Annotated in this window: 43 protein-coding genes (1 of these 43 only partly in view); 24 read left to right on the forward strand and 19 right to left on the reverse strand. The window is 36.9% G+C overall.

Annotated features, from left to right (window positions below):
* From U9K52_RS03525 to U9K52_RS03555, 7 genes are all read left to right on the forward strand, one after another.
* On the forward strand, positions 1 to 890 hold the 3' portion of the coding sequence (locus tag U9K52_RS03525) for a TCR/Tet family MFS transporter (RefSeq protein WP_323673769.1). Its footprint begins 370 nt before the window's first position; 890 of the gene's 1260 nt are visible here — the last part of the coding sequence; the start codon falls outside the window, past its left edge; it ends in the stop codon at positions 888 to 890.
* Positions 891 to 970: 80 nt separating this feature from the next.
* On the forward strand, positions 971 to 1732 hold the full coding sequence (locus U9K52_RS03530) for a YHYH protein (RefSeq protein WP_322925422.1): 762 nt from the start codon (positions 971 to 973) through the stop codon (positions 1730 to 1732).
* Positions 1733 to 1781: 49 nt separating this feature from the next.
* The gene (locus tag U9K52_RS03535; RefSeq protein WP_322925424.1) at positions 1782 to 2279 is read left to right on the forward strand and encodes a hypothetical protein; all 498 of its coding nucleotides are present in this window, start codon (positions 1782 to 1784) and stop codon (positions 2277 to 2279) included.
* Positions 2251 to 2898: an SCO family protein gene (locus U9K52_RS03540; protein WP_322925425.1), complete on the forward strand. Its 648-nt coding sequence runs from the start codon at positions 2251 to 2253 to the stop codon at positions 2896 to 2898. The genes U9K52_RS03535 and U9K52_RS03540 overlap by 29 nt, the downstream gene beginning before the upstream one ends.
* A 67-nt stretch (positions 2899 to 2965) precedes the next feature.
* Positions 2966 to 3301 (forward strand): Sec-independent protein translocase subunit TatA/TatB, encoded by a 336-nt coding sequence (locus tag U9K52_RS03545; protein ID WP_248392550.1) that lies wholly within the window; start codon positions 2966 to 2968, stop codon positions 3299 to 3301.
* A gap of 3 nt (positions 3302 to 3304) precedes the next feature.
* A complete protein-coding gene (locus tag U9K52_RS03550; protein ID WP_322925429.1) occupies positions 3305 to 3871 on the forward strand; it encodes a phosphatase PAP2 family protein in 567 nt (188 codons plus the stop codon).
* On the forward strand, positions 3868 to 4683 hold the full coding sequence (locus U9K52_RS03555) for a tetratricopeptide repeat protein (RefSeq protein ID WP_248392554.1): 816 nt from the start codon (positions 3868 to 3870) through the stop codon (positions 4681 to 4683). The genes U9K52_RS03550 and U9K52_RS03555 overlap by 4 nt, the downstream gene beginning before the upstream one ends.
* A gap of 75 nt (positions 4684 to 4758) precedes the next feature.
* Here the strand turns inward: U9K52_RS03555 and U9K52_RS03560 are convergent, their stop codons facing one another.
* Entirely contained in the window at positions 4759 to 5232 is a 474-nt protein-coding gene (locus tag U9K52_RS03560; protein WP_263603543.1) for a 23S rRNA (pseudouridine(1915)-N(3))-methyltransferase RlmH, read from the reverse strand.
* Between the two features lie 113 nt (positions 5233 to 5345).
* Here U9K52_RS03560 and U9K52_RS03565 point away from each other — a divergent pair, with 113 nt between their 5' ends.
* Positions 5346 to 6362 carry a DUF4421 family protein gene (locus tag U9K52_RS03565; protein WP_322925432.1) on the forward strand — a complete coding sequence of 339 codons (1017 nt, stop codon included), beginning with the start codon at positions 5346 to 5348 and terminating at the stop codon, positions 6360 to 6362.
* Between the two features lies 1 nt (position 6363).
* Positions 6364 to 7323 carry a YihY/virulence factor BrkB family protein gene (locus tag U9K52_RS03570; protein WP_323673770.1) on the forward strand — a complete coding sequence of 320 codons (960 nt, stop codon included), beginning with the start codon at positions 6364 to 6366 and terminating at the stop codon, positions 7321 to 7323.
* Positions 7324 to 7730: 407 nt separating this feature from the next.
* Here the strand turns inward: U9K52_RS03570 and U9K52_RS03575 are convergent, their stop codons facing one another.
* The 13 genes from U9K52_RS03575 to U9K52_RS03635 all read right to left on the reverse strand — a co-directional run bounded on the left by U9K52_RS03575 (position 7731) and on the right by U9K52_RS03635 (position 22395).
* On the reverse strand, positions 7731 to 9941 hold the full coding sequence (locus U9K52_RS03575) for a RelA/SpoT family protein (protein ID WP_248392558.1): 2211 nt from the start codon (positions 9939 to 9941) through the stop codon (positions 7731 to 7733).
* A 114-nt stretch (positions 9942 to 10055) separates the two neighbouring features.
* Positions 10056 to 10418, reverse strand: a complete 363-nt coding sequence (locus tag U9K52_RS03580) for a hypothetical protein (protein ID WP_263603539.1) — start codon at positions 10416 to 10418, stop codon at positions 10056 to 10058.
* 167 nt (positions 10419 to 10585) lie between these two features.
* Entirely contained in the window at positions 10586 to 12604 is a 2019-nt protein-coding gene (gene acs / locus U9K52_RS03585; protein ID WP_322925437.1) for an acetate--CoA ligase, read from the reverse strand.
* Positions 12537 to 14435 (reverse strand): AMP-binding protein, encoded by a 1899-nt coding sequence (locus U9K52_RS03590; protein WP_322925440.1) that lies wholly within the window; start codon positions 14433 to 14435, stop codon positions 12537 to 12539. The genes acs and U9K52_RS03590 overlap by 68 nt, the downstream gene beginning before the upstream one ends.
* Positions 14436 to 14467: 32 nt before the next feature.
* Complete coding sequence (locus U9K52_RS03595; RefSeq protein ID WP_322925442.1) at positions 14468 to 14830, reverse strand: response regulator; 363 nt, start codon at positions 14828 to 14830, stop codon at positions 14468 to 14470.
* Positions 14831 to 14971: 141 nt separating this feature from the next.
* Positions 14972 to 15403 carry an IS200/IS605 family transposase gene (tnpA, locus tag U9K52_RS03600; RefSeq protein WP_263603535.1) on the reverse strand — a complete coding sequence of 144 codons (432 nt, stop codon included), beginning with the start codon at positions 15401 to 15403 and terminating at the stop codon, positions 14972 to 14974.
* 73 nt (positions 15404 to 15476) lie between these two features.
* Positions 15477 to 18191 carry an ATP-binding protein gene (locus U9K52_RS03605; protein ID WP_323673779.1) on the reverse strand — a complete coding sequence of 905 codons (2715 nt, stop codon included), beginning with the start codon at positions 18189 to 18191 and terminating at the stop codon, positions 15477 to 15479.
* A complete protein-coding gene (locus U9K52_RS03610) occupies positions 18184 to 18378 on the reverse strand; it encodes a hypothetical protein (RefSeq protein ID WP_248392569.1) in 195 nt (64 codons plus the stop codon). The genes U9K52_RS03605 and U9K52_RS03610 overlap by 8 nt, the downstream gene beginning before the upstream one ends.
* A 78-nt stretch (positions 18379 to 18456) precedes the next feature.
* Entirely contained in the window at positions 18457 to 18684 is a 228-nt protein-coding gene (locus U9K52_RS03615; protein WP_248392570.1) for a DUF6814 family protein, read from the reverse strand.
* Positions 18685 to 18728: 44 nt separating this feature from the next.
* Positions 18729 to 20309, reverse strand: coding sequence for an MFS transporter (locus U9K52_RS03620; protein ID WP_322925450.1), 1581 nt, complete (start codon positions 20307 to 20309; stop codon positions 18729 to 18731).
* 95 nt (positions 20310 to 20404) lie between these two features.
* Positions 20405 to 21202, reverse strand: a complete 798-nt coding sequence (locus tag U9K52_RS03625; RefSeq protein WP_322925452.1) for a hypothetical protein — start codon at positions 21200 to 21202, stop codon at positions 20405 to 20407.
* A 31-nt stretch (positions 21203 to 21233) separates the two neighbouring features.
* Positions 21234 to 21785 carry a hypothetical protein gene (locus U9K52_RS03630; RefSeq protein WP_322925454.1) on the reverse strand — a complete coding sequence of 184 codons (552 nt, stop codon included), beginning with the start codon at positions 21783 to 21785 and terminating at the stop codon, positions 21234 to 21236.
* Positions 21786 to 21978: 193 nt separating this feature from the next.
* On the reverse strand, positions 21979 to 22395 hold the full coding sequence (locus U9K52_RS03635) for a transposase-like zinc-binding domain-containing protein (protein WP_248392573.1): 417 nt from the start codon (positions 22393 to 22395) through the stop codon (positions 21979 to 21981).
* A 160-nt stretch (positions 22396 to 22555) separates the two neighbouring features.
* On the opposite strand from U9K52_RS03635, the gene U9K52_RS03640 reads away from it, so the two are divergent.
* The 8 genes from U9K52_RS03640 (at position 22556) to argH (ending at position 31642) form a co-directional block, all read left to right on the forward strand.
* Positions 22556 to 23152: a GNAT family N-acetyltransferase gene (locus tag U9K52_RS03640; RefSeq protein WP_322925457.1), complete on the forward strand. Its 597-nt coding sequence runs from the start codon at positions 22556 to 22558 to the stop codon at positions 23150 to 23152.
* Positions 23124 to 24311: an argininosuccinate synthase gene (gene argG, locus U9K52_RS03645; RefSeq protein WP_322925459.1), complete on the forward strand. Its 1188-nt coding sequence runs from the start codon at positions 23124 to 23126 to the stop codon at positions 24309 to 24311. Before U9K52_RS03640 ends, argG begins: the two co-directional genes overlap by 29 nt.
* 298 nt (positions 24312 to 24609) lie before the next feature.
* Positions 24610 to 25575: an N-acetyl-gamma-glutamyl-phosphate reductase gene (gene argC / locus U9K52_RS03650; RefSeq protein WP_322925461.1), complete on the forward strand. Its 966-nt coding sequence runs from the start codon at positions 24610 to 24612 to the stop codon at positions 25573 to 25575.
* 312 nt (positions 25576 to 25887) lie between these two features.
* Complete coding sequence (locus U9K52_RS03655; RefSeq protein ID WP_322925463.1) at positions 25888 to 27027, forward strand: aspartate aminotransferase family protein; 1140 nt, start codon at positions 25888 to 25890, stop codon at positions 27025 to 27027.
* Between the two features lie 283 nt (positions 27028 to 27310).
* Positions 27311 to 28270, forward strand: coding sequence for an N-acetylornithine carbamoyltransferase (locus tag U9K52_RS03660; protein WP_263603526.1), 960 nt, complete (start codon positions 27311 to 27313; stop codon positions 28268 to 28270).
* A 68-nt stretch (positions 28271 to 28338) separates the two neighbouring features.
* On the forward strand, positions 28339 to 29133 hold the full coding sequence (argB, locus tag U9K52_RS03665; protein ID WP_322925466.1) for an acetylglutamate kinase: 795 nt from the start codon (positions 28339 to 28341) through the stop codon (positions 29131 to 29133).
* On the forward strand, positions 29108 to 30190 hold the full coding sequence (locus U9K52_RS03670) for a M20 family metallo-hydrolase (protein WP_322925468.1): 1083 nt from the start codon (positions 29108 to 29110) through the stop codon (positions 30188 to 30190). The genes argB and U9K52_RS03670 overlap by 26 nt, the downstream gene beginning before the upstream one ends.
* Positions 30191 to 30337: 147 nt before the next feature.
* Entirely contained in the window at positions 30338 to 31642 is a 1305-nt protein-coding gene (gene argH / locus U9K52_RS03675; protein ID WP_322925469.1) for an argininosuccinate lyase, read from the forward strand.
* A 30-nt stretch (positions 31643 to 31672) separates the two neighbouring features.
* Here the strand turns inward: argH and U9K52_RS03680 are convergent, their stop codons facing one another.
* Both U9K52_RS03680 and U9K52_RS03685 read right to left on the reverse strand, forming a co-directional pair.
* The gene (locus U9K52_RS03680) at positions 31673 to 32191 is read right to left on the reverse strand and encodes a SecDF P1 head subdomain-containing protein (protein ID WP_322925470.1); all 519 of its coding nucleotides are present in this window, start codon (positions 32189 to 32191) and stop codon (positions 31673 to 31675) included.
* A gap of 49 nt (positions 32192 to 32240) precedes the next feature.
* Positions 32241 to 32702, reverse strand: coding sequence for an Lrp/AsnC family transcriptional regulator (locus U9K52_RS03685; protein WP_248392595.1), 462 nt, complete (start codon positions 32700 to 32702; stop codon positions 32241 to 32243).
* A gap of 245 nt (positions 32703 to 32947) precedes the next feature.
* On the opposite strand from U9K52_RS03685, the gene U9K52_RS03690 reads away from it, so the two are divergent.
* The 3 genes from U9K52_RS03690 to carB all read left to right on the forward strand — a co-directional run bounded on the left by U9K52_RS03690 (position 32948) and on the right by carB (position 38574).
* Positions 32948 to 33838 (forward strand): aspartate carbamoyltransferase catalytic subunit, encoded by an 891-nt coding sequence (locus U9K52_RS03690; RefSeq protein WP_248392596.1) that lies wholly within the window; start codon positions 32948 to 32950, stop codon positions 33836 to 33838.
* 185 nt (positions 33839 to 34023) lie between these two features.
* Positions 34024 to 35097: a carbamoyl phosphate synthase small subunit gene (locus U9K52_RS03695; RefSeq protein ID WP_263603522.1), complete on the forward strand. Its 1074-nt coding sequence runs from the start codon at positions 34024 to 34026 to the stop codon at positions 35095 to 35097.
* Between the two features lie 297 nt (positions 35098 to 35394).
* Positions 35395 to 38574: a carbamoyl-phosphate synthase large subunit gene (carB, locus tag U9K52_RS03700; RefSeq protein WP_263603521.1), complete on the forward strand. Its 3180-nt coding sequence runs from the start codon at positions 35395 to 35397 to the stop codon at positions 38572 to 38574.
* A gap of 61 nt (positions 38575 to 38635) precedes the next feature.
* Here the strand turns inward: carB and U9K52_RS21380 are convergent, their stop codons facing one another.
* Positions 38636 to 38929 (reverse strand): type II toxin-antitoxin system RelE/ParE family toxin, encoded by a 294-nt coding sequence (locus U9K52_RS21380; RefSeq protein WP_283421559.1) that lies wholly within the window; start codon positions 38927 to 38929, stop codon positions 38636 to 38638.
* Positions 38919 to 39149 (reverse strand): hypothetical protein, encoded by a 231-nt coding sequence (locus tag U9K52_RS03705; RefSeq protein ID WP_263603520.1) that lies wholly within the window; start codon positions 39147 to 39149, stop codon positions 38919 to 38921. Before U9K52_RS03705 ends, U9K52_RS21380 begins: the two co-directional genes overlap by 11 nt.
* Before the next feature lie 157 nt (positions 39150 to 39306).
* Here U9K52_RS03705 and U9K52_RS03710 point away from each other — a divergent pair, with 157 nt between their 5' ends.
* The 4 genes from U9K52_RS03710 to U9K52_RS03725 all read left to right on the forward strand — a co-directional run bounded on the left by U9K52_RS03710 (position 39307) and on the right by U9K52_RS03725 (position 41370).
* Positions 39307 to 39912 (forward strand): DUF2911 domain-containing protein, encoded by a 606-nt coding sequence (locus U9K52_RS03710; RefSeq protein ID WP_263603519.1) that lies wholly within the window; start codon positions 39307 to 39309, stop codon positions 39910 to 39912.
* 85 nt (positions 39913 to 39997) lie between these two features.
* Positions 39998 to 40477, forward strand: a complete 480-nt coding sequence (locus U9K52_RS03715) for a GNAT family N-acetyltransferase (protein WP_322925471.1) — start codon at positions 39998 to 40000, stop codon at positions 40475 to 40477.
* A complete protein-coding gene (locus U9K52_RS03720) occupies positions 40464 to 40835 on the forward strand; it encodes a cupin domain-containing protein (protein WP_263603517.1) in 372 nt (123 codons plus the stop codon). The genes U9K52_RS03715 and U9K52_RS03720 overlap by 14 nt, the downstream gene beginning before the upstream one ends.
* Before the next feature lie 154 nt (positions 40836 to 40989).
* A complete protein-coding gene (locus U9K52_RS03725; RefSeq protein ID WP_312174562.1) occupies positions 40990 to 41370 on the forward strand; it encodes a PEGA domain-containing protein in 381 nt (126 codons plus the stop codon).
* Positions 41371 to 41416: 46 nt separating this feature from the next.
* Here the strand turns inward: U9K52_RS03725 and U9K52_RS03730 are convergent, their stop codons facing one another.
* Complete coding sequence (locus tag U9K52_RS03730; RefSeq protein ID WP_322925472.1) at positions 41417 to 42160, reverse strand: dienelactone hydrolase family protein; 744 nt, start codon at positions 42158 to 42160, stop codon at positions 41417 to 41419.
* Positions 42161 to 42222: the final 62 nt, after the last annotated feature.

The following is a 42222-nucleotide window of genomic DNA, read 5'->3' on the forward strand; positions in this document are numbered from 1 at the left end:
ATATTGCAGATATTTCAACAGATGAAGACCGCGCCAAGAATTTTGGACTTATTGGAGCTGCTTTCGGACTTGGATTCATCATCGGGCCTGTGTTGGGCGGACTTTTAGGACATTACGGAGCCAGGGTCCCCTTTTATGCTGCAGCTGGATTGTGTCTTTTAAATTTTCTTTACGGCTATTTTATTCTGCCCGAAAGTCTTGATAAAGATAAAAGAAGAGAATTCAACTGGAAGCGCGCTAACCCGGTCGGATCCTTTAAATTTTTAGGAAAACATCCTGAAATTTCAGGTTTAATTGTTTCTTTAATTCTGATTTATATTGCCGGACACGCTGTGCAAAGCAACTGGAGCTTTTTTACCATGTATAAATTCAACTGGAATGAAAGAATGGTGGGAATCTCCTTAGGAGTAGTTGGCTTATTGGTAGGATTAGTTCAGGGCGGGCTGATAAGATGGACAACCCCAAAGTTGGGCGAACAGAAAAGCATCTATTACGGATTGACACTCTACGCAATCGGAATGCTGTTGTTTGCATTTGCTACAAAGGGATGGATGATGTTCGTTTTTTTGATTCCTTATTGCTTAGGAGGAATTTGCGGGCCTGCACTTCAGTCGGTGATCACAAAAAATGTACCTTCCAACGAGCAGGGCGAGCTTCAGGGAGCGCTCACCAGTCTTATGAGTGCAACTGCGATTATCGGTCCGCCAATGATGACCAATTTATTTTATTTCTTCACACATGATGAAGCTCCGTTTAAATTTTCGGGAGCACCTTTCTTCTTAGCTTTTATTTTAATGGCCGTAAGCGTAATCATTACTTATTACAATTTTCAGAAGAAGGCTATAAAAAAAGAAGAACTTGAGTTAAATAAAAAAACGGACCTAATGTAAGGTTCGTTTTTTATATAATATTGTTCAATTCTTTGATTTGATTGCGTTATTTTTATATATTTGAACAAAATAGCATGAATATGAAAAAAATCAAAATTTTATCAGGGATTATATCTGCGATCACACTTATTAATTGCAGCAGCAATGATGACTCTTCACAAAATAATAGCAATAACAATACTTCTGAAGTTCCTGCCGTTTACAAAAAAATATATGGGGCAGCAAGTATAACTTCAGATGGTACGTATGTTTATATTAAAACAACCGGAACACCAGATCATAAAAGTGTTTATTATCCTACGGGAAATAGTCTTTACGAAAATTTTTCCGGGACAACTTATGGCGGGTACACATTTTCTAAAAATCCTAATTCGATTTCAACAAAAAATTACACATTCAAAATTCCTCTGAATCCGACGGTGAATTCAGCTCATCCAGCCACACCTCTGGGACCCATTGGAGTCTCACTTAACGGAGTGCCTTTTTTCAATCAATACGCCGGGCCAAATCAGCCCTTATCAGGAGAGATTGTTTCTTTCGATCAGTGGTGGGGACATCCTGCACAGGGAGGAGATTATCATTACCATGTCGAACCCAAATACCTTACTACTGTAAAAGTGTCAAAATCTGCACTGTTGGGTTTTTTACTGGATGGTTTTCCGGTGTATGGTCCTGAAGAAAACGGCGTAGCGGTTGCCAATACTTCACTGGATGCTTACCATGGTCATACATCTGCAACTGCAGATTATCCCAACGGGATTTATCATTATCATATTACCAGTTCAGACCCTTATATTAACGGAAATGGCTTCTATGGAACTCCGGGAACTGTCAGTAATTAGTATTTTATTTTTTACTTTACTTTCTTGTGGTTCATCAGATAAAGAACGCATGAAATATTATAATCTGGACGATATTCATTTGGAAAATAAGAATGGAATCATACTGCTGAATAATCAGCCTTTTTCAGGTATTGTATATTCAATGTTCTCCAATACAAAAGATACTGCAGAAATTGTTGCTTTTTATCAAGGAAAAGAACATGGAGAATGGAAAAAATTTTATCCGAACGGTAGGTTGGCAGGAAGGCGTTTTTTTGAGAACGGAACCAAAGTAAAAACATTAAAAGAATGGTGGGAAAATGGAAATATAAAAATTTCAGGTTCTTTCTCTGAGGGAGAAAATAACGGTGAATATCGGGAGTGGAACAGGAACGGAAAATTGGTAAGGGATATGCATTATAAATTAGGATACGAAGAAGGAAGTCAGAAACAATTTTATGACAATGGTAAGATAAGATCCAATTATTTCGTAAAACAGGGTAAACGCTATGGCTTATTAGGAACAAAAAATTGTGTAAATGTTACAGAACGTATTTTTAAGAAGTAGCCTGGTCGTTTTTTTGCTGCTTTTTTCGTGCCGGCAAAAAAAACAAGATGTACCTTATTACAACACACCGGATTTTGAGCCCCAATTTTTATCTAAAGAGGAAGCTTCCGATAAAATTAATCATACCATTCAACATTTTTCTTTTGTTGATCAGGACAATAGGGTAATTACGGATAAAATAACGGATCATAAAATACATATTGCCAGCTTTATTTTTACATCATGCGGAAGTATTTGTCCCAACATGATCAGAAATCTGAAACTGGTAGACCGTAAATATAAAAATGATCCCGATGTAATCTTACTTTCTTTTTCAGTAACACCTTGGATTGATACCTCAGAAAAACTGAAAGATTTTAAAACAAAGCATAAAATTACAAATGCAAACTGGCACTTTCTTACAGGAAATAGAAATGAAATATACAGGCTTGCCCGGAAATCTTATTTTGCTGAAGAAGCTTTAGGATTTACGCGCGACAGTGCAGAATTTCTTCATACAGAACATATTATTCTTGTAGATGGGCAGAAAAAAATCAGAGGAATTTATAATGGTACCCTACAATCTGATATGCAGCAGCTTATAACGGATATAGATTTGATTAAAAAGAATACGTTTTAAAACTTAATATTTTATTAAAACTTAATAATAAGTATTGAGATTCACTTATCTTTTGTAATTTTGTAACATGGAACTAAGCATTGGAGAAATGGCACTAATTGCCGTGGCAATCGTAGTATTATTCGGACCGGATAAGCTTCCTCAAATCGCCCGTGATCTGGGTGCAGGGGTAAGAAAGATGCGTGGTGCAGTGGAAGATATCAAAACCGAGATCATGAAAGAAACGGATAATCCTGTTTCTGAGATCAAGCGTGAGATTGAAAAAGTAAAAGACGCCGCAAAAGATTTTAATCCGATGAAAGATGTTCAAAGTGATATTCTTGCTGATTCCCAGTCTTCAAATGAACCTCCAAAACCAAAACCTTCAGAAGATGAAACCTATGAAGGACCTGTAAGCAGATAACGTATGGAGGAAATTATTCAGGAAGATAAAAAAGTCTTTTTATTTCTCAATAATTTAGGAGATTCTTCTTTTGACCAGTTCTGGATGTTGATTTCCAGCACCTGGATCTGGGTTCCGCTTTATATTATTTTCTGCTATTTTCTATATAAAAATTACAAGCTGAGGTCATTAATTTTTATCATGGTATTTATTGCAATAGGGGTAACGATATCAGATCAGCTGGCCGGTGTTTTTAAACATGGTATAGAAAGGCTTAGGCCTTGTCATGATCCTTCTCTTCAGGATCACATGAGGATTGTAAAATGCGGCGGACAGTTCGGGTTTTATTCTGCCCATGCTTCCAATACATTCTTTTTGGCAGCTTATTTAAGTATTTTGCTAAAAAATAAGATTAAATGGTTTCCTTATGCTATATTTGTGTGGGCTGCAATAATATCATACAGCCGCATTTATTTAGGAGTGCATTTCCCGATAGATATTTTGGTGGGGGCGTTTGTTGGAACTTTATTGGGAGTGGTGTTTTCTGCACTCGCAAGAAAAGTAATCAATAAACAAAATATAACCTCATGACAAAAACTCTATTTCTTTTAGCATTAACATGCTCCATAGTATCGCTGCAGGCGCAGGATAAAAAAATTGCCGAAGATTGTTTCCGTAAAGCGGATTACAAATGTGCGGAGGAAGAATATTCCAAATTGGTTCAAACTGAAAAAATTCAGAAATTCAAATCAGAATATTACAATTATCTGGGTACGTCACAGAGAAGGCTTGGTAAAACAACCGCAGCGTTCAAATCATATGAATCTGCATTAAAAGCGGATCCTATGTCTGCTGCAGTGTATGCTAATTTAGGTTCTATTCACGGACAAAAAGGAAATAAACAGGCTGCATTGGATTATCTTAATCAGGGACTTAAGCTTGAACCTGAAAATGCAGATATGTACCTTACCCGTTCTAAAGTTTATGAAAATTTAGGCAAGAAAGATCTGGCAGCGAAGGATCTAAATCAGATTCTCAGTTTTGCCCCGGATAATATTTACGCAAGAACCGGACTGGCCAATCTTAAAAAAAACAGCGGTGATCTTGAAGGTGCCTTAAAAGATTATAACCAGCTAATTTCAGAAAAACCGGAATCCCTTCTCTACAGTGGAAGAGGTGACGTCTACTTTAAACTGAAAAAAAATAAGGAAGCTCTCGCTGATGTCAACAAAGCAATTTCAATTGATCCTAAATTTGCTCAGGCGTACGTAAATAAAGCCTTAATTTTATTCGAAACGGCTAAGCCGAAGGAAGCTTGTGCAAGTCTTGATAAGGCAGTAAGCCTGGGATATGAGAAACCTTTGCTGATAGAATATTACTCTAAATGTGAAGTTAAGAAATAATGATATGCATTTTTATTAAATTGGTTTCGGCGGCGGAGCCGCCGAAACCAATTTAATAAAAACTTAAAAGCTCTATCAGTCATTATGATAGGGTTTTCCCTGCAAAATCTGATCTGCGCGGTACAGTTGCTCTACAATAAAAAGCCGGATCATCTGATGTGTAAAAGTCATTTTTGATAACGATATTTTTTCGTTGGCTCTGGCGTAAACTTCTTCCGAAAACCCGTATGCACCACCAATCAGAAGATGAATTTTTTTCACTGAAGAATTCATCCAGGCATCTATTTTCTGAGAAAATTCACGGCTGGTAAATTGTTTACCTTTTTCATCAAGAATCATTACAAGATCTGTTCGGTCTATGTAATTCAGAAAAAGTTTGGCTTCTTCTTTTTTTAAAAGCTCGGGAGACAGGTTTCTGGCATTTTTTACATCCGGAATTTCAATGATTTCAAAATTCCAGTGTTTAGGTAGTCTTTTGATATAATAACTGATCAGGGAAGTAATTTCCTTATCGTCCGTTTTACCGATACAAAGCAAGCTAATCTGCATTTATTCCTAATTAAGCTTCAAAGGTATTTATAAATCAACAGAATTCATAATCGCACTTTTCCTTGTACGAACAAAGTCTGAAAAAATCATTATTTTTGTACCACACCAATCCAATGAAAATATCAGTTTTACCTTTTTTGTTTTACTTTTTTCCACTAATTTCTTTTGCACAGGAAATTAATAAAAATGATGAAGCACGATATCTGGAAGAAGATAAAAAGAAAATTTCTGTTGTAGGAGGACTGAGTTATCTGCATAATTCATTTGGGTTGTTATATGAAAATAAGATTTATCGATTAAGACCGAATGACGCATTTTATACAGAATTTTTTCTGCGGTACAGATGGCTGGATGTAAGTTTTTCATTTGCACCAAAGCTTACCAATATCAATAATGACGATCCTGAAAAAGGAAAGACGAAATATTTTAATTTTGGATTTACTTTTTTCCTAAGTCCGAAAATCAGGCAGTATCTGTATTTCAGCCAGGTAAAAGGTCTGTATTTTCAGGATACCAAAGAATTTTTAAAAATGCTGTATGGCAGTGATTATAACGAAGAAGGATACCTGCAGTTTCCGGATGCAAAATACCGCTCTTTTAAAGGGGAAACGAGTTATCTCTGGATAGGAAATAAATCGGATTACCGAAGTTTTAACAATATGACCTATCAGCCTCTAAAGGATGTTTTCGTGGTAAGTACAGGCCTTTTTTACCAGTACAATATTCTTAGTGATATGAATAAAACAATCTATCAGGGAAATACTTTTACTGAAATTCAAAACAGTCCGTCTAAAGATATCAGGATTGCTTTAAGATCGGGTGGGGGTATTCAGAAAAAAATTAAAAACTGGTATGCCATATTGGAAGTTTATCCTGAAATATACTACGCAAAACTCATTGGCGAAGATTTTCATGAATTTAATATCGGGGGCTATTCTAATGGTAGAATCGGTTATGATAATGGAAAATGGTTTTTCGGCGCCGGTGCGCAGCTCAACTTGATCAATAGCTCCAATGAAAATTTTTATTCTGCGACACAATGGCTTTTTCGTGCGGGAATTGGTTTTCGTTTGAATTCTCCTACATTTGTAAATAAAAACTTTGATAAAATAGATAATATTTTAAAATAATATGGGTCTGAAACTTCCAAAATTTATACATAAAATTCAAGAATTTTTTGATGATATACACATTCCCCTTTTGGGAATATCGCTGTGGCAAATGTTTCAGATTTATATCAGGGGAATTTTTAAAGACAAAATAGGAAGAAAAGCAGCGGCTATTTCCTGGAGTTTTACAATAAGTTTATTTCCTTTTATTCTCTTTATACTTTCGGTAATTCCCTATATGCCGCATTATGAAACCTTGCAGTATTATATCTTTGATGTACTGATGCATAATGTTTTCCCTGCAAGTATGGAAGGAGATGTACGAAGTTATATTGAAGCAAGTATCGTCCCGAATATGAAGGGAATCAGTAATCTGACTATTGTTCTTGCCTTGGTTTTTGCCACGAACGGAACGTTTTCACTCATCAATGGATTCAATGAAAATACCCGCGAAAAGATGAGCGATGTCAAAGAATTTATACTTTCTTTTTTTATTACCATCGGCTTTGTGCTGATTGTTTTTCTTGCACTTTTCGGATTGTATTATTCTGAAGTGGTGTTAAAGCAGTTTACACCTGTTTATGATGTTTCATGGCTGGTTAATAACCTTTCGGAAATTATCGGTTTTGTTTCCTTTCCTTTATTTTATTTTATTCTTCTTACGCTGTTTTACTGGTTGGGAACCGTAAAAATTGCAAGATTCAGGCAGGCTATTCCAGGAGCGATCTTAACCACAGTACTGTTTGTGTTAACGACCTACCTTTTCGCATTATATATAAAGAATATTGCGCGCTACAACGTGCTTTACGGATCAATCGGAAGTATGATTCTTCTGATGGTCTGGGTAAATGTAAACGTTTATCTTCTCCTTTTCGGAAACGAATTGAATATGGCCATCAGAAAGCTAAGGATCGAAAAACTATTGTCTGACGAATTGAGAAAATCAAGAAATCAAAATACTGATTCCGGTCAAGACGAATAAAATTCATTCTGAGAAATCGATCAGTTTTTGTCTGCTTCGGTAAATCTTCTGCGTGAACCGAGATTGAGAACAGGATATCCGGAAATGGCAACAATAAAGAAACAATAAGAATGGCAAACTTCACCTCATTCTGAATTTCAATTTCATTTTTAAACGACAGCAGTGCGATAAAAGTCTGAATGGTAAATTCTTATTAGCCAATAAACATGTACAAAATGTACCGATCATCTATTCCAACAACTTTGAGGTAAAGAACTCAGTTTATCTCTTTTATTCTTGATCCATAAAGCCTGGAAATTTTCTGCACCGGACGAATTAAATGAGTAAAAATACTGCAGCAAAGAAATCAGGATGATTCCTGAAGTCTGGTTGCTGCTGAAAATTTTAAAGTATTTGTAAGACTCGTACTAAGACTGCAGTCTTCTCACCTTCGAAACTCCATTAATATCATTGAGTTTTTTAAAGGTTTGTTCAAGCTGACTTTTATTTTTTACTTCGAGATTAATAGTTCCTGTGAAAATACCGTCATTGGATTCAATAGACATACTTTTCATATCCATTCCCATCGCACCACTGATTACGGTTGTAATATCGTTGATCATTCCCATCCTGTCGAGCCCTTCAATCTCTATTTTCACTCTGTTTTTGAAACTTTCCGCATTTACCCATTTGGCAGGGATTACTCTGTAATCATACTGCGCACGGAGATTAATGGCATTCGGGCAGTTGTCGCTGTGTACTTTGATTCCGTCCGAAATGGTAATAAATCCGAAAATCTTATCTCCCGGAATTACCGTACAGCATTTTGCGTAGGTGTAATTGAGCTTTTCTTCGTCTTTACCGAAGACAATCATATCCAGGTTCTGCTCTTTAGGCTCTACAAAAGCAGTATTTTTTGAAGGGGATTTCCTGAATCTTGAAAGCAGGTTGTTGAATACGTTTTTACTTTCAATATATTTTCTCAGGCTGCTTGCGTCAAGTTCATTGCTTTGAAATTTAAGAAACAGCTCCTGCGAGGTTTTGAGGTTAAAAAATTTCTGAAGCTTATTCACTTCATCATCATTAAAATTAATCTTGGCATGGCGAAGCTTTCGCTGAAGAATTTCTTTTCCTTCCTCTACCAGCTGATTTTTTTGTGAGTTTAAATAACTCTTGATTTTCGATTTGGCTTTTGAGGTAACCACAAACTCCAGCCAGTCGGATTTTGGTTTCTGGTTTTGTGACGAAAGAATATCAACCTGATCTCCATTCTGTAAAACATACGAAATGGGAACAAGCTTTCCATTGATTTTTGCACCCAAACATTTCATCCCCAAGTCTGAGTGTACCGAGAAAGCAAAATCAAGGGCTGTTGCATTGGTTGGCAGAATTTTAATTTCCCCTTTAGGAGTGAAAACAAAAACTTCTTTGGAGTAAAGATTGAGTTTTATATTATCCAGAAGCTCGGAAGTGGAAAGATTCTGCTGTTGCTCCAGTACTTCACGGATTTCAGTTACCCAGTTTTCAAAATTCCTGTCTTCGGAGCTTTGTTTGTATCCTTCTTTGTATTTATAGTGAGCAGCAACACCTTTTTCTGCAATTTCATCCATTCTTTCGGAGCGGATCTGTACTTCAATCCACTTCTTGTCCGGTCCTAAAACCGTAAGGTGCAGACTTTCGTATCCTGTGGAACGGGGCTGTGTAATCCAGTCACGCATTCTGGAAGGATTACTGTGATAAACGTCCGTTACAATAGAGTAAATTTTCCAGGCCAGAAATTTTTCATTCTTCGCATCAGATTTATAAATAATCCTTATGGCGTAATTATCATACACTTCCTCAAAAGAAACTCCCTGCTTCAGCATTTTTCTGTAAATGGAAGAGATCGCTTTTGCACGCCCTTTTATCTTAAAATTCAGGCCTTCTTCATGCAGTTTTTCAGAAACTTCTTTTTTGAATTCTTCAATGTAGCGTTCGCGGCTTTCTTTGGCCAGCTCGAGTTTCTGTGTAATTTCAGTATAAACGTCGGGATTATTGTATTTTAAAGAGAGGTCTTCAAGCTCGGATTTGATGTTGTACAAACCTAAACGGTGCGCCATTGGAGCATAAATATACACGGTTTCGGAAGCAATTTTTTTCTGCTTGTCCGGAGCCATGCTTTCCAGTGTACGCATGTTATGAAGCCGGTCTGCAATTTTGATCAGAATTACCCTGAAATCTTCCGAAAGGGTAAGGAGAAGCTTTCTGTAATTCTCCGACTGAACCGATATGTTCTGATGGTTCATGATGGAGATCTTGGTAAGTCCGTTGACAATATTGGCTATTTTCTCACCAAAAATTTTCTTCAGATCTTCATAGGTATAATCAGAATCCTCAACTACATCATGTAACAGTGCACAGGCAATCGACGTAGCTCCAAGACCGATTTCCGTGGCTACAATTTTCGCTACGGCAATAGGGTGGTAAATATACGGTTCCCCGGATTTTCTCCGCTGATCTTTATGAGCGTCCAGCGCAATATCAAATGCTTTTCGGATAAGTTTATTATTTTCCTCATCCAAAGTGCGGTATGTGTTAGAAATCAGATCTTTATATCTGGCGAGTATTTCTTTATTTTCTTGTTCTAAGTCGTAACTCATTCGTGCTAAAGCCTATATTTACACGAAAATACGAAATTTTTTGCACTTTTCAAATACAAAAAGAACCCATAGACGGATCTATGGATTCAGGCATTTATTTTAATCATTTGTATTTTAAAATTTTACTTCGGAATCTATTCCCATGGTAGAACCTTTAATTCTTACATCCGGGCTATTGTGGATTTCCGCTTTGTTTCTGGCGCTGATAAAGTTTTTAAGGGTAGTATAATTTGCCTGTTCAAGACTCATATTTTCAAACAGATATGTTTTCATTACCGTATTTTGGTTAAACACGTTTTTAGCATCATCAATCTGATGTTCTTTTACTGCCACACTCACAATATATGGGGAATGATGATTGTCTTCGTTGAGATATACAATATATTCTGAATTCTCAAAACCAGAATCTTCAAGATCTGCTTCTAGTTTTTTGTAATCGCTGTGAGGTTCAAATAATCCAGCTAAAATATTTGACATAGCACTAGTTTTTAATTATCATAAAGATATAAATATTTTTTCACTTTTGTTAAATAATTTTTAAAAAAATTAACATTTTATTGTTTTATCTATATGTAATTTATTTTTTATTTGATTTATCTATTAAATATAGAATGTAAGAAGAGCGGAATATTCCGCTCTTTTATTTAAACTCTTTCATTTTTTATTTCTTCCACGATTTCAGGATTTAACAGTGTGGTAATATCCCCGAAATTACTGAAGTCCCCTTCTGCAATCTTCCGTAATATTCTTCGCATAATTTTTCCTGAACGTGTTTTTGGCAATCCGGAAACAAACTGAATTTTATCCAGTTTTGCAATCGGGCCGATCTGTTCTGAAATAAGCTGATTGATTTCTTTTTTAAGATTTTCCCTTTGTCTGCTTTCCCCGGTTTCTTTTAAGACAACATAACCGTAGAGTGCATTTCCTTTAATGTCGTGAGGATACCCCACAATAGCAGACTCCGCCACGGCAGGATGCTGGTTGATGCTGTCTTCAATCGGAGCAGTTCCCAGATTGTGTCCGGAAACGATAATCACATCGTCCACACGCCCAGTGATTCTGTAATATCCAACTTCATCGCGAAGCGCGCCGTCACCGGTAAAATATTTTCCGGGGAAAGCGGTAAAATAGGTTTCCTTATATCGCTGATGATCTCCCCAAATCGTTCTGGCAATACCCGGCCATGGAAAACGGATGCAAAGATTTCCGGTAACCTGGTTGCCCATAATTTCATTACGTTTGTCATCCATTAAAACCGGTTGTATTCCCGGAAGCGGTAATGTGGCGTATGTTGGCTTGGTAGGGGTTACAAATGGGAGAGGAGAAATCATGATTCCCCCGGTTTCTGTTTGCCACCATGTATCTACAACGGGACATTTTTTCTTTCCTACATGGTCATTAAACCAATGCCATGCTTCTTCATTGATGGGTTCACCAACGGATCCTATCACTTTTAATGTGCTAAGATCATGTTTATCAACCCATTCTACACTTTCTTTTGCTAGTGAACGGATTGCGGTAGGAGCGGTGTAGAATTGGGTAATCTTATGTTTTTCAATTACTTCCCAGAATCTGTCCGGTTCAGGATATGTTGGGATTCCTTCGAAAATAACGGTGGTCGCTCCATTCAGAAGCGGGCCATAAATGATGTAGGAATGTCCGGTAATCCAGCCTATATCGGCTGTGCACCAATAAATGTCGTTTTCTTTATAATTAAATACATTTTTAAAGGTATAAGCCGTATACACCATGTATCCTGCGCAGGTGTGGAGCATTCCTTTCGGCTTGCCGGTAGATCCGGAAGTATACAAAATGAAAAGCGGATCTTCTGCATCCATAATCACGCTTACAAAATCCGGGGAGGCATTTTCATAAAGGTCTCCCATCCAGAAATCTCTGTGTTCCTTCATTTTGATGTCGTTATGGGTTCTTTTTACAACGAGCACTTTTTCTACGGTTGGTGTTTTTTCTAAAGCTTCATCAACGATACTTTTTAAATCTAAAACTTTATTACCTCTGTAGCTGCCATCGGAAGTGATCACCATTTTTGCTCCGCAGTCATTTACTCTCGAAGCTACGGCAGAGGCTGAAAACCCGGCAAAGATCACAGAATGAATAGCTCCCAGTTTTGCACAAGCCAGCATAGTGACTGCCAGTTCCGGAATCATCGGAAGATAAATGCACACCCGGTCTCCTTTTTCAATACCCATTTCCCGTAAAACATTAGCCGTTTTATTTACTCTGGTATATAATTCACTGTAAGAAATATGTTGTGCTTCTTCTTTGGGATCGTTGGGTTCCCAGATAATGGCAGTCTTATCTCCTCTTACAGAAAGATGCCTGTCCAGGCAGTTTTTGGTAATATTTAATTTAGCATTTTTAAACCATGAAATTTTGGCTTCATTCATGTCGTATTTTACGACTTTGCTCCATCGCTGATACCATACAAAATTTTCATCGGCTATTTTATCCCAGAATTTTTTAGGATTTTTAATCGATTTTTTGTAATCTTCAAAATAATGTGGTAAATCTTCTATCAGGTAATTTCTCATATCCTTTTTTTTGAAATTGAATTCTGTTATTTTTAATAGTAATTTAATTCTTCTTTTCTGCTCTGTATTCGATGATTTTTTGTTGAATTTCATCAATAATCTTCTCATCATCAATGGTAGACGGAATCTGAAATTCTTTATTGTCGAGTAGTGTTCTGATGAGTTTTCTTAATGTTTTTCCAGAACGTGTTTTAGGAAGACGTTTTACAGTCATTACATTTTTAAGACAGGCAACGGCGCCAATTTTTTCACGTACATTTTTCACAATATCTTTTTCTACTTCTTCTTCAGAAATTTTGGCGCCATTCTTTAAAACAATCGTAGCAAAAGGAATTTGTCCTTTCAGTTCATCATCAATTCCTACTACGGCACATTCGGCCACATCCGGATGGGATGAGACAATCTCTTCCATTTCTGATGTTGAAAGCCGGTGTCCTGCAACATTGATCACATCGTCAACTCTTCCGGTAATGAAAATATAGCCATCTTCATCCTTGATTGCGCCATCTCCCGAAAAATAGTAACCTTGATATTGCGACAGATAGCTTTTTTGAAAACGATCATTGTCATTCCAGATTCCAAGCAAAGCTCCCGGAGGAAGTGGTAGTTTAATCACGAGATAACCTTCATGGTGGGCGTCCAATTCATATCCGTTTTCATCAAAAATTGTAATATCATAACCGGGAATGGGTTTTCCGGCAGAAGCTCTTTTTATCTTGTAATTTTCACCGAAAGTCATTAATCCCAGCATCGGCCAGCCGGATTCGGTCTGCCACCAATGGTCAATGGCGGGAACTCCGATGTGTTCTGCAAACCAGTCCAGTGTGGCAACGTCACATCTTTCACCTGCCAGAAACTGCTTTTTAAAATGGCTTAAATCATATTTTTTTACCAGTTCTCCGTTCGGATCTTCCTTTTTTATAGCTCTGATTGCCGTTGGTGCCGTAAACATAACAGAAACTTTATATTCTGAAATAATTCTCCAGAAAGTTCCGGCATCCGGCGTCATTATAGGTTTGCCTTCAAAAATGACTGTTGTATTTCTGTTGATTAACGGTCCGTAGACAGAAAAGCTATGACCAACCGCCCATCCGAAATCGGAAGCTGCCCAATATGTTTCACCGGGTTCGACACCATAAATGTATTTCATGGAAAATTTCAGTGCTGTGGCATAGCCACCGGTATCACGCTTAATTCCTTTCGGCTTTCCTGTGGTTCCTGATGTATATAATAAATAGAGTGGATGTATAGATTCAACGGAAACGCAATCTGCTGGTTCTGACTGCCGGATCAATTCTTCATAATCAATTAATCCGTCAAACATTTCATGTTGGTTGTCTGCTAATCTCCTGTTAAAAACGATGATATTTTCTACTTTATCCTGCGCTAATTCAATGGCTTTTTCAACTAAAGGCAAATACGGAATCCTTTTGGCGATTTCCACCCCTGCTGTTGCTGTTATTAAGGCTTTAGGTTTACAATCATCAATTCTCACTACGAGTTCATGCGGAGCAAAACCTCCGAAAACAACATTGTGTATAACACCGATTCTTGCACAGGCCAGCATGGCAAAGAGCGTCTGTGGAATCATTGGCATATAAATAACCGCGGTATCGCCCTTTTTTAAGCCTAAAGAAATCAAGCCTCCCGCCAATCTCGAAATTTCTTCTCTGGCTTCATTGAAAGTATACTTTTTCTTTTGTTTCGTTACCGGAGAATCATAGATAATGGCAGTCTGATCTCCAAAACCATCTTCAATATGTTTGTCGATGCTGAGATAGCACATATTGATTTTCCCGTCGGTAAACCATTGGGTGTAATCATTTTCGTCTTTGGAAAGAATTTGTGAAGGAAATTGAAACCAGTCGATTTCCTTTGCCTGGTCTTTCCAGAAACTTTCTTTATTTTCTATACTTCTTTGAAATAAATCTTCTGCAATCATAATATTTTTATTTTGTGTTTCAATCTTAAAAACTATTCAAACATTTCTTCGATCTGTTGGATCAGTTTTTTGATAGAGTAGGGTTTTGTAACATAGGCATCAGCTCCCATCTCCAGGCCTTTTTCAATATCTTTCGGATTGTTTTTTGCGCTCAGGAAGATGACTTTCGTATTTCGTAATTTTTCATTTTGCTTAATGATCTCTAACGTGCTAAAACCGTCGAGATTGGGCATCATAATGTCCAGTAAAATAACATCCGGAAACATATTTTTTAAAAATTCCAGAACTTCGGTTCCGTCTCTGGCGATATACACGTCGTAGCCGTTTTTCTTAAAGCTGTACTCCAGTGACATTAATATCTTGTGTTCATCATCTGCAATGATTATCTTTTTCATTGTGTATTTCTTCTTTATGGTTCAACTTCATTGTTTTGGTTTTGGGGAACCCGAAGGGTTCAATTTTAATAGCCGTAGGTGAAACCTATGGAACACGGAATGTATTATAAACCAACCCGTAAGGGTTGAATATATTAATGTTCATTCTGATTCAATTCCATGTTCAGCTAAAAGTTTTTTAAATTCATCTTCAAATTTTTCTGTTTTATGATGTTCTTTTTGATTCTTTATATAATTTACAATTATTTCCTTGTCTCTTATCGAATTGGTAAACGCTCCGTACCCTTCCTGCCATCCCGAAAATTCAGGAAATAACCCTGATTCTTTCATCCATAAATTTGTTGCAACTTTAATGTCTTTTACCAGATTGCTGAGATTTATATTGGGATGGAGATCACAGAAAATATGGATATGGTCCGGCATTCCATTAATTCTGTATAATTTACATTTTTTATTTTTTAAAATACCCCAAATATATTTGTATAATTCTGATTCATTTCTTTCGTTAATTGTTGGTTCTCGATGTTTTGTTCCGAAAACGATATGATAAAATATTTGTCGATACGTTCCCATTTTTCATTTGTGTTTTATTATTGAACCCTTCGGGTTCGGGTTTATTTTATATTCATTTTCATTTCCATAGGTTTTACCTACGGCTATTGTTGTTGAACCCTTCGGGTTCTTTATCACCGATCTTTCTACTTGGTAAAATAATCGTAAAAGTCACGCCCAATCCGCTGTTTTCCGCGCTGATGGTTCCGCCTTGTGCCTGAACTATTTTTTTACAAATTGCCAGTCCCAGTCCGCTTCCTGTAGGTTTTAAAATATTTTGATTTTTCGACTGGTAAAATTTATCAAAAATCATTTCCAGATCTTCTTCAGGGATATGTTTTCCTGTATTGAAAATTTTAATAACCAGCTGATTTTCTTTTTCAGATAATTTTGTCTGGATCGTTCCCTGTTCATCAGTAAATTTTAAGGCATTTCCCAAAATATTCTGAAATAATTGAATCATTCGGGCTTCGTCATATTCAAATAAAAAATGATTGAGCAGATTAACTTCGCTTAAATGAATATTTTTCTGATGAATAAGATGCAAAAGCGGATTTAATGCCTTTTTATAGGTTTCAATAATGTTATTCTCCTGAATGTGTAACGCTATTTCACCGTGTTCCAGTTTATCCAGATAGAGAATGTCATTAATAATTTCACTTAATCTGTCGGATTCCGTAATGATATTATTTAAAAACTCTTTTTTGATTTCTAGAGGAATGTCGTCGTCATCGGCCAGGATTTCCCCTGCAGACCGGATTGCTGTAATCGGTGTTCTCAATTCGTGCGCCACAGAGTCGAGAAAATCATCCTTCTGACGGTCTTTAATGATCAGGTTTTCATTGGCATTTCGCAAATCATCGGACAGTTTTTGCAGCTCTTCCGACTGTTCGGTGAGTTTTTTATTAAGGATAATATTTTCTTTGGATTCTTCCAGAATATTTAAAACCTCTTTTAGGGAAATTTTATCTTCTTTCGTTACGCCTTCGATTAATATTTTTGCTGAGGCTGTTCCTATTCTTCCTGCGAGAAGATTTTCTGAAAACTTGATAAACCTTGAATCTGCAGTTTCTGTCTGAGAATCAATATTATATTTTAAATTAAAAATCCGTAAAGCCTGTTCTGTTTTATTTTTACCTAAAAATCGCTCCAGAATATTTTTAATATCTGATACGTAAGCAGTTCCGCGCCATATAAATGCATTCTCGTGGTTTTGAATATATTTATCGATATCCACATATAATTCGGCAAAATTTCGCTCACGATAATTTCCTTTTACACTCACCGAAATAATGCTGAAGAGCGCTGTATTCACTAAAATCGACCAAAAGAAAATTTGTGGAATCCGGCTTAGAAAAGAGATTTTAAAGAAATCAAAAGCATCATACATATCTCTTAGAACTCCCTTGAATTCCTGATTGTACGAAAAATAATACTGGGGAATTATTAAGCCGAAATAACAAATGATCAGTCCTGCTGAAAGTCCTGTAATAGCACCTTTATAGCTTCCTCTTCGCCAGAAAATAGCTCCGAAAAATGCAGGCGTCAGCTGGGCAATAACGACGAATGAAATCAACCCGACAGAATCCAATGAAGTTTTCAGAATAAAATATTTATAAAAGGCAAATGCCATGATGATCAATGCGAAAATGCTGAATTTTCGGATGTTGGTAATATTTCGGGTATTCTGAATCTCGTTTTCCGATTTGAATTTTCCTAACAATCCATACGGAATAATCAGGTTATTGGAAAGCATAATGGATAAAGTGATGGCCGAAATAATAATCATTGATATACAGGAACTTAATCCTCCTAGGAACACCAAAACCGTAATCAGCGTATTGTTGAAATGCTGCGGAATTAAAATGGAGTAGAATTCAGGATTTACTTTCTGACCATCAAAAATTAGTCGTCCGCCCCAAGCGATGGGAAAGATAAATATGGTGAAAATCAGTAAGTAAAGAGGGAAAAACCAAATCGCTGTTTTGATATGTTTCTCTTGTCTGTTTTCCACAATTGCAGTATGGAACTGCCTTGGAAGTATGCAGATTGCTGTTCCGGAAATCATACACAAAACCATCCAGTTCATCGCGCCTTCAACGCCGTTAAACGTATTTTTTTCTTTAAAATCTTCAAACTGACTTGCCTTTTGATAAATATCCGAAAATCCGTCAAACACAAAATAAATCACAAAAAGTCCTAAAATAATAATGAAAAACAATTTCAGGAAGCTTTCTAAAGCAATCGCAGAAATAATTCCCAAACGTTTTTCCGATGCATCCACATATCTGGTTCCGTAATATGATGAAAATAAAGCGATTAAAACGACCACGAAAGTCGCATTATCTGTAAGGATATTTTTTGACATAGGTGTTTCTGTCACCAAATGAAAGGTTTCAGAAATTGCCTTGATCTGCAGACCGATATACGGGACGATAGCCAAAAGGCAGACAATCGTAATTACTGCACTAAAACTTCTGCTGTTTCCATATCTCAGGGAGATGAAGTCTGCAAGGCTGCTGATCTTATTTACCCTTGAGATCCTTACAATCCGTGTATTGATATAGATCCATGCAGGAATAATGATGATAGGCCCGATATAGATTGGAAGATAGTTGAGTCCGCTTGTTGCTGCAACGCCTATGCTGCCATAATAGGTCCAGGCTGTACAGTATACCGCCAGGGAAAGTGCATAGATGTAAGGATTGTTGATCCATAGCTTGCTCTTTTTCTTCTCAGCCAGGTAAGCGACTAAGAACAAAAGTGCCAGGTAAAACAAAACCACGGTAAATAAAGCGAAACTACTCATCATATTTTTTTATGATTATAAAAGATATAATGATGGAAATCATCCAGATAACGAAAATATAAATTAGAATCATCGGATAGCCAAGTACTTCCCGGTCGCTGTTGAAAAGTAACGAAACCGGAATGCTAAATGCTATCAAAAGGCCGATGCTAAGGATGATTAATTTTTGTTCGTGTCTCTTTTTCATGATTGATTGATGAATGATAATTGATAGTTTGACGATTTTGAATTTGCCATTAATCAATTATCATTCATTATTTATAAATTATTCTTTATGGTCAGAATATTCTCCCGTGAGCGAATAATATCCGAAAATGGCCATTCCACCGGAAATAATCGGCATCAGTACAAAAAGAATGATGATTCCGAAAACCAAGTCTTCCTGTTTTCCTGAAGTGATTTTTGGAATTCCTAAAACTGTAATTCCGAAATATCCCACCACCAAAGCAATGGCTATCCAAAGTATGCCTAATATTTTTTTGAGTCCGTTCATTTTAGTTGTTTTAAAATTAGTAAAAAAATTGAGTGATTTCGCTGTTAATCGTGAATATTATTGTTCTTATTTTTAAGATAAAATAATCCGATTAATAAACAGACTCCGGCAACTCCGATAGGATACCAAAGTCCTTCCAGATACCATGTTGCATGCCCTGCCTCTTTTCCTGTGGTAACCAGATAGGTCGCTACAGCCGGAAGCAATCCTCCGAAAACACCGTTTCCGATATGATAAGGAAGAGACATTGAAGTATAGCGAATCCTCACCGGGAACATCTCTACCAAAAATGCTGCGATAGGACCGTAAACCATCGTCACAAAAATCACCTGAATGAATACCATAAAAACGAGATACCATTTTGTATTATCGGCTAATTTGATGCTTTGAGAAACTTTCGGTTCTTCTGCTTTTCCGTCTTTTATAACAGGCCCGGTTGGTGACCAGTGTACAATACTGTCTTTTTTAATTAAAGTTCCGTCGGTGTATAATGTTTCTTTATGGAAGCTTATCAGGCTGTCGGTTGTGATTTTATCATGAATTTTAGCTGTTCTTGTTTCTGTAATTCCATTGGCTGCTATCGTTTTATTTTCAAGATTTACACTCTTAAACATACTGTCGTAAATAGGTCTGTAGGCCAGAATAGCAATCAGCATTCCCGTCATCATCACGGCTTTTCGTCCGATTTTATCCGAAAGCCACCCGAAGAAAACGAAGAAAGGTGTTCCCAGAAATAATGCTGTTGCCATCAGTGAGTCAACCTGTGCAGATTCTACATTCATTACTTTTTGAAGGAAGCTCATCGCATAAAACTGTCCTGTGTACCAGATGACTCCTTGTCCCATCGCCGCTCCGAATAATACCAATAAGACAAATTTGAAGTTGAATTTATTCCCGAAACTTTCTTTTAAAGGATTTTTTGAAGTTTTACCTTCACTTTTGGCTTTTGCAAACAGTGGAGATTCTTTCATATTCCTTCTGATGATATAAGAAACACCCACCATTAAAATTGATATCCAGAATGGAATTCTCCAGCCCCAACCATCAAATTCTTCTGCGGAAAGCGTCGTTTTGGTCACAAGAATGACGATTAATGAAATGAAAAGTCCTGCTGTTGCCGTTGTCTGAATCCATGAAGTCCAGTAGCCTCTTCTCCCAGGTTGTGCATATTCTGCGACATAGGTTGCCGCTCCTCCGTATTCACCACCAAGGGCCAGACCTTGTAGTAATCTTAAAATTAAAACTAAAACAGGTGCTAAAAATCCGATGGTCTCATAACTTGGAATACATCCGATAAGGAAAGTTGAAAATCCCATGATCAGCAGCGTTACCAGAAATGTATACTTTCTTCCGATGATGTCTCCAAGCCTTCCGAAAAATAATGCTCCGAAAGGTCTTACGACAAATCCTGCCGCGAAAGTAGCTAAGGTAGATAAAAATGCTGCGGTCGGATTATCCGACGGAAAAAATTTCGTAGCTAAAACAACAGCCAGACTCCCGAAGATATAGAAGTCGTACCATTCTATTAACGTTCCGAGTGATGATGCCGTAATCACGCCCCAAATCGTGCGATTTTTTTGTCTTTCGGTCATATTCTCGTAGCTTACTTGATTGTTATCGCTCATATGATTAATTTTTAATGTTAATTTGAATTGATATTTAGTTTTCTTAATTGATTTTTATCCGATTAAATAATCTTAATGGTTAAAATTCAAAGTTTTTACAGGTAAATCTGAAATTGTATAATGAATTCTCCTTTGGAAGAAGGGCTGTCAGTTGGACTTGTGTACACCGGCCTTGTAGAATATTGCGTGGTGATTTTTGCGTGATGACCGTCGATAAACCAGTTGGCACCGACATCAAATTGAGAGGAAGATTTATCAAATGCCTCGAAACTTTTATGCGTATAGGCTGCGAATGGCTGGATCCTGATTTTCGGTTTTTCTGCCTGGCTTGGTAATAATAATCCTGCCTGTGCGTAGATAATATTACCTGTTCCAATGGTCGGTTGCAGGTTTCCCGGACCGGCAATAGCTTTATTTCCGACAAAATTCGGGTCGGAAGAAGCGATATTCATGATGCCGATATTTCTGATATAATTCGGTCCAAATTGATAATTGTAGTACCCTGCATAAGCTGAAACAGCCATTTTGTTTTTGGCATTTCCCAGCGGAATATCTGCAAAGGCATCAACGGCAACAAGTGTAATATCATGTTTTTCAATATTGGAATTCACGGAAGTTCTCGTTCCGTCTTTCTGATGATAAAATCCGGCTCCGATATTGAAAACCTTTTTTGTTCCTAAGTAAGAACCCACTTTAAAAGGCAATAGATTCGACTCCTCATCCAGAAACTGGTATTCGACATATCCTGCTTTTGAAAAGTTCGGATTTCCGTTATTGTCAACTGCTACGGCTTTTGATGGATCTGTCACATTCGCCGGAACCAGATCGGTAGCGAAAGGTTTGTTTAAGCTAAAACGATATTCCAGTTTTCCATATTTTCCTTTGGCAAACATCCCGAGCTGCCTCGCAAACTGATCGGAATTGTCAATTAAAGGCCATGTAAAAGATAGGGGAATCCACCGTAAGAAAATTCAGCGTGGATCCCATCGTCATCCTTGAAAGACCCATGTAGTAATGCAGTCCTGCTCCCAAAGATAAACTGAATTTTCCGGCTTCACCAGGTAAAACCACAGCGTATTCATTCCAGGCATCATGAAAAAACATCTGTGGCTTTTTGCCATTACCGTAGCCTCCCGTGCCTGAAGTCCCTGAGCCACCACCGTTGATAAAAGTCTGATTATTAATTCCAAAATGGGCTAAGATCATATATCTTTTGGAAATCTGAGCATATGCCAATGCACGCAACCTTCTATTTCCCAAGCTCCATGAATTATCAGTCGGTTCTCCACCAACCATACTGCCGGGATTCATATCGGTATTCCTCAGCCAAAACTGATCCCATAAAATAAATCTGATGTATTTGTCACCTTGCTGATTGAGATTTATTTTTAATCCACTTCCATAATCAGGTGAACCTTGAGAATATAAAGAATTGCTGATTAAAGTCAATCCAATTAAAGTGAGTAATTTTTTCATAAATTATCAATTTTTGGCGTTGTTTTTTATGAAAGCCAAATTGTAATTAATAATTTGTTTGAAAAAATTTAATATATATTAGTGCTAATGGTATAGTTAATGTTTTAATATTCTAGGTTTAGTTTAAAGTTTATAGTTAGATAATATCATTTTTTAGATTCGCAATTAACTTATTTACAATATACTATGGAAATTATTTTTTAAATCGTTCCCATTTGATAAGCATGTATTTATCTGCAAACTGAGTGATAATTAACCCAGAATTTTTAATATTTTCTTCCTTGCTCATATATTCAATCAATTCGTTTTGCTTTAAAATCTTATACACCGGATGAAATTCTGAATGGGGAGGTCTTGTGATGTTGTATTTCTTAATCCATGAACTAATGGTTACGTGTGAAACACCAATAATTCTCTCAATCTCACGGAAACTTAAGCCTTCCAGATAGAGTTGTAATGCTTTTGTTACGTAATAATCATCGATCTGTTTTCCTAATTTTTTAACAGTGAAATAATAGTTGCAGTCTTTACATAGGAAACGCTGTTTGTCATTTACGATCCCGCTTTTTACAACTTTATTGTTATTGCATTTCGGACATTGATTTTCCATAACTATATCTTTTTAGCAAATATATAATAATTTAGCAAAATATTAATTTTACTTAAAGATAAAATTACCTGAATATTAATTTATTTCAATAAAATTATCTTTTATACTTGCTTATTATGGAAATTATATTTTAAATTTGCCGAAAATTTTAGATAAATAAATGGAAATAGAAATTTCCTCATCCATTCATTTGATGTATGTGAATGATATACAGCAGGAAATGTACGATTCTGCACAGCGTCGGGGGACGGGCATTGCCAAACGTTCTATCGAATACCTCAGTAAGAAAATTATTGAAGGAAATGCGGTAATAGCTACTGATAACGGAAAATGGGTGGGTTTCTGTTATATCGAAACCTGGTCTCATGGACAGTTTGTAGCTAATTCCGGACTTATCGTTTCTCCTAAATTCAGGCACTTAGGTGTGGCAAGATTAATTAAAGATAAAGTGTTCACTTTGTCCCGAAATAAGTATCCGAATGCAAAAATTTTCGGATTGACTACCGGATTAGCGGTTATGAAAATTAACAGTGATTTGGGATATAAGCCAGTTATTTATTCCGAACTTACTCAGGATGAGGACTTTTGGAACGGCTGCAAAAGTTGTGTGAATTATGATATTTTAATGAAGAAAGAACGGAAAAATTGTCTTTGCACGGCAATGCTTTTTGTTCCGGAAAATATAAAAAACAGTGCTGAGAAATCTCAGTCTGAAAATCAATACAATAATGAACAAGAAAGTAGTTTTAGCATTTAGCGGAGGTCTTGATACCTCTTACTGCGCCAAATATCTAAGTGAAGTACTGGGATATGATGTATATGCAGTGACTGTAAACACCGGCGGTTTTTCTAAGGAAGAAGAAAAAGAGCTGGAGAATAAAGCTTTGAATCTCGGGGTAAAAGAATACAGGTGTGTTGATGCTCAGGAAGATTATTACAATTCTTGCGTGAAGTATTTAATTTTTGGGAATGTTTTAAAAAACAATACTTATCCTTTATCCGTAAGTGCGGAACGTACGATTCAGGCACAGGAAATTGCAAAGTTTGCGATTGAAGTCGGAGCTGATGCTATCGCTCACGGAAGTACTGGAGCAGGGAATGATCAGGTTCGTTTTGACTTGATTTTCCAGGTAATGTGCCCCAATGTGGAAATCATTACGCCGATTCGCGATATGGCTTTATCACGTGAAGAAGAAATTGAATTTTTGAAAAGTCATGGCTATGAAATGGAATTCCATAAAACACAATATTCTGTCAATAAAGGGCTTTGGGGAACTTCCGTGGGCGGAAAAGAAACGCTGACATCAAGAAATTATTTGCCTGAAGAAGCTTTTCCTTCTCAAATTAAAGAAACTCAGTCTTCAGAACTGGAAGTTGAGTTTAAAAACGGAGAAGTTGTTGCTGTAAACGGAGAAAATTTTGAACATCCTGTTTATGCCATTCAGAAAATTGAAGAATTGGCTTCTGCTTACGGAATCGGAAGAGATATTCACGTTGGAGATACGATTGTCGGAATTAAAGGAAGAGTGGGATTTGAAGCGGCTGCTGCATCTGTGATTATCAAAGCACACCATTTATTGGAAAAACATACACTTTCGAAATACCAGCAGATGATGAAGTCCCAATTATCCGACTGGTACGGAAACTGGCTTCACGAGGCACTTTTCCTGGATCCTGTGATGCGAAATATCGAGTCTTTCTTAGTTGATTCTCAAAAAACGGTCAGCGGAAAAGTTTTTGTAACGCTTCATCCCTACCGATTTATCTTAAATGGAATTGAATCTAAACATGATTTGATGTCAGACAAGTTCGGAAGCTACGGAGAAGCAAACAGGGAATGGACAGGCGAAGATGTGAAAGGCTATACAAAGATTGTAAGCAATTCTTTAAATATATACCATCAGATTAATAAGTAAAATTTGGGCAGCTGTATCCGCCTTCCACTCCCAATCTTTTATTCGTCGTTCCTCCTCATTAAAAGGATTTCCGTTCAAGTCGGGCTGCAAGAGAGTCGAATACCAATGAACCCGAAGGGTTCAATATTAATAGCCGTAGGTGAAACCTATGGCGAGATAAATCAAAAAAAACAGAACCCGAAGGGTTCAATACGAATAACCGTAGGCAAAACCTATGGTTAATAAAATCAACAACAATCAGAACCCGATAGGGTTCAATACAAATAACCGTAGGTGAAAACCTATGGAAAATAATAAAATGAAAAAGAAAATTGGAATCATCGGAGCCAACGGTTACACAGGAAGCGAACTGGTTCGTCTGCTGGCTTTTCATCCTCATGTGTCTTTGAATTTTTTATATAGTCGTTCAAATTCGGGAACAAAAATTTCAGATTTGTATCCGGATTTAGCGACAGCTTGTGAAATGGTTTTAACGGATCAACCAGAAGAAGTCGATATTTTGTTTTTATGCCTTCCTCACAAAGAAAGTCAGAATTGGCTGCGTCAGAATCCTGTAAAAGATTCAACGCTGGTTATTGATTTAGGAAATGATTTTCGTTTGGACGGTACTTTCGGAGACAGAAATTTTATCTACGGATTACCTGAAATAAACAAAAAACAACTTTTAGGAGCGAAAAGTATTGCCAATCCGGGATGTTTTGCCACAGCGATTCAACTGGCTTTGCTTCCATTGGCTCAGAAAGGTTTGTTAAATGAAGTTTATACAACGGGAATTACAGGTTCAACAGGTGCGGGTCAGTCTTTGCAGCCGACAACACATTTCACCTGGAGGAATGACAATATTTCAGCTTATAAAACCTTGACTCATCAACATGTGGATGAGATTTTACAGCAGTTAGTTTCTTTTAATAATAATGAAATCAGTCTGAATTTTGTTCCCTGGAGAGGAGATTTTGCGAGAGGGATTTTTACAAGTTCAACGGTGAAAACAGATGTGGAACTTTCAGAAATATATCAATTGTTTGAAGATTTTTATGCAGATGAACTTTTTGTAAAGGTAAGTGAAAAAGCAATTGATTTAAAGCAGGTTGTCAACACAAATCGCTGTGTGATTCATATAGAAAAGAGTGGGAATGTTGCGGTTATTCACTCAGCGATTGACAATTTGTTGAAAGGAGCTTCCGGACAGGCTGTTCAAAATATGAATATTGCAATGGGTTGGGAAGAAAATTTAGGATTGAATTTGAAACCTGTCTCGTTTTAATGTCAATAATCAAATGGTCAATTGTAAATTTTTACGATACATTTTAAAATGACCTAGGAAACGGAGGCGTTAAGAAATTTTAAAGAATTTCCGTTAAAAAATTTCTTCTATTTGAGTGGCGGGCCAAAAGATTTTTTAACAAACGAATTTTTGCTTTCCGCCCGAGTTTAGAAATTTTAGGAAATTGTTTAAAATTTTAGCTGGAGTTTCCAGTCTTGAACTTTTGTTTCTTTTGTTTCAAGACAAAAGAAAAGTAATAAAGATAAGTCGTCAGAAAAACCGACAACTATCAACCAAAAACAATCAACTAAGATGAATTTATTCAACGTATATCCATTATTCAACATCAATCCGGTAAAAGCTCAGGGATCATTTCTCTGGGACGACAAAGGGGAAAAATATCTTGATTTTTACGGTGGTCACGCGGTGATTTCCATCGGACACAACCATCCGCATTATCAAAACAAACTAAAAGAGCAGTTAGATAAAATATCTTTCTATTCCAATTCGGTTCAGAATGAATTACAGACTGAACTGGCTGAAAAATTGGGAAAACTTTCAGGGTTGGAAGATTATAATTTGTTTTTATGTAATTCAGGTGCTGAAGCGAACGAAAATGCTTTAAAGCTGGCTTCTTTCCACAACGGAAAAAATAAAGTACTTTATTTTTCAGGCTCGTTTCACGGAAGAACTTCGGCGGCAGTTTCGGTGACGGATAATCCGAAAATCGTAGCTCCGGTAAATTATGATGAAAGATTTATCAAGTCTGAATGGAATAATATCGAACAGCTGGAGAAAGTTTTCGAAAAACAAGGAAGTGAAATCTCGTCTGTTATTATCGAAGGAATTCAGGGAGTTGGCGGAATTATGATTCCAACGCTTGAATTTTTAACTAAAATCAAAGAATTGTGCGAAAAACATGATGTTGTTTTGATTTTGGATGAGGTTCAGTCGGGATACGGAAGAAGTGGTTATTTCTTTGCCCATCAGGAATTTGGAATTGAAGCTGATATTATTACAACGGCAAAAGGAATGGGGAATGGTTTCCCGATTGGTGGCGTTTTGATTCATCCAAAATTTCATGCAAGCAACGGTTTGCTGGGAACTACTTTCGGTGGAAATCATTTAGCTTGTGTCGCTGCAATTGCGGTTCTGGATGTTATGAAAGATGAAAATCTCATCGAAAATGCTCAGGAAATGGGAGTTTATATTGAAAATGGAATTAAAGATTTTCCACATATTAAAACAATTCGAAGGAAAGGCCTGATGATCGGGATTGAACTTGACAGGGATTGCTCGGAAGTGAGAAGCAGCCTGTTGTACAATCATCATATTTTCACAGGAAATTCTAACGATAAGGCTGTGCTGAGGATTCTTCCGGCACTTAATATTAAAAAAGAAGAAACTGATATATTCATCAGTGCTTTGAAAGAAGTATTGGAGAATATTTAACCTGTGAAAATTATGCGGTTTGTCATTCTGAACGAAACGAAGTGTAGTGAAGAATCTCTATCATAGTACCAATAGATTCTTCCTTCGTTCAGAATGACAAACATAATTATCATTACCTGAGTGAAACGCCCTTGCGAACGAAAATGTTTTCAATTTTAATAAAAAAAGCTTCGCGATCATAGCGTTAAAAACTCAATCAAATATGTAAGATAAAAAATCTTTAAAATCAATTCAAAATGAAATGGATATTCCATTTGTCCATTGAAAAAATAAAAATTTCCAAATGAAAAAATTCACCGCTGTAAGTGACGTTGAGAACTTACAGGAAATTATAAAAAAAGCTTTACAGATTAAAGAAAATCCTCTTTTAGAACTCGAAAAAGGAAAAGGAAAAACCATAGGACTTGTCTTTTTAAATTCAAGTTTGAGAACCCGTTTAAGTAGTCAGATTGCTGCGCAGAATTTAGGTTTAAATGTTTTAACATTAAATGCAGCTCAGGAAGCCTGGAACCTGGAATTTGCAGATGGTGCAGTGATGAACGGTGAGACCGTTGAGCATATCAAAGATGCGATTGAAGTATTAAATCAATATTGTGACATCATTGCGGTTCGTTGTTTTGCGGGAATGAAAAGTAAAGAAGACGATGTGAATGAAAGCATTTTAAGCCAGTTCGAACAGCATGCAAAAGTTCCCGTTATTTCATTGGAATCCGCTACACGCCATCCTTTGCAGAGTTTGGCTGATTGCATTACGATTACAGAAAACTGGCATGAAGACCGTAAACCGAAAGTGGTTTTAACCTGGGCGCCTCACATAAAGCCGATTGCTCAAGCGGTAGGAAATTCTTTCGCAGAATGGATGCAGGAAATGGATGTCGATTTTGTCATTGCAAATCCTGATGGTTATGATTTGGATAAAAATTTCACAAAAGATGTGAAAGTAATTCATGATCAGGATGAAGCGTTGAAAGATGCAGACTTTATTTATGTTAAAAACTGGTCATCCTTTGATGATTATGCGACGATGCCTGAAGTGAAAGGAAACTGGATGCTGACGAATGAAAAATTGGAAAATACCAATAAGGCAAAAGTAATGCACTGTCTTCCTGTTCGTCGAAATGTAGAATTGAGCGATGAGGTGATGGATGGTGAAAATTCCATCATTTACCAGCAGGCCAAAAACCGGATTTTCTCAGCGCAGGCCGTTTTCTCTGAAATTTTGGATGAATTGAATTCTAAATAAATTAATAGAGTCCTGAAAGGACGAATTATAAAAGGATTGGATATAATCCAATCAAAAAAATGTATAAAATGAAAGAAAAATTATACATCATAAAAATTGGCGGATCATTAATTGATGATGAGGAATTATTAGAACAGTTTTTAGAACAGTTTTCTGAAATTCAGGAAAAGAAAATTCTGGTACACGGAGGAGGAAAACTGGCAACAACTTTAGCCGATAAACTGGGAATTGAACAGAAGCTCGTAAACGGAAGAAGAATAACCGATAAAGATACGTTGGATATTGTCGCAATGGTGTATGCGGGAGGAATCAACAAAAATATTGTGGCAAAACTTCAGCAGAAGAAATGTAAAGCCATTGGTTTTTCGGGAGCGGATGCTAATTTAATTAAAGCCAAAAAAAGAGAACACGCCGAAATAGATTATGGATTTGTGGGAGATATCACAGAGAAAAGCGTGAACAGAAAATTAATTTCAAAATTGCTGAAACTGGAACTGGTTCCTATATTTTCGGCAATTACCCATGATAAAAAAGGACATCTTTTCAATACGAATGCGGATACAATTGCTTCGGTTATTGCACAGGCTTTATCAATAAAATATGATGTGGAATTGTTGTATTGTTTCGATAAACAAGGTGTTTTGGAAGATGTAAATAACCCAGAATCTGTTATTAAAAATATTTCCGAAGAAGAATTTTCAACCTTAAAAAACGAAGGAAAACTTCATAAAGGAATTCTTCCAAAATTGGAAAATGCCTTAGGAGCAGTAAAAAATAATGTAAATAAGGTATTCTTAATTAAAGAAACCGAACTAAAAAACCATATAGAAAACCATCATGCAGGAACTGAAATCTGTTTATAGTAAAGAAGAATTACTGAATAATGCAGTGGATTTGCTGAAAAGACTGATTGAAATTCCGTCATTCAGCAAAGATGAATTTAATACATCCGTGGAAATTGAAAATTTTTTCAAAAGACATCAGATTCCGACAAAGCGTTTTAAAAATAATATCTGGGCGGTGAATAAAAATTTTGATGTTTTCAAGCCGTCAATTTTGCTGAATACACATCATGATACCGTAAAACCAAACAAGGCCTACACTTTGGATCCGTTTTTACCGATTGAAAAAGACGGAAAATTATTCGGATTGGGAAGCAATGATGCAGGAGCTTCTTTGGTTTCGATGGCGCAGGTTTTTTTGCATTTTTTTGAGAAAGAAGATTTAAAATATAATTTAGTTATTGCTTTGACAGCAGAGGAAGAGATTTCAGGTTTTGACGGGATCGAAGCGTTATTTCCACAGCTTCCGAATGTGGAGCTCGCCATCGTAGGAGAACCAACACAAATGAATCTGGCGATCGCGGAAAAAGGTCTTTTGGTGATCGACGGGGAAATGAAAGGCACTCCTTCTCACGCCGCTCATCCGAATAATGACAATTCGATTGTGAAATGCATGGAAGATCTGCAGAATATTCTGAATTTCAGATTTCCAAAAGTTTCGGAGTATTTGGGTGAAGTAAAGATAACATTATCAGGAATTCACGCAGGGGTTCAGCATAATGTGGTTCCGGAGTCTTGTACATTCACTTTGGATGTAAGAGTTACCGATGGATATTCTAATAAAGAAGCATTTGAAATCATTCAGTCACAGATGAAATCAACGTTGACAGCGAGATCTTTCAGATTAAATTCTTCAAAAATTGAAATAGAACATCCGTTCGTACAGGCAGGTCTTGAGATTGGAAGGACCACGTACGGCTCGCCAACATCATCCGACCAGGCCATTATTCCTTGTACATCGGTAAAACTCGGACCAGGTGACAGCAGGCGCTCTCACACCGCAGATGAATTTATTTTCATCGAAGAAATTGCGGAGGGAATTGAGATTTATATTCAAATTTTACAAAAGGTTTTGTAGGTTGGAAGCGGGATGCTGGATGCTAATAAAGATGCCTAAAAATATAATTTTTGTTCAAAATAACAATTTTTTTTAATTAATGAAGATAAAGCATTTGGTAGTAAACTTCCAGCACCTAGCTTCCATCTTCCAACAAAAAAGAAATTTATGAAAAAAATATGGCAAAAAGACGATAATGCCACCAATATATTAGTCAACAAATTTACAGTCGGGAAAGATCTTGACTTTGATGAACGTTTGGCAAAATATGACGTCAAAGGTTCAGTTGCTCATTGTATCATGCTGGCAGAAACAGGTATTATTACAAAGGAAGAATCGGAAAAAATGCTTTTCGTTCTGGCTTTGATTTTACAGGATATTGAAGATGGAACTTTTAACATTGATAAAAATGCAGAAGATATTCATTCGCAGATAGAATCAATTTTAATCGAGAAATTAGGCGATACCGGAAAGAAAATTCACACGGCACGTTCAAGAAATGATCAGGTTTTGCTGGATATTAAATTGTATTTATTAGATGAAATCCGTGAAATTACAGCTTTAACGGACGAATTCTTTCAGATCTTAATCAAATTGGCAGAACAGCATAAAAATGTTTTGCTTCCGGGCTATACGCATTTACAGATTGCGATGCCTTCCTCTTTCGGATTGTGGTTTGGAGCGTATGCAGAAGCGTTGTTGGATGACCTTGAGATGTTGTTTTCGGTAAAAAATATCATCAATAAAAATCCATTAGGTTCGGCGGCAGGCTATGGTTCCTCATTTCCGATTGATCGGGAGAGTACAACCTATAACTTAGGCTTTCAATCCATGAATTACAATTCGGTTTACGCTCAGATGACGCGCGGAAAGTCAGAGAAAATGTTGTCGATGGCAATGGCAACTTTGGCGGGAACTTTAAGCAAATTTTCTTATGATGTGTGTCTGTATTTGAGCCAGAACTTTGATTTTATCAGTTTCCCTAAAGAATTTACCACGGGAAGCAGCATTATGCCCCACAAGAAAAATCCGGATATTTTCGAGTTGGTTCGTGCACGTTGCAACAGAATTCAGTCGTTGCCGAATGAGTTTATTTTGTTGACCAATAATCTTCCTTCAGGCTATCATCGTGATATGCAGTTGACGAAAGAAATTCTTTTCCCGGCAATTGATTCATTAAAGGAATGTCTTGAAATTTTAAGTTACACTTTGCCGAATGTTCAGGTGAAAGACGGGATTTTGGAGGATGAAAAGTATAAATATCTTTTCAGTGTAGAGAAAATAAATGAAGAAGTGAAAAGCGGAAGTTCATTCCGCGATGCTTATATAAAGGTAGGGCAGGAAATTGAAAAAGGCGAGTTTGATTTTAAAATGGAAAACCTGAATCATACGCATCAGGGAAGCATCGGAAATCTTTGTCTGGATAGGATAGAATATCAGTTTAATAAACTGAAAAGTAAATTGCTGGGATAGTTTAGTTTAAAAAAGATTAATTAAAGAAAATTATTTTAATTTATTAACTATTAATTCGGTTTCGTTATAAGGCAGAATACTGTTGTATTCAAGCTTACCATCTGATATCTCAGCAACAATCATTGGCATGGTAATTATTTTTTTGTCAACAATTATAGCGATTCCATTTCCAAAGTTTTCAGATGTAATTTTCTTTAATTTTCTACTTCCTGTTTCATTAAGTTCGAATAGGACGGTGGGGTATTTATTGCCATTTTTATTTAAAATTATATTTTTTATGTCAGTTGAATTTAGGAAAGAAATGCTTTCAATTTCGAGCGTATTTTTGTTATTAGGAGTTTTTTGTTCGATAACGAGGTAGAATCCGTCAGGTTTTTCGTAGGTTTTGTCAAAAAAGGAAGTGAGATATTCTGCGATATAGTTTTGTGTATCTCGATCTTCGTTGTTTTCAACCTTTCCATTGTTGATAACATCAACAACTTCGGAAGTATTTTGTGAAAAGCACAGACTTGATACCATTATTCCTATTATTAATAATGTATGTTTCATTATAAATGAATAAATGTTATGTTATGCTAATGATATTGATTTTTAAATTTTAATCCAGATCAATCTTAAACTTCGTAGACTTCTTCACCTCGTGAAGCACGATAGAACTGTGATATTGACCGATGTTAGGAATATTTGAAATCACATTCACGGTAAAATCATTATAAGAATTAATATCTTTCGCAATGATTTTCAGCATATAATCGTATTCGCCGGAAAGACTTATTATTTCCTGAACTTCATCATGCTGCATTATGTTTTTCTCAAAAGTTTCCAATACTTTTTTAGATTGTTCTTTTAGTCTTACGTTACAATATACAACAATATTAAGCCCTAGTTTCTCACGGTTTAAAAGGCCTACATATTTTTCAATGATTCCCTGTTTCTCCAGTTGTTTGATGCGCTCATATGTCGGAGTAAAAGTAAGCCCGATTTTTTCCGAAATTTCTTTTACAGAATAAGTAGAATCTTCCTGAATAATGCTGAGAATCATTTTGTCTTTTAAATCCATATTGTATAAAGGTTGATAGGGTAACAAAAATAGTATTTAAAAATTAAATTATTTAAAAATCATGGTATTTTAATAATAATGAAATTTGGTTTTGTCGGTTTATAAAATTGTTGTATCTTTGCACCTAATGAATAACACAGTATTTATATCATTAGAATTACCGGGCGATAGCGCCCTTTACGATATTTATTTATTTTAAGCGAAGATGTTTCTTCGCTTTTTTTTTGTAAAAAAATTAAAATATTATGTTTACGATTACAGAACTAAGCACCGGGAGAATCAACAGGATAGTGACAGAAGCTTTGGCTTTTGCGAATGGAAAAACGGCTAAAATTGAAGGAGAAGTTTTTTGCTCGAATCTTTTCTTTGAAGACAGCACCAGAACAAAAACGAGTTTTGATATTGCAGAAAGAAAACTGGGCTTGCAGGTAGTGCCTTTTGATGCTTCAAATTCTTCCGTAAACAAAGGAGAAAGTTTGTATGATACCGTAAAGACCATTGAAAGTTTAGGGGTAAATCTTGTCGTAATCAGAGATAAAAAAGACAGATATTTTGATGAATTAAAAAATATAAAAATTCCGGTAATCAACGGAGGAGACGGAACGGGAAATCACCCGTCTCAATGTATGCTGGATCTAATGACGATCTATCAGGAATTCGGGAAATTTGAAGGCCTTAAAGTGGGGATTGTAGGTGATGTTAAACACAGCAGAGTCGCCAATTCAAACGCAGAGGCATTGAGAAGGCTTGGAGCGAAGGTATACTTTTCGGGACCTGAACAATGGTTTGACGAGGGAGCTTTAATCAACGGAACTTACTTAAACGTTGATGAATTAATTAAAGAGGTTGATGTTTTAATGTTGTTAAGAATCCAACACGAAAGGCATGATGCCAAAATGAGCTTCTCCGCATCTGAATACCATAGAAAATACGGTTTAACCAAAGAAAGAGAAAAAGCCATGAAAAAAGATGCCATCATCATGCATCCGGCACCCATTAACAGAGACGTGGAGATTGATACCGACCTCGTGGAATGCGAACGTTCAAGGGTTTTCAAACAAATGCAGAACGGCGTTTTTGCAAGAATGGCCATCATAAAAGAAGCCTTGGAAAATCAAGGATATACTTTTAAATAAGAGGCAAGGAATAGTTTAAAAAAATTTTGATGAGCCCTGAAAGGGCGATTTATAATAGCGACGGGTGAAGCCCTGGAAAACAAAAACATACAGGTTGTCCAAGCTCCATAGGAGCGACATGTTAATAGCCGTGGGTGAAACCCATGTGGATATATAAAATAAATAATAAGAGATAAAAGTTTAAAATGAAGAAAAAATTAATACTGGAGTCCGGTGAAGTATTTCATGGAGAAGGTTTCGGAGCAGAATTGGAAACGGCAGGGGAAGTAGTTTTCAATACCGGAATGACAGGGTATCAGGAACTGATCTCTGATCCGTCTTATTGCGGTCAGATTGTGTGCATGACCTATCCATTAATCGGAAACTATGGAATTAATAGAGATGATTATGAGAGTATAGAACCGGCGATCAAAGGGCTTATTGTAAAGGAACTTTGTGATCTGCCATCTAATTTTCGTACTCAGATTACTTTAGATGAATTATTTAAAAAGAAAAACCTTTCAGGAATTTCAGGAATCGACACCAGAAGACTGACAAGAATTCTTCGTAACCACGGAGTAGTGAAAGGAAAAATTGTAAACGCTGATGCTGATGAAAACACCGTAGTTTCAGAATTAAAATCAACCAACTTTCCAACCGATCAGGTGGAGCAGGTTTCTACAAAAACACCGTATGCAAATCCGGGAAGAGGCTTAAAAGTGGTATTGGTAGATTTCGGTTCCAAATTAGGGATCATCAGGGAGTTATCTCAAAGAAACTGTGATATTACGGTAGTTTCCCAGGATGTAACAGCAGAAGAAATTTTACTGATGAATCCGGACGGAGTAATGTTATCCAACGGTCCCGGTGATCCTGAAGATAACCAGCAGGCTTTAGAAATGATCAGAGGAATTTTAGGAAAAGTTCCGATTTTCGGAATCTGTCTGGGTCACCAATTGATCGGGCTGGCCTGCGGAGCAAAAACATTCAAACTAAAATTCGGACACAGGGGAGGAAACCATCCGGTGTTGGATTTAGAGAAAAACAAAGTGGCCATTACTTCCCAAAATCACGGTTACGCGGTAGATCAGGAAAGTTTGAAAAATACAGATTTAATTGAAACCCATATCGCATTGAATGACAGGACGAACGAAGGCCTGAAGCACAAAATTCACCCTTGTTTCTCCGTTCAGTATCATCCGGAAGCAAGTCCGGGTCCTGAAGACGCGAATTATTTATTCGATGATTTTATCCAGTTGATGGAAGATTTTAAAAAGTAGAATATGAATTTGGGCAGCTTAATCCGCCTGTAGTTTATCCTGAGCGAAGTCGAAGGGCTCCCAATCTTTTTTGCAGGACTTTTCTGCGAAAATAGAACAAACAGGATGGCAAAAAAGGATTTCCGCTCAAGTCGGGCTGCGTGCAATTCGCTGCTTAAATTAAAAGAATCCGAAGGATTCAATTATGAATAGCCGTAGGTGCAACCTATGGAAAACGGTGAAAACCATGAAAATGGTAAAACAACCAACATCAGAACCCGAAAGGGTTCAACATTAACAAAAAGGATAAATTTAAAAATGAAAAGAAACGACATAAAAACAATTTTAGTAATCGGTTCAGGTCCAATCATCATCGGTCAGGCGGCGGAATTTGATTACGCAGGAACGCAGGCTTGTCTGTCTTTGAAGGAAGAAGGCTACAAGGTAATTTTGATCAACTCAAACCCTGCAACGATTATGACGGATGTTGAAATCGCAGATAAAGTATACATCGAGCCGATTTCACTTCAGTTTGTAAGTCATATCATCAGAAAAGAACGTCCGGATGCGCTTTTACCAACGCTTGGTGGGCAAACCGGACTGAATATGGCGGTAGAATTGGAAAAATCAGGAATTCTTGAAGAATGTAAAGTGGAAGTGTTGGGAACCAAGCTTTCAGCCATCAACAGAGCAGAAGACAGAGATTTGTTCCGTGAGTTGATGAGAGAACTGAACGAGCCTGTTCCTGAATCAGACATCGTGAACACAGTTGAAGGAGCTTTAAAATTTGCTGATGAAATCGGGTATCCTGTAATTGTTCGTCCGGCCTTCACCATGGGTGGAACAGGAGGTGGTATCGCTTCCAACGAAACTGAATTGAAGGAAATTGCAGAATTAGGATTAAAACACAGTCCGGTTACGCAATGTCTGATTGAAAGATCAATCGCAGGTTTCAAAGAAATTGAATATGAAGTAATGCGTGATGCAAACGACAACGCAATTGTGGTTTGTAACATGGAAAATATAGATCCGGTGGGAGTTCACACAGGAGACTCCATCGTTGTGGCGCCTTCTCAGACGCTTTCGGACAGAGAGTATCAGATGCTGAGAAATGCTTCATTAAAAATCATCAGAGCATTAGGAATTGAAGGTGGATGTAATGTACAGTTAGCATTAGACCCACATTCATTCAATTATTATATCATCGAAGTAAACCCTAGAGTTTCCCGTTCTTCAGCTTTAGCATCAAAAGCAACAGGATATCCGATTGCGAAAATCGCTGCGAAAATCGCTGTAGGTTTAACACTTGATGAAATCATGAATCCGGTTACAGGAAAAACGTATGCTTGTTTTGAGCCGGCATTGGATTATGTAGTGACGAAATTCCCAAGATTCCCGTTCGATAAATTCGAAACAGCGGACAGAAGATTATCAACTCAGATGAAAGCAACGGGTGAAGTAATGGCAATCGGAAGAAATTTCGAAGAATCTTTACAAAAAGCCATCCGTTCCCTTGAAACAGGAATCAGACATATCGGTTTAAAAACCAAACAAGCCGAAGCTTTAACAGCGGAAGAAATCGAAAGAAGAATCAGGGTTTGTGACGACGAAAGATTGTTCATCATCGGGGATGCTTTAAGAAGAGGGTACGACTGGGAACAAATTGTAGAATGGAGCAAAATCGATAAATTCTTCATCTGGAAAATCAAAAAATTAATTGATTTCGAAAAAACGATTGCAGAAAATAAATTCAGCAAAGAAATTCTGATTGAAGCTAAAAAATTAGGTTTTGCAGATTTAAATATTGCTCACCTTTGGGATGTTACACAAAGGGAAGTGTTCAATTTCAGAAAAGAAAACGGGGTAATGCCGGTGTACAAAATGGTAGACACCTGCGCTGCGGAATTCGAATCTGAAACCCCATATTTCTACGGAACTTATGAAGAGGAAAATGAAAGTGTTGTTTCAGATAAAGAAAAGATCATCGTTCTGGGTTCAGGACCGATCAGAATCGGGCAGGGTGTTGAGTTTGATTACGCGACAGTTCACTCGGTTTGGGCGATCAAAGAAATGGGTTACGAAGCGATTATCATCAACAATAACCCTGAGACAGTTTCTACAGACTTCTCCATTTCAGATAAACTATACTTTGAACCTTTGACGGAAGAAGATGTGATGAATATCATCGAACTGGAAAAACCAAAAGGTGTTGTGGTACAGTTTGGCGGTCAGACGGCCATCAATTTAGCAGATAAATTGGCTTCTCATGGTGTTCAGATCTTAGGAACTTCTCTGGAAGATCTTGATAGAGCGGAAAACAGAGATAAATTTGAAAAAGCGCTTCAGGAAATGCAGATTCCGCAGCCTTTAGGAAAAACATCTGTTTCAAAAGAAGAAGCGATAAAAATTGCCAATGAGATCGGTTATCCGGTATTGGTTCGCCCGAGCTACGTGTTGGGAGGTAGAGCCATGGAAATTGTTTACACAGAAACCGAACTGGCACATTACATGGAAAACGCGGTAGAAGCAAGCCCTGAACATCCGGTTTTGGTTGACAAATACATGGTTGGAAAAGAGGTGGAAATCGATGCGATCTGCGATGGTGAAACAGTGATCATTCCTGGAATTATGGAACACATCGAAAGAGCAGGAGTTCACTCCGGAGACTCAATTGCAGTGTATCCTCCACAGAATATTTCACAAAGCGAAATCGATACTTTGGTTGATTATACCAAAAGATTAGCAAAAGGACTCAACGTCATCGGATTAATGAACATCCAGTACGTTCTTTTCGAAGGAAACGTTTATGTGATTGAGGTGAATCCAAGATCATCACGAACAGTTCCTTTCTTATCTAAAATCACTGAGGTTCCGATGGCAAATTTGGCTACGAAAGCAATTTTAGGTCAGAAACTGAAAGACCTAGGCTACGAAAGCGGACTGGTTCCGAACAAAGAAGGTGTTTTCGTAAAAGTTCCGGTGTTCTCTTTCTCAAAATTAACGAAAGTTGATATCTCTTTAGGCCCTGAAATGAAGTCTACAGGAGAGGTTATGGGTAAAGATACCACCCTTGAAAAGGCGCTTTATAAAGGATTGGTTGCTGCCGGAAGAAAAGTCCCGATGCACGGTTCCATCCTGTTCACGGTAGCAGATAAGCATAAGCAGGAAGCAGCTGATCTGGCGGCGAGATTCCATGAAGTTGGCTTCAGAATCTGGGCAACGGAAGGAACGGCAAAATTCTTCGAAGAAAAGGGAATCCCTTGCAAAATAGGATATAAAATAGGAGAGGAAAGTGTTAACCTGATTGATCTTATCCAGAAAGGAAAAGTTCAGTATGTGGTGAACACCATGACGAAAGGAAAACAATCCGAAAGAGACGGTTTCCAGATCAGAAGAATGAGCGTGGAAAACGGGGTACCTTGTTTAACATCCATGGATACGGTAGAAGCGATCTTAAAAGTAATCGAAAGCATGAGCTTCAAAATGGAAACGATGTAATGTAAAATTATTAATGATTATATAATCAACCTCACGGGTTTTAAAAACCTGTGAGGTTTTTTTATGGATATTTTTCCGGATTCTGAGAAGTGTGAAAAACTCGGGCTATAATAATTGTACGCAGATCTTTATCAATCATGTAAAAGATTAGAAAAGGATATTTTCTCATTGGTTTACAATGAAAACCTTCATGCCAAATTTTAAAAAATGGGTTCTTAGAGATAATATTTAATGAAGATTTAAAATCTTTGAAAAAATGATCCGCAACTTTTTTACTTACTTTTCTTTGGTAATAAAGATAAGAATGTTCTATATCAATTTTTGCTTCATCGGAAATGATGATCTTAAATATCATACTTCGATTTCATTTCATTAAGAAAAGTATCAATTTCCGTATGCTGTTCGTATGGTCTTTTTTTTATTTTTTGAAGGCTTTCTTTTTGTTCTTCAGAAAGTGTAAAAGTATTGCTTTCATCTTTAAGAATTGCTTCAATATAGTCTAAAACTTTTTCCAGAACGCTTTCCGGAGCATCTTTTAGTAACTGCTGAATATTTTTTAATGTAACAGATTCCATCTCTTTGTTTTTAACAAATATATAAAATTTTTATTGCACGAATCAGATACTAATTTCCAAAAGACAAGTGAGAAACGCCAATCTTTAACAAAATTTTAGCATCCCGAACAAATACTTTTCTGATCCCGATTTTGTATTTTTAAACAAAATTTTAAAAGTGAAAAAATTACTATTTGCCATTTGTATATCAGTTTCGGCTTTCAGTTTTGCACAGGATTATTCGGTACCGGCGGCAAGCCCGCGTCAGAAAGTAGAGCAGCAGTTCTCAATGTCTAAAATAACGGTTGACTATGGAAGACCGGGCGTGAAAGGACGTAAGATCTTCGGAGAATTAGTGCCTTACGGACAGGTTTGGAGAGCGGGAGCCAACTCTTCTACGAAAATTACTTTCGGACAGTCGGTGAATTTCGGAGGTAAGATTGTTCAGGCAGGAACGTATGGCTTATTCATCGTTCCTACAGAAAAAGAATGGAAAGTAATACTCAATAAAGACTTCCAGCAGTGGGGTGCTTATACCTATGATCCGAAACAGGATGTAGTAGATGTTACCGTTCCGGTGAACAAGCTGGCTGATAAACAGGAGTGGTTTGAAATTACCCTGAATCCTACCGACGAAAATGCTGCTAATCTTGTGCTAAAATGGGATGATCTGCAGGCTGAAGTTCCGGTAAAACCTTCCAAGCCGGATGCTGTCAATAAAATTGCCGATAAACTTAGAGAAATTAAAAAAATCGAAGCAGATGCTGCTAAAACAAAGAGTTAATTGCAGTTCAGCATCAATAAAAAAATAAGCAATGAAATTTTCTATTCAACCGGTTTTAGAAAATGAAAAATAGCAGTTAATCCCCTTGCTGCAAGGGGATTTTGAGTCTTTATATCACGTCGCTTCCGATCCGGAGGTCTGGAGCCAGCATCCGAATAAAGACCGGTATCGTAAAGATGTTTTCAGTACTTTCTTTGAAGGAGCTATGAAAAGCGGCGGAGCCTTTAAAATCACCGGAAAATCTTCTGACGAAATACTGGGAAGCACCCGTTTTTATGATTATAACCAACATGATAACAGCATTTTCATAGGTTACACTTTTTATGGAACAAAATTCTGGGGGAAAGGTATTAATTCTCAAATCAAAAAATTAATGCTGCATTATATCTTTCAGTTTGTTGATACGGTGTATTTCCATGTCGGAAAAGATAATATTCGTTCCAGGAAAGCTATGGAAAAGCTGGGTGCGGAAGAGAGAGGTGAAGAAGAAATTGCTTATTTCGGAGAACCTTCGAGAATCAACATTTTATACCAAATCAAAAAAGAAAAATATGAAAAAATTTAAAATCCAACAGACACCATTCGTGGTTCCGACGACCGATGGTAAACTGATTGAAGAACACTGGGGAAATTCCACCGGAAACTCAGACCTTTCAATTGCCCACATGATAGCTCCGCCGGGATGGAGCGAGCCGCACCAGACACCGGAATTTGATGAATTTACCCTTATTATTTCGGGGAAAAAACAGTTTGAAATTGACGGTGAAACAGTTATCCTGGAAAAAGGGCAAAGCATCATGATCGAAAAAGGCGCCAGAATCCGCTACAGCAATCCTTTTGAACAGGAGTGTGAATATATTTCAATTTGTCTCCCCGCATTTTCTATGGAATCGGTACATCGGGAAGAGGAAGGAGTAGATTAAAATTGCATAATGTACCAATTTAATAATGTAACAGTGTAACAGTCAAAATATAATTTATAATGATATTAAACTGACTCGATATATAGTTGTTTTTTTGACCGGTGACAGATTATTCGTAAGTTCGCGCAAATTTTTACGAAAGATAAAACTAACTATGAAAAACAAACTGTCAGTAGCCCTTTTAGCGGGAATCGCCCTTTCTGTAACTTCATGCGCAAGTATTCTTACAGGAACAAAAGATAAGATCACTTTTAATTCGACTCCGGAAGGTGCCAAAGTATTTCATAAAGGAATTGAAAAGTGTACAACTCCATGTACCGCTGAGATTCCGAGATCCTTAAGCAAACAAATGGTAACTTTTGAAAAAGAAGGATTTAATACTAAGGAGGTTAAGCTTACCAAAACCTTTAATCCGGTGACATTGGTCAATATTCTTTTAGGTGGAGCTATTGGTGTAGGAATTGATGCGGCTACAGGTTCTCTTACCAAATATTCTCCAAAAGCATATCAAATAGAGCTCGAGCAGAAAAATTAATTTAAAATTTAGCAATGTAACAATAAGTAATTGTTACACTGTTAGATTATTTCAGGATTTCTTTTAAAAACATCAGAGTATGATTCCATGCTCTTTTTGCCATAACAGGATTGTAATCCGGAGATTTTGGATCGGTAAATGTATGTTTTGAATGCGCATAGGTGATGATCTGCCAGTCGGCATTTCCTTCATTCATTTCCTTGATAAGATTGTTATAATCTTCCGGCGTTACACTTTTGTCATCTGCAGGATTTTCAACCAGGATTTTTGTAGAAATCGGTCCGTTTTTTCTTGTCTGGTCTTTCCCGATACTTCCATGGATCGAAACTACACCCGCCACAGGAAAACTTCCTCTCGCAGACTCCAGAGCACCTGTACCCCCAAAACAATAACCTATTACAGCAATTTTTTCAGGAACAGCTCCGTTTTTCTTTAGTTCTTCCAGTGCCAGTAAAATCCTTTTCTGATAAGCCTCATAATTTTTCTTATAATATCCCGATGTTTTTGCTGCCGACTCATTATCTGCAGGAATGTTTCCTTCACCATAAATATCTGCAACAAAAGCAATATACCCTTGTTTTTCCAAATCTGCAGCGGCATTTTTTGCTTCATCGTCAATACCTTTCCACGCCGGTAAGACTAAAACTCCGGGAAGTTTTTTTCCGGCATTTGAGGTGACTAAACCATTTAGTTTTTGCGAACCGTCCTTATAAGCCACAGGCTTTAAATTCTGACTGAAAAAAGTTCCCGAACCCATCAGGAATGCCGATAATAAAAGTGTGCGTATCATATTTTGTAATTTAATTTTGTTAGAGTTATTGGATTACCTCGAAAATCAGTGTTTATTTTTAT

It is taken from the genome of Chryseobacterium sp. MHB01 (assembly GCF_034651565.1).
Classification (GTDB): Bacteria; Bacteroidota; Bacteroidia; order Flavobacteriales; family Weeksellaceae; genus Chryseobacterium; species Chryseobacterium nepalense.

What these genes read in the sequence shown, in the direction of transcription:
- U9K52_RS03620 (WP_322925450.1), bottom strand. Translation starts at nt 20,309, where the DNA reads ATGAGCGATAACAATCAAGTAAGCTACGAGAATATGACCGAAAGACAA.
- argH (WP_322925469.1), top strand. Translation starts at nt 30,338, where the DNA reads ATGAAAAAAATATGGCAAAAAGACGATAATGCCACCAATATATTAGTC.
- U9K52_RS03720 (WP_263603517.1), top strand. Translation starts at nt 40,464, where the DNA reads ATGAAAAAATTTAAAATCCAACAGACACCATTCGTGGTTCCGACGACC.
- U9K52_RS03640 (WP_322925457.1), top strand. Translation starts at nt 22,556, where the DNA reads ATGGAAATAGAAATTTCCTCATCCATTCATTTGATGTATGTGAATGAT.
- argG (WP_322925459.1), top strand. Translation starts at nt 23,124, where the DNA reads ATGAACAAGAAAGTAGTTTTAGCATTTAGCGGAGGTCTTGATACCTCT.
- U9K52_RS03690 (WP_248392596.1), top strand. Translation starts at nt 32,948, where the DNA reads ATGTTTACGATTACAGAACTAAGCACCGGGAGAATCAACAGGATAGTG.
- U9K52_RS03685 (WP_248392595.1), bottom strand. Translation starts at nt 32,702, where the DNA reads ATGGATTTAAAAGACAAAATGATTCTCAGCATTATTCAGGAAGATTCT.
- U9K52_RS03695 (WP_263603522.1), top strand. Translation starts at nt 34,024, where the DNA reads ATGAAGAAAAAATTAATACTGGAGTCCGGTGAAGTATTTCATGGAGAA.
- U9K52_RS03590 (WP_322925440.1), bottom strand. Translation starts at nt 14,435, where the DNA reads ATGATTGCAGAAGATTTATTTCAAAGAAGTATAGAAAATAAAGAAAGT.
- U9K52_RS03630 (WP_322925454.1), bottom strand. Translation starts at nt 21,785, where the DNA reads ATGAAAAAATTACTCACTTTAATTGGATTGACTTTAATCAGCAATTCT.
- U9K52_RS03560 (WP_263603543.1), bottom strand. Translation starts at nt 5,232, where the DNA reads ATGCAGATTAGCTTGCTTTGTATCGGTAAAACGGACGATAAGGAAATT.
- argC (WP_322925461.1), top strand. Translation starts at nt 24,610, where the DNA reads ATGAAAAAGAAAATTGGAATCATCGGAGCCAACGGTTACACAGGAAGC.
- U9K52_RS03670 (WP_322925468.1), top strand. Translation starts at nt 29,108, where the DNA reads ATGCAGGAACTGAAATCTGTTTATAGTAAAGAAGAATTACTGAATAAT.
- U9K52_RS03610 (WP_248392569.1), bottom strand. Translation starts at nt 18,378, where the DNA reads ATGAAAAAGAGACACGAACAAAAATTAATCATCCTTAGCATCGGCCTT.
- argB (WP_322925466.1), top strand. Translation starts at nt 28,339, where the DNA reads ATGAAAGAAAAATTATACATCATAAAAATTGGCGGATCATTAATTGAT.
- U9K52_RS21380 (WP_283421559.1), bottom strand. Translation starts at nt 38,929, where the DNA reads ATGATATTTAAGATCATCATTTCCGATGAAGCAAAAATTGATATAGAA.
- U9K52_RS03570 (WP_323673770.1), top strand. Translation starts at nt 6,364, where the DNA reads ATGGGTCTGAAACTTCCAAAATTTATACATAAAATTCAAGAATTTTTT.
- acs (WP_322925437.1), bottom strand. Translation starts at nt 12,604, where the DNA reads ATGATGAGAAGATTATTGATGAAATTCAACAAAAAATCATCGAATACA.
- U9K52_RS03605 (WP_323673779.1), bottom strand. Translation starts at nt 18,191, where the DNA reads ATGAGTAGTTTCGCTTTATTTACCGTGGTTTTGTTTTACCTGGCACTT.
- U9K52_RS03535 (WP_322925424.1), top strand. Translation starts at nt 1,782, where the DNA reads ATGAAATATTATAATCTGGACGATATTCATTTGGAAAATAAGAATGGA.
- U9K52_RS03530 (WP_322925422.1), top strand. Translation starts at nt 971, where the DNA reads ATGAAAAAAATCAAAATTTTATCAGGGATTATATCTGCGATCACACTT.
- U9K52_RS03635 (WP_248392573.1), bottom strand. Translation starts at nt 22,395, where the DNA reads ATGGAAAATCAATGTCCGAAATGCAATAACAATAAAGTTGTAAAAAGC.
- U9K52_RS03730 (WP_322925472.1), bottom strand. Translation starts at nt 42,160, where the DNA reads ATGATACGCACACTTTTATTATCGGCATTCCTGATGGGTTCGGGAACT.
- U9K52_RS03705 (WP_263603520.1), bottom strand. Translation starts at nt 39,149, where the DNA reads ATGGAATCTGTTACATTAAAAAATATTCAGCAGTTACTAAAAGATGCT.
- U9K52_RS03540 (WP_322925425.1), top strand. Translation starts at nt 2,251, where the DNA reads ATGTTACAGAACGTATTTTTAAGAAGTAGCCTGGTCGTTTTTTTGCTG.
- U9K52_RS03655 (WP_322925463.1), top strand. Translation starts at nt 25,888, where the DNA reads ATGAATTTATTCAACGTATATCCATTATTCAACATCAATCCGGTAAAA.
- U9K52_RS03725 (WP_312174562.1), top strand. Translation starts at nt 40,990, where the DNA reads ATGAAAAACAAACTGTCAGTAGCCCTTTTAGCGGGAATCGCCCTTTCT.
- U9K52_RS03565 (WP_322925432.1), top strand. Translation starts at nt 5,346, where the DNA reads ATGAAAATATCAGTTTTACCTTTTTTGTTTTACTTTTTTCCACTAATT.
- U9K52_RS03545 (WP_248392550.1), top strand. Translation starts at nt 2,966, where the DNA reads ATGGAACTAAGCATTGGAGAAATGGCACTAATTGCCGTGGCAATCGTA.
- U9K52_RS03550 (WP_322925429.1), top strand. Translation starts at nt 3,305, where the DNA reads ATGGAGGAAATTATTCAGGAAGATAAAAAAGTCTTTTTATTTCTCAAT.
- U9K52_RS03580 (WP_263603539.1), bottom strand. Translation starts at nt 10,418, where the DNA reads ATGTCAAATATTTTAGCTGGATTATTTGAACCTCACAGCGATTACAAA.
- U9K52_RS03555 (WP_248392554.1), top strand. Translation starts at nt 3,868, where the DNA reads ATGACAAAAACTCTATTTCTTTTAGCATTAACATGCTCCATAGTATCG.
- U9K52_RS03595 (WP_322925442.1), bottom strand. Translation starts at nt 14,830, where the DNA reads ATGAAAAAGATAATCATTGCAGATGATGAACACAAGATATTAATGTCA.
- U9K52_RS03575 (WP_248392558.1), bottom strand. Translation starts at nt 9,941, where the DNA reads ATGAGTTACGACTTAGAACAAGAAAATAAAGAAATACTCGCCAGATAT.
- U9K52_RS03615 (WP_248392570.1), bottom strand. Translation starts at nt 18,684, where the DNA reads ATGAACGGACTCAAAAAAATATTAGGCATACTTTGGATAGCCATTGCT.
- U9K52_RS03680 (WP_322925470.1), bottom strand. Translation starts at nt 32,191, where the DNA reads ATGAAACATACATTATTAATAATAGGAATAATGGTATCAAGTCTGTGC.
- U9K52_RS03660 (WP_263603526.1), top strand. Translation starts at nt 27,311, where the DNA reads ATGAAAAAATTCACCGCTGTAAGTGACGTTGAGAACTTACAGGAAATT.
- U9K52_RS03625 (WP_322925452.1), bottom strand. Translation starts at nt 21,202, where the DNA reads ATGTTTGCCAAAGGAAAATATGGAAAACTGGAATATCGTTTTAGCTTA.
- tnpA (WP_263603535.1), bottom strand. Translation starts at nt 15,403, where the DNA reads ATGGGAACGTATCGACAAATATTTTATCATATCGTTTTCGGAACAAAA.
- carB (WP_263603521.1), top strand. Translation starts at nt 35,395, where the DNA reads ATGAAAAGAAACGACATAAAAACAATTTTAGTAATCGGTTCAGGTCCA.